The organism is Bacillus paramobilis (genome assembly GCF_038096195.1).
Classification (GTDB): Bacteria; Bacillota; Bacilli; order Bacillales; family Bacillaceae_G; genus Bacillus_A; species Bacillus_A mobilis.
Genome location: NZ_CP151108.1, coordinates 1,176,555 through 1,231,076 on the forward strand (window position 1 = coordinate 1,176,555; position 54,522 = coordinate 1,231,076).

The window sequence follows — 54,522 nt, forward strand, 5'->3', positions numbered from 1 at the left end:
GTGGATGCAGATGAAATTGATCTTCAAATCGTACCAGGCGTAGCTTATACAGGGCGAGGAGAACGGATTGGATATGGCGGTGGCTATTATGATCGTTATCTCGTGCATTATAAAGGGAAAACGCTATCATTAGCTTATAGTTTTCAAATGGTAGAACATATTCCGGTAGAGCCGTTTGATAAAAATGTAGAAAAAATTATTACAGAAAAAGGAACAATGGTTAAAAATGGGCTTGTATAGACAAATAAAAATTGACGAGACTTTTTCTTCTTGATTATAATAAAATATGTGAACGTTTTCTTATTATAATTTTTTATAGTAAGTGAGCATAGAGGGTGATGAAATGGTATCTATTTATGATATTCAGCAATTGCTAAAGAAATTTGGTACGATTATTTATACGGGTGATCGAATTGCAGATTTACAATTAATGCAAGATGAATTGCGTGAATTAAATCAATCACAGCTAATCGATCCACAAGACTATCAAACAGCTTTATTTTTATTGAAGCAAGAAATTCAAAAAGAGCTAAATAAGAATTAGATAAAGGTAGGTAAGCAACATGGAAGAGAAATGGTTAGTTGGTGTTGACCTTGGTGGTACAACGATTAAATTAGCATTTATTAATGTGTACGGTGAAATTTTACATAAGTGGGAAATCCCTACGAATACAAATGAGCAAGGAAAACATATTACGCTTGATGTAGCGAAAGCTATTGATAAAAAGTTAGAAGAGTTAGGCGAATTGAAAAGCAAGTTAATCGGTATTGGTATGGGAGCTCCTGGTCCTGTACACGTGGCATCTGGAATGATTTACGAAGCGGTTAACTTAGGATGGAAAAACTATCCGTTAAGAGATTTATTAGAAGTAGAAACAGGATTACCTGTTGTTATTGATAATGATGCAAACTTAGCAGCGCTTGGTGAAATGTGGAAAGGTGCTGGTGAAGGAGCAAAAGATTTAATCTGTATGACACTTGGCACTGGTGTTGGCGGCGGTGTAATTGCCAATGGTGAAATTGTACACGGCGTAAGTGGTGCTGCTGGTGAGATTGGACATATTACAGTCGTTACAGAGAATGCTTTCCCATGTAATTGTGGGAAGTCTGGTTGCCTAGAAACAGTAGCATCTGCAACAGGTATTGTGCGTGTTGCTATGCAAAAAATACAAGAGACTGATAAAGAGAGTATGCTACGTTCTATGTTAGCAGAAGAAGGGCGTATTACATCAAAAGATGTGTTTGAAGCACTTGGACAAGGTGACGAGCTTGCAGGCGAAGTAGTAGAAAAAGTAGCTTCTTATTTAGGATTAGCTGTAGCGAACCTTGCTAGTACGTTGAACCCAGAAAAAATTGTTATTGGCGGCGGTGTGTCTAAAGCTGGAGATGCACTATTAGAGCCAATTCAACGTTATTTCGAGCAATATGCTTTTTCACGTGCTGTAAAGAGCACGAAGTTAGCGATTGCAATACTTGGTAATGATGCAGGTGTTATCGGAGGAGCTTGGCTTGTAAAAAAGCACAAATACGAAGCGAAGATGGTATAAGTTGTGAAATATAAAAAGAGGAAGGGGAAACCCTTCCTCTTTTTGTGTGAAATCTTGATGAAAAATAACATGTTAATGAATTAAGCTGCTGGTGGGTACCCGTTATATAGAACAGTCATGATCGTAAACCATCCGAAAACGAGTACAGTTGCAATTGCAAAGCCGCCTGCGAAAAAGTTCTTTTCACGAAGTGTTCTAAGCGTAGCAAATACAGCTAACAGAGTGACTAGCGCAAAAATAATAACAAGGCCCATACAATATCCTCCTCTGTCTACCCATTCCTCAATATGAGTTTTTGGAATATTTACTCTTTTATATTGTACATGTTTTAAAAATGATTGTCGAGATAGCATCCTTTCTTTTCCTAAGAGAAAAAAATGTTGTATCATTGAAAGTAAGTTTAATAATTGGAGGAGATTTTCATATGAAATGGATACAAATGCCGTTAGGCCCATTACAAACGAATGCTTATATTTTAACGAATGATCAAAATGAGTGTATTATCTTTGATCCAGGTCACGAAGGAGAGAAGCTCGTTACATATTTACAAGAAGAACAATTAAAGCCACTGGCTGTTTTATTAACACATGCTCACTTCGATCATATTGGCGCTGTTGATGCGGTAAGAGACGCTTTTCATATTCCTGTGTACGTACATAAAGAAGAAGCAGATTGGTTAGGCGATGCAACTGTAAATGGCTCTCAAATTTTTATGATGAATCGCAGCATTACAGCAAAACCAGCAGATCATATTATTGATGCAGAAGGTGCATTAGCAATTGGTTCATTTAATTTTGAGATTTTTGAGACGCCAGGACATTCTCCGGGCAGTATTTCTTATTATTGTAAAGAGGCGAATGCTGTATTTTCTGGAGATGTATTGTTCCAAATGAGCATCGGAAGAACAGATTTACCTGGTGGAAGTTTTGCTGAATTGATTGGAAGTATTGAAGAAAAATTATTTGTATTACCAGATGAAACAGCGGTGCTATGTGGACATGGTCCAGAAACAAGCATTGGTTTTGAAAAAGAAAATAATCCATTTTTACAGTAAGGAGTCATTATGGGGATGGAGCTCATTTTAAAAGAATGGATGGGGAAAGAGAAGGATTATTCAATTTCGTATAGTACGTATATGAACCTTGTATTGTATACAGAGGGGCATGGCTATTATATGAAAGAACGTGAAAAAATTGGAAGACAAGGGGATTTTTTTACAAGTAGCAATGTATCCTCTGTTTTTGCAAAAACCTTTGCTAAGTTTTTTATTCGTCTTGTTGAAAGTGGTGAAGTTGCTCCGAATATTTGTGAGATTGGTGGGGGAACAGGAAGGTTTGCCTATGATGTTTTACAAGAATGGAAGCAAGTCTCTCCAGAAACCTTTATTGATTTAAACTATTCAATGATTGAAATGAGTCCATTTCATAGAAGCTTACAGCAGAAAAATCTTTGTTCGTTTTCAAATGTTTCGTATTATACGTCGTATAGTGAAATGGGGGAATCGTTCGATGGGATTCTTTTTTCGAATGAGCTATTTGATGCATTTCCTGTTGAAGTAATTGAGAAGAGAAACGGAATGTTGTATGAGGTACGTGTTACGTACACAGAGGAAGGGAAACTTGCAGAAGTATGGAGGCCGTTACATAAAAGCATCGGTCGATACTTATTGAAATATAATATTCATCTTGCAGAAGGTCAGCGTTTTGAAGTGCCAATTGTGATGGAAGAATATATAAAAGACATTGCGAAATGGTTTCAAAAAGGTATATGTATTACAGTTGATTATGGATATACAAAAGAAGAATGGATGCATCCTGCACATCAAGAAGGAAGCTTACGAGGGTATTACGAGCATAAGTTAATCCGTAATCCTTTAGCGCATCCAGGTGAAATGGATCTTACTGCTCATATTCATTGGGATGAACTGAAAGAGATGTTTAGCTTGCAAGGGATGGATACAGTATGGCATAAGAAGCAGTCTGAATTCTTGTTAGCAGCAGGAATACTAGATCAGCTTACGGGTCACCAAGATAGAAATCCTTTTTCTGAAACTCAAAAACAAAATCGTGCAGTTCGTTCTATGATTTTGAGCGGAGGATTAGGGAGTGCATTTGATGTTGTGATACATACGAAACATATGCAACGGTTACACTTGGAGCGGTATTTGAAAATATAAAAAAACAAGACACAGCATATTTCTGTGTCTTGTTTTTTAATACGACTTATGTAGCATCATATATTTCCTCTCATGATATATATTTATATTAAAGATATGAGATAAAAAATATAGAATACGTCCTTTTTCTCTGTTTATGAGTCCCTAACCCAATAATACGCGAACGAGTTGAATAATTGTCTCGTTTTCTACTTTGTAATAAATTTCCAATCCTTTTCTTTCACTTGAAACGATTTTAGCACTTTTTAACTTTGCTAAATGCTGTGAAATTGTAGATTGTGGCATGTTTAAGCCAGTGTACATTGTAGAAACGTTGCTTGGACCACGTTCAATTAATCCTTTTACAATACATAAGCGAACAGGATGAGCAAGTACTTTCAATAATTCTGCATTGCTTTCATATAGTTCTATTTCTTTTTGAAAGGTTTCTAACATGTTCTTTTCCACCTCCGTGTGAGCTGTTATACCATACTATACATACCAAAAAATTAAAGAAAAGAAAACAGTTGTTGCAGAAAAAAAGTCCTAAAGTAAAGAAATTGTAAGAAAAGAGACCCTGATGTAAATAAAGTAGATAAATTTGCACGGTTTTGTAAAATGACATTTTTGGGTGAAAATTTCGATGCGTTTTAAAAATTGAAAGATATAGATATATTTGTAACACAATTTTATCATGAATTTCTTATTCTTTCAAATGAATATACGAAATTTTTAAAATAATATGACAAAGGAATTATAATGTTATATATAGAATATAAAACAGGTTAAAAGAAGCTGAATGTAGTCAGCTTCTTGATGGTGAAAACGAAATGTTTGAATATAGCTGATAAATCTTAGAATTACCAAGACATTAGTTATATATTCTAGCGTTCACCTTGTATCAATTTTAAAAATCTGTGATTCCATATATTTTCATAAAAATCAATTGTCTCTTTTGCGGACATAAATGGATTATTTAATGTAGAGGTTGCTTTCTGTACCATGAAGTTTTCGTATCCTAGTCCATGAGCGAATTTAATCGTAGCATCCATACAGTACTCTGTTTGGGCACCACAAAATTCAATACGATGTACAGATAATTGATCTAAAATCTCTTTTAAGTTTGTTTTATAAAATGAATTGGCATGTGTCTTTCTTACAAAAAAATCTTGTTCTTGAACATCTAGATCAGCATGAATAGCCCAAAGTTCTTTTTCGGGTACTAAATTATCATCACAATGTTGAACGAAAAGAATTGGTTTATTTGATTTTCTGTATGAAGAAATTCTGTTATTTACTTTTGTAAGTAAGTTTTGTAAATCAAATAAATGTTCTTCGCTATAACATACTCCGTTTTGTAGATCGATAACGATTAAAACATCTGCGCAAGTATCCATTGTTTTTGCCCCTTTTTTTACTTCTTAATATATCAATTAATTCATTACTTGGAAATAGAGGGTGCTCTTTCGTTTTTTTATGAACTATATGAAAAGTAAAATATACGCAACAGCATAAAAAGAAGATATGATAACTTAATTTCATATCTTCTTTTCTCTCTATGCATTTACAGGTTCTTCTACATAAGAAAGGGCATTTTCAAAATCGGATATTAAATCGTCCACATTTTCAAGGCCGACGGATAACCGAAGTAATGAATTAGAAATCCCTCTTTCATCACGAGCTTCTTGCGATAGTGCTGCATGTGACATTTTAGCTGGGTAGGAAAGGATCGATTCGACAGCTCCTAAACTAACTGCAAAGACAGGTAATTTTACTTTTGATAGAAATTGGCGGAGTGCGTCTTCTGATTGTAAAGTGAAAGATAGGACAGCTCCGGCTGATGTAGCTTGAGATTGTTGAATATCAAATCCAAGATGTGCTTGTAAGCCAGGATAATAAACATTTTGGATTTTAGCGTGCTCTTGTAAATAGTGTGCAATTTTATTGGCGTTAGCAGCCGAGTGCTCAAGACGTACATGCAATGTTTTTAGGCCGCGAAGCACGAGAGAACAATCTTGAGGACCTAAAATAGCGCCGAATGCATTTTGTAAAAATCCAAGTTTTTGAGCGAGTTCGGCATCTTTGACAACAGCTAATCCGGCAGTAACATCACTATGACCGGCAATGAATTTTGTGGCACTATGAAGAACGACGTCGGCACCAAGATCAAGTGGCTTCTGGAATAATGGTGTCAAAAATGTATTATCAACAAAAGTAAGGGCATTAATAGATTTTGCAAGTTGAGAAACAGCACGAATATCTGTCACTTTTAAAAGTGGATTAGAAGGTGTTTCCACATAAAAGAGTTTTGTGTTTGGCTTAATGTTTTGCTTTATTTCTTCTAAATTGGTCATATCAACAAATGTATGTGAAACACCGTAACGGGAGAGAACTTCAGTTATAATTCGATAAGTGCCTCCGTATACGTCTTCTGAAATGAGTACGTGATCACCTTGTGAAAGAAGGAGGAATGCAGTAGAAATCGCTGCAATTCCCGATGCGAAGGCAAATCCTTTTGTTCCGCCTTCTAATAATGCAATGATATCTTCAAGAGCTTCACGTGTTGGATTACCAGAGCGGCTATAGTCATATTTCCCGAACGTATCTACATCAAACTGGTGGAATGTTGATGTGTTATAGATGGGAACGTTAACAGCTCCTGTTTGTGAGTCATGTTTATATTGGTTGTGCAGTAAGAGTGTATCTATAGAATAACTCATATTCTTACACCTTCTTTTACAAGTGTAATGGCTTGCTTTAAGTCTTGAATTAAATCGTTACTATTTTCAATGCCCACGGAAAATCGAAGAAGACGATTGCATACACCGTTTGCTGTTCTGATTTCTTCTGGAATATCAGCGTGTGTTTGCGTTGCTGGATAGGTCATTAAACTTTCAACACCACCAAGACTTTCAGCGAATGTAATTAAGGATAAAGATTGTAAGAATGGATTGATCCACGTTTCATCTTTCAGGCGAAATGAGATCATACCGCCTTTTCCAGGATAAAATACATCTGTCACCCCGTCTTCATCATTTAAATAAGCGACAACTGCTTTTGCATTTTCTTCATGTTGTCTCATACGAAGCGCTAACGTTTTCATACCACGAATTAATAGCCATGAGTCAAATGGGCTTAAGACTGCACCAGAGGCATTATGGTAATGAGCGATTTCCTCACAAAGTTCCTTTCCTTTTGCAACGACAAGTCCGCTTAGTACATCGTTATGCCCACCTAAATATTTCGTTGCGCTATGAAGTACAATGTCAGCACCTTCTGTTAATGGCTGCTGTATATAAGGCGTGTAGAATGTGTTGTCTACAATAAGGAGTAGTCCGTGTCTTTTCGCTACAGTTGCGACAGCGGCAATATCAGTAACTTGCATTAATGGATTAGTCGGAGTTTCTATGAAAATAGCTTTCGTTTCAGCTGTGATAGCTTTCTCAATTTGTTGAATAGATTGTGTATTTACGTATCTACATCGAACGTTCCACTTTTTTTCGTGCTCAGAAAATAATCGATAAGTGCCGCCGTATAAATCTTCAGACACAATAAGTTCGTCTCCAGAACGGAATAGCGAAAGGACGAGGAGAACAGCTGCCATTCCGGAGCTACAGGCATAACCTTGTTCGCCGTATTCTAAGTCTGCGATTGCCTGTTCTAAAAGACCGCGAGTTGGATTTCCAGTTCGTGAATAGTCAAAACCAGTAGATTTACCAATTCCCTCGTGACGATAAGCAGTTGAGAAATAAACAGGCGGATTAACAGTTCCTGTTGTAGTTTCGCTCCGGTTTCCGATTTGTGCTAGTTTTGTTTCAATAGTTGACATGTAAAAATTCCTCCTTTTAAAGTTAACAATTAAGTGAATGTAAAATAAAAAAAGCCTTCTAAGAAGAAGGCTTTCGGTTTGAATAGAGTCTTCTTCTCATCTGTCAAATCTTTCACAATTTGCTGGAATTAGCACCTTATTAACAAATGTTAATGGTTGCTGAGGCGTCATAGGGCCAGTCCCTCTACCTCTCTAGATAAGAATGTTCGTATGAAATTTTATTATGTTTTTAACTTTACAACAAAAGATAATTGAATTGCAACTTTATTTTAAATAATTTTTATTTTTCCGCAAGTGTCATTGACTTTTGTATTTGTGCATGCTAAATTTATTAAAAAAATTAACAAACATTGTTAAAAGGGGAACGCATTTCCTTTTAGCTACATAAATAAAATAATAAAGACAAACTCTTATTGAGAGCGGTGGAGGGAAAGGCCCTGTGAAACCCGGCAACCTTCAAACGAAATGTTTGAAACGGTGCTAATACCTGCAAAACGATTGTTTTGCATAATAAGAGGAGGAACGATTATGTCCCCCTCTTCAAAGTGAAGAGGGGGTTTTTATATTGATAGAAATGAGGGAGATTTGTGAAATTACTAGATTTATTATCAAAAGGAATTGTAATAGGTGATGGTGCGGTTGGAACGTTATTACATTCACATGGTTTGCAAAGTAGTTTTGAAGAATTGAACATATCTGATCCAGATTTAATTATATCGATTCATAAGCAATATGTAGCTGCTGGGGCAGATGTAATTCAAACAAATACGTACGGAGCAAATGAAGCAAAATTGCGTATGTATGGTTTAGAAAATCAAGTTACTGAAATTAATAGAGCGGCAGTAAAATTGGCGAAAGCATCTGTTACAGATAGAAATGCAATTTTAGGAACAATTGGCGGTATGAAACATATCGGAGCTGTTACGACAACTGATATGGAGCGAGAATTTATGTTACTGGAGCAGGCAAGTGCATTACTAGAAGAACAGGTTGATGGACTGCTATTAGAGACTTTCTATGATGAGTTTGAATTACTTCATGCTGTTCAGGTGCTACGAAAACAAACGAATATTCCAATTGTAGCTCAATTAGCATTGCATGAGGCAGGCACAACTCAAAATGGAAATGATGTAAATGAAATATTAAAACAACTTCTAGATTACGGTGCAAATGTTGTTGGATTGAACTGCCAACTAGGACCGCTTCATATGACGGAAGCTTTTAAAATGATATCGATTCCGCAAAATGGCTACTTGTCAGCATATCCGAATGCAGGTCTCCCCAATTATGTGGAGGGACGTTACGTATATGAGGGAAGTCCAGCTTATTTCGAAGCGATGACACCGAAATTTATTGAGCAAGGTATTCGGTTATTAGGTGGTTGTTGTGGCACGACTCCAGAACATATTGAAAGTATGAAACGTGCTACTCTAAATGTTACGCCTGTAATAGAAAAGGATACGATTCAAAGACCGAAAGTAGTTCATACACACGAGAAACGTTCGAAAGCCCATGTCACATTAGCAGAGAAAGCAAAAAAACAAACGACAGTAGTAGTGGAATTAGATCCACCGAAAACATTAGATACGCAGCGATTTTTTGAAGGCGCAAGAGCATTGAAAAGAGCTGGAGCAGATGCTATTACTCTAGCAGATAATTCATTAGCATCGCCTCGCGTCTCGAATATGGCAATGGGGGCATTATTAACGAAGCATGATATTCCAGTATTGACGCATTTAACGTGTAGAGACCATAACGTCATCGGACTACAATCTCATTTACTAGGCTTATCAGCGTTAGGCATGGAAGAAGTGCTAGCTTTAACTGGAGATCCAGCACGCGTTGGTGATTTTCCAGGTGCCACTTCTGTATATGATTTGTCCTCTATTGAGCTCATTAAAATGATCAAAGAAATGAACGATGGGCGCTCCATTTTAGGGAAATCAATAGGGCCAGCAACAAGGTTTTCGGTGGGAGGTGCGTTTAATCCGCATGTAAGACATTTAAAAGCAGCGGTTAAGCGAATGGAACGGAAAATAGATGCTGGAGCGGAATATTTCTTAACACAGCCAATTTACGATATCGCGCTAATTGAAGAAGTGTATGAAGCGACAAAGCATTTGGAACAACCTATTTTTATTGGGATTATGCCACTAATAAGTAAACGGAATGCAGATTTTCTTCATTTTGAGGTGCCAGGAATTACGCTACCTGAAGAAATAAGGGAGAGAATGGATGGACATGAAACGAAAGAGGCAGCAATTGAGGAAGGGATTCGCATTTCACAAGAATTGATCGATGCAGCGATGAAATATTTTAACGGCATTTATCTTATTACACCATTTCTAAAATATGAAATTACAGAACATCTTGTTAAATATGTGAGAGAAAAGCAAGAAGTGAAAGAAGGTATTAACTGATGAAATGTATAGAAGAAAAATTACAAAATAACATCTTAATATTAGATGGTGCAATGGGAACAATGATCCAGCAAGAGGACTTAACTGCGGAAGATTTTGGAGGAGAAGAGTACGAAGGTTGTAATGAATATTTAGTAGAAACAAGGCCTGATGTCATTTTAAAGATTCATAAAGCTTATATTGAAGCTGGAGCGGATATTATTGAAACAAATACATTTGGGGCGACAAATATTGTATTAAGTGATTATGAGTTGTCGCATTTAGATGAGGAATTAAATGAGAAGGCGGCACGTTTAGCGAAGCAAGCGGTCAACGAAAGTGGGAAGGAAGTATATGTTGCGGGAGCAATGGGACCGACAACGAAAGCGATTAGTGTTACTGGTGGTGTGACGTTTGAAGAATTAATTGAAGCCTATACACGGCAGGCAAGAGGATTATTAAATGGTGGCGTAGATGTATTACTCGTTGAGACGAGTCAAGATATGCGTAACGTGAAGGCTGCTTATATTGGAATTCAAGCAGCTTTCGACGAGCTAAATAAAATTGTACCCATCATGATTTCGGGAACGATTGAACCGATGGGAACGACTCTGGCTGGGCAAACAATTGAGGCTTTTTACTTATCGGTAGAACATATGAAGCCATTGTCTGTTGGATTAAACTGTGCGACTGGTCCGGAGTTTATGAGAGACCATATTCGTTCCCTGTCTGATTTGTCGGAGTGTTACATTTCTTGTTACCCAAATGCAGGTCTTCCTGATGAAGATGGACATTATCATGAATCTCCATCTTCTCTCGCTGAAAAAGTGAAGCGATTTGCTGAAGAAGGATGGGTTAATATTATCGGTGGTTGTTGTGGCACAACACCAGAACATGTAAAAGCAATGAAATCTGCGTTAGCGTCTCTTAAGCCGCGTGAACAGCAAGAGAGAGCTGGGCATGGGGTTAGTGGATTAGAGGCACTTCAATATGATGATTCTATGAGACCGTTATTTGTTGGTGAAAGAACAAATGTTATTGGATCACGTAAATTTAAACGATTAGTAGCAGAAGGGAAATTTGAAGAGGCTGCTGAAGTCGCAAGAGCGCAAGTGAAGAAAAATGCTCATATTATTGATATTTGTATGGCAGATCCTGATCGCGATGAAATAGAAGATATGGAAAACTTCTTGGCAGAAGTTACGAAAGTGTTAAAAGTACCGATTATGATCGACTCAACAGATGAAAATGTGATGGAGCGAGCTCTTACTTATATTCAAGGAAAAGCTGTTATTAATTCAATTAATTTAGAAGATGGAGAAGAACGATTTAAAAAAGTGACGCCGCTTCTTCGGAAATATGGTGCTGCTATTGTTGTAGGAACAATTGATGAAGATGGTATGGCGGTTAGTGCAGAACGAAAACTTGAAATTGCGAAAAGAAGTTATGAGTTATTGACGACGAAATATGGTATACGCCCGTCAGATATTATTTTTGATGCACTTGTATTTCCTGTAGGTACAGGTGATGAAGAATATATTGGCTCGGCGACAGCGACGATAGAAGGAATTCGCCTTATTAAAGAAGCGTTACCAGAGTGTTTAACGATTTTAGGTGTAAGTAATATATCATTTGGTTTACCACCAGCTGGACGCGAAGTATTAAATTCCGTCTTTTTATATCATGCAACGAAAGCAGGGTTAGATTATGCGATTGTGAATACGGAAAAATTAGAGCGGTATGCGTCAATTCCTGAGGAAGAAAAACGTCTTGCAGATGCATTGCTTTTTGAAACGACGCAAGAGACGTTAGAAAAATTTACAAACTTCTATCGCGTGGCAAAAAAGAAAGATGTCGTTATCCAAGAAACATTAACTCTTGATGAGCGACTAGCAAATTACATTGTAGAAGGTACGAAGCAAGGGTTACAAGAAGATTTAAGTCTTGCACTTACAGAAGGAAGAAAGCCTTTGGATATTATTAATGGCCCACTTATGACAGGAATGGATGAGGTGGGACGATTATTTAATAATAATGAGCTTATCGTTGCTGAAGTATTGCAAAGTGCTGAAAGTATGAAAGCTGCCGTAAGCTATTTAGAGCCACATATGGAATCTAGCGATAGTGCGAAAAAAGGGAAAGTATTATTAGCAACTGTTAAAGGTGACGTACATGATATTGGGAAAAATCTCGTTGAAATTATTTTATCGAATAACGGATATGAGATTATTAATTTAGGAATCAATGTTCGCTCGGATCGAATTGTACAAGAAGTACAAGAAAAGAAGCCTGATATTATTGGTCTTTCTGGTTTATTAGTAAAATCAGCGCAACAAATGGTAACGACTGCTGAAGATTTAAAAGCAGCAAATATTGATGTTCCAATCGTTGTAGGCGGGGCAGCGTTAACAAGAAAGTTTACAGATAATCGTATTTCACCATCATATAAAGGGCTCGTATGCTATGCGAGTGATGCGATGACTGGTCTTGATATTATTAATAAGCTTCAAAAGGAAGAAGAGCGTGAGAAGATGAAACAAGATAAAAAAGAGCGTCATCTTCATATCGTAGAAAAAGAGGAGAAGAAAGTAGAGATTCCAGCAGTAATTGAGCCATTACCGAAGGCAGAGGTTATAGTGCCTGATTCAACAAAGCGAATTGTATTACGTGATATTCCAGCCCTTCATCTCGCTCCATTTTTAAATAGACAGATGTTACTTGGACATCACCTTGGATTAAAAGGAAGTGTGAAGAAGCTTCTGCGAGAGGGAGATAAAAGAGCACACGAATTAAATGATTTAATAGACGAATTATTACAGGAAGGGCAATCTTGGTTAAAACCGAAAGCAGTGTATCAATTTTTCCCAGCGCAAAGCGACGGACAAAATATTGTAATATATGATCCAGAAGATCATACGCGTGTTATAGAGCGTTTCACATTCCCTAGACAAGGAAAAGCACCATATCGTACGTTAGGTGATTATTTACGCTCAGTTGGAGATGAGATGGACTATGTTGCTTTTCTATCTGTTACGGTTGGGGAAGGCGTTCGGGATATTGCTGAAGAGTGGAAGGCGAAGGGTGATTATTTACGCAGTCATGCCATTCAATCGTTAGCGCTTGAACTAGCAGAAGGACTTGCTGAAAAAACACATATGCTCATTCGTGATCGCTGGGGTATTCCAGATTCACCAGAACTGACGATGGAAGAACGTTTCCGTACGAAATATAGAGGGATACGCGTGTCCTTCGGTTATCCAGCATGTCCAGAACTTGCGGATCAAGAAAAGTTATTTCGCCTTATTCATCCAGAAGAAATAGGTATTTCATTAACGGAAGGATTTATGATGGAGCCAGAAGCATCTGTGACGGCTATGGTATTTTCTCACCCTGAGGCAAGATATTTTAGTGTATTATAGTGTAGAAGGGGGAGACGTATGAAGAAAATAGTCTTTACAGGTGGCGGTTCGGCAGGGCATGTAACACCTAATTTAGCCATCATTCCACATTTACAAGAACAGAATTGGGATATCTCTTATATCGGTTCACATCAAGGAATTGAGAAAACGATTATAGAAAAGGAAGGCATTCCGTACTATAGTATTGCAAGCGGCAAGCTACGTCGTTATTTTGATTTGAAAAATATAAAAGATCCTTTTCTTGTAATGAAGGGTGTTATGGATGCGTATGTAAGGATTCGAAAACTAAAACCGGATGTGATTTTTTCAAAAGGTGGTTTCGTATCTGTACCAGTCGTAATTGGAGGATGGCTAAATAGAGTACCTGTTTTATTACATGAATCTGATATGACGCCAGGACTAGCAAACAAAATTGCGCTCCGTTTTGCTGCGAAAATATTTGTTACATTTGAAGAAGCTGCGAAACATTTACCGAAAGAAAAAGTAATCTATACAGGAGCTCCTGTACGTGAAGAAGTGCTAAAGGGAAATCGTGAAAAAGGTTTAGCATTTTTAGGTTTTTCACGTAAAAAGCCAGTTATTACAATCATGGGAGGAAGTTTGGGCGCAAAGAAAATTAATGAAACGGTTCGAGAGGCGTTACCAGAACTTCTGAAAAAATATCAAATTGTTCATCTTTGCGGAAAAGGTAATCTTGATGGAAGTTTACAAAATAAAGAAGGATATAGACAATTTGAATATATACATGGAGAGCTGCCAGACATATTAGCGATAACAGACTTTGTTATTTCACGTGCGGGCTCTAATGCCATTTTTGAGTTTTTAACATTGCAAAAGCCGATGGTTTTAATTCCGCTATCGAAATTTGCAAGTCGTGGAGATCAAATACTAAATGCAGAGTCTTTTGAAAGACAAGGATATGCTTCCGTATTGTATGAAGAAGATGTGAATGTGAAATCTCTTATAAAGCATGTCGAAGAATTAAATCAAAATAATGAGATGTATAAAACAGCTCTAAAAAAATATAATGGAAAAGAAGCAATTCAAACAATCATTCAACATATTTCAGAGGCATGATGAAACAATCATGCCTCTTTTAATAGGATGAAAGATTCCAAGAAACCGTGTTTTTATGTTACAATAACAAATGGATTAGTAGGGAAATTCCAATTGATGAAGCGTGAAAATACGAATGGATTAGGAGTGACTGTGTTGGAGCTAAGTCTCTATGAAAATACTGCACTTATTATATGCTTTGTGTTGTACGTTGGTAGTGTTATTGTTTATATTTCAAGGAAATTTTCGCAAGAAAGAGAGCTTGAAAAATCAGAAATAACAGCTGAACTAGAAATGTTAGCTGATGAAAGTTATAAAAAGAAAAAAATAAAAGAAGAGCATGAAGAATCCCATCATTTAAACGCAAATAAGTTTTAAAGATGGGGATTTTTTTTTGAAGTCGTTCTTTTATTATGTGTATAGCAAGTAACGCTAAAAGGAGTTTCCCGTACATAATGAAGGAGTGTATATAAATGAATTTTTATGTCGCCTCAGGATTCCAAAATAAACATCTTGTACGTTCTATAGCAAATGAACTGAACTATGCAGGATGGCACCATACATATGATTGGACAAGAAACGAAAGAGCAGTGAATCAAGATCAATTAAGAGAAATTGGTCAGGCAGAAAAGAATGCTATAAAAAAATCGGATGTCTTTTTACTTATATTAGATGGCGGAAACGGGAGCCATACAGAGTTTGGAATGGCGATTGCGCTAGAGAAAAAGATATATGTATACCATGAAAGAAACCTGCTTCAAACAACGTTCTATCATTTGCCAGAAATAAATATTTTTGAAGGAGATGCAACTGAATTTGCATCTTATGTTATGGATCACGTGAAATAATAGTAACTGTCTAAAAGGTTATAAAAGTGATCTTTTGGGTACAGTGATGATAAGAAACCTATATAAAGGAGTATATAATATGAAATTAGAAAATGGATGGGAAACGAGCTTTTTAGAAGTCGTACAAAAAAGTGAATTTAAGAAAGATGTACTTCTTAGTCAATTGCTTTGTGAGGATAGTGAAGAAGTTGAGGAGCTTGTTGATGATTATGGTTATGAAGAAATTATTGACCGTGAACATGATGAGGAATTAGCTGATATTTTAGGAGAAGAACTTTTTAGTGAGATGGAACGATGCGTATTCTTATCTTCACAGCCAGAAGAAAAACTTATTTCATTCGTAAATGGATTAGGTTTTCACGTGTTAGATTGGATCGTTCTTCTTGAAACAGAATTTGGAATTGATAGTGCAAACTTTACGTCGGACGCCGTGAAAATGTTAGAAAAGCGTTTTAGACAGTTTCCATACATAGAAGATAAAACAATTTTTGATATGACATTTGGAGAAGCAATGGATGTATTACAATCCATTACAGGATTACAACTAAAGGAAAAGATGAACGTATAATGTAAAAAAAGAACGTGATATCTTCACGTTCTTTTTTTACATTATAATAATTTTGTCATCTAGTTTTGTCTGTCCGCTAAGAAGTGCGTTTAAATATTCCACTTTTCTTATACAGGCCTGTATATGTCTTTCAACCTCTTGCAACTCTGCTTGGTGATGTGTTTCAATCGGATGAATTTGTACGTTGAATTTTTCAAATTGACTACTATATGTTATTTCTGCATAGCCGCTCATAATATCCATTTCGTTATGAAATAAAAATTGCTTCGATTTGTCACAGAATGATACATTTTGAAAGCCATATACTTTTAATGCTTCAATTACTTTTTTTATCATTTTTGTATTCATTTTTTAACCCTCTTTACGAAGTTCTACTTATATAGTATAACATAAAAAATTACATAGAAAGCGCTTCCAAGTGTGTTTTATTATAAACTTTACGTTTCGATCACAAAAATGAAACAAAGAAAAAATAATTGTAAAGAAGGAAGGACTCTTTTATTGTTTCGTCATATATATAGAGAAATAGTGCAATGAAAGGAAATTTTCCGAGGTGGAGATCGTATTTCCAATTTGAGCGCAGTAAAAGAGGTGAAAATCTTGAACTTTGATATTGTAGGACAAAAAGCATATATAAAAGATGGACCGCATCGGAACCGAATTGGAATTGTAAAGAAAAACGAAACAAAATTAGAATCACAGTTTGCTATTGTAATTGGAGAACAAATCATTGATGTAGACCTAAAGGATATCGTGTTAGTTGGAGTAGACGTAGGACAATTTCATAAATGGTGCGAACAAAATGGTTATTTGTGAAAGGACGGGCTGTAAGATAATGAAATATATTTGAGAAAAGAGAATATGTAATTGTATTCTCTTTTTCTATGTGTAAGGAGACGGAAATGAAGTATAAAGAACGAGATTTTACATAGTATGTGAAACAATATGTGATGCCTTATGTATAAAAGACAAAGAGGAAGATGAAAAGAACTAAAAAAGGACGCTAACAGTTTTTGTTAGCGTCCTTTTCATTATGAAGCAATTTCACCAGTTTTTGTATCATCTTGATTGTACGTATCTTGATCTAATTCACCAAGCCATTTACTAGAAATAAGACCTGCTGTCATAGAACCACTTACGTTAAGAGCTGTACGACCCATATCGATTAATGGTTCAACTGAGATAACAAGAGCGACAATACCGATTGGTAAGTTCATTGTAGATAGTACGATTAACGCTGCAAATGTTGCACCGCCACCAACACCGGCAACACCGAATGAGCTAATAGCAACGACAGCGATTAAAGTTAAAATAAATTGTGGTTGTAATGGATCGATTCCTACAGTTGGAGCGACCATCATTGCAAGCATTGCTGGATAAATACCTGCGCAACCGTTTTGTCCGATAGATACTCCAAATGATGCTGCGAAGTTGGCAATTCCTTCAGAAATACCAAGCTTTTCTTTTTGCGCTTCAATATTTAATGGCATTGCACCAGCACTAGAGCGAGATGTGAATGCAAATGTTAATACAGGGAACACCTTTTTTAAATATTGAATTGGATTTAAACCAGATAGAGCAATTAATAATAAGTGGATAACGAACATTACGATAAGTGCTACGTAAGACGCTAACACGAAGTTACCAAGTTTTAAAATAGCATTTATGTCGCTACCAGCAACTGTTTTTGCCATAAGAGCTAATACGCCGTATGGAGTAAGACGTAAAATTAATGTTACCATACGCATTACGATTGCATATACAGCATCAAGCATTTTCTTAAATAGTTCTGCTTGTTCTGGATATTTTCGCTTTACACCTATAAAGGCGATACCGATAAAGGCTGCAAATATTACAACAGAAATTGTTGATGTTGGACGAGCGCCTGTTAAATCAAGAAACGGATTTGTAGGCAATAGTTCTAATAATTTATCTGGAATTGTTGTTTTTTCAATAGAAGTAAATCTTTCTTCAACTAGCTTCAGACGAGCAGATTCTGCATCACCTTGTTGTAAGCCTGTTGCTGATACATCAAATCCTGCACTTGCAGCGATACCGACAGCTGCAGCGATTCCTGTAGTAAGAATTAAAATTCCGATAATAAGACCACTAATTTTACCAAGGTTTTTCGTTAACTGTAATTTTGTAAATGCTGAAATAATAGATACTAAAATAAGTGGCATAACAATCATTTGAAGTAATTTCACATAACCGTTACCGATTAAGCCAAACCAAGTATTTGATTCAATAATTACTTTAGAAGTTGGTTCATAAATAAATTGTAATATAAGACCGAATATAATTCCGACTCCTAAAGCAGTAAATACACGTTTATTAAAAGATACATGCTTACGTTGCATATAATATAATACGCCAACTAAGATGAGCATGACCGCAACGTTAATTCCGACAAGCAGTGTATTCATGTTGATTCCCCCTAATTCCAATCTGTTATATAGAATATAAGGTAATAAAACCTATAAGTCAACTAGGAAATTGCGGAATTAAAAAAAGATGGCAAAATGCCATCTTTTAATGTCCAGCCCCAGGGACAAGTAAAAACGTCGTGTAGTATGTAAATCCTATGAAGAAAACAGTTAAATATGCCCCAAATACGTATATATACATACGCTCTGTTAAATTTAAATAGCTTAAAAGTACGAAGAATCCTGTTTGTCCTAAAAATAGTAGTGCGGTCGAATGCATATCCCCTACGTAAAACATAACCGAGAAAATTCCAGTCCAAAAGCCGAGAACGCGAAACATGCGCTCCATGCCATCTCCCTCCTTTTCTAAAAAAAGTAAACCTCACCTCATTATAGTTTATTTTTCTTACTATTGTAAATATTCGTTCATATAAAAAGAAGCCATTATAAATGGCTTCTTTTTATATGAGAAATTAAATTGTTAGTTTATAATTACAAGATTTACATCCATCTAGTAGACTATCATTTCGTGTTAATTCCGTGTTAGGGAATAGGATTTCAAAAATCCCTTTCATCATATCTCCGTGCATATTACAAATTTCAGTTGGGTGATGAACAGCAACTTCTTTAAATGGACAATTGTGTACATCATAGAAAATTTTCGTTCCATCTGCACTTAATTCAAATGCAGGTGATAAGCCAGCTGTTGAGAAAGCTTCTTTTGCAATTTGGACTTTTTGTTCCACTGTTAAAGCATCTTCACTCACATTTAAACGCAGCATATGTTGTTGCATTAATTCGGCTCCGAACTGTTTTCCAGTTTCGTATAGCGCTTTTTCACCAGCAGCGCCAAGGCTAAGTAAAGAATTAAATGCGATTCTTGCTAACAATTGATAATCACGGAATGGAAATTGTAATTGAATCACATCTTCAGATAATACATATAATCTGCTTGGTCGTCCGCCTTTTCCAGTTTTCTTCGTTTCCGATTTCAGCATATGAACATCTTCTAATTTAGATAAATGTAAACGCGCTACGTTTGGATGAATGTCAAACTCATCTGCAATTTCTTGTACAGTTACGTAACTATGTTTTTGAGAAATATATTTATAAATGTAATAACGAGTTGGGTCAGATAATACACCAGTAATTTTTAAAGCTTGTTCCATGAGGATCTCCACCTTTATCACTTTATCCAAGATAATAACATTATAATACAGATAAACTTTCATATAGGTAATTTCAGACAATAATTCGGAAATTGTTCATAATTTCACAAACATATTTTTCCTTTTTCTATAGTGAAAATACAAAAATACCGATTTTTCTTATGAATTTTTTCATGCTATATACATAGTAGGGAGGGGAAAATGATGAATGGAATTGAAAGTTTTGCGAATATGATTTTGAAAGAGGCGTGTAGGGTACAAGCGTCGGACTTACATGTTGTGCCCCGGAAGAAGGATGTAGTGGTTCAACTACGTATAGGAAAAGATTTAATGATGAAACATTGTATCGAAAAGGAATTTGGAGAAAAACTTGTTTCACACTTTAAATTTTTAGCATCCATGGATATAGGGGAGAGGCGGAAGCCACAAAATGGTTCACTGTATTTACAAATGGATGGGCAAGAAGTATATTTACGCCTTTCCACGCTACCAACTGTATATCAAGAAAGTCTCGTTATTCGTCTTCATTTACAAGCATCTATTCAGCCGTTATCTCATCTTTCGTTATTTCCAAGTACAGCGAAGAAACTACTCTCTTTTTTACACTATTCACATGGGTTACTCGTATTTACTGGACCAACTGGTTCTGGAAAGACAACAACAATGTATGCATTATTAGAGGTCATTAGAAAAAAGAAAACACGTCGTATCGTTACGCTGGAAGATCCAGTTGAAAAAAGAAATGACGATGTATTACAAATTCAAATAAATGAAAAAGCAGGTATCACATATGAGGCGGGATTGAAGGCTATTTTACGTCATGATCCGGATATTATTTTAGTCGGTGAAATTCGTGATGAAGAAACAGCGAAAATTGCTATAAGAGCAAGTTTGACTGGACATTTAGTAATGACGACACTGCATACGAATGATGCGAAAGGGGCGATACTCAGGTTCATGGATTTTGGTATAACGAGGCAAGAAATTGAACAATCTTTATTGGCTATAGCTGCACAGCGACTTGTCGAATTGAAGTGCCCGTTTTGCAAAAGAAAGTGCTCAACTTTATGTAAATCAATGAGGCAAGTCAGACAAGCGAGTATTTATGAGTTGTTATATGGATATGAGTTAAAACAAGCGATTAAAGAAGCAAACGGGGAATGTGTCACATACAAGCACGAAACATTAGAATCTTCGATACGAAAAGGATACGCTTTAGGATTTTTAGAAGAGGATGTGTATGTTTAAGCAAATATGGAGTTTAAGTGATCAAGTAGTATTGCTGAAACGATTAGGAGAACTATTAGAAAAAGGATACTCCCTTTTGCAGGCATTAGAATTTTTACGGTTTCAATTACCTTTAGAAAAGAAAGTACAATTGCAGCGCATGATTGATGGATTAAAAGATGGAAAAAGTCTACACGATTCTTTTCATCAATTAAAGTTTCATCAGGAGATGTTAAGTTATTTATTTTATGCTGAGCAACATGGTGATATTTCTTTTGCATTGCAACAAGGGAGCGCACTTCTTTATAAAAAGGATAAGTATAGGAAAGATATGATGAAAATAATGCAGTATCCTATGTTTTTGGCGTTCTTTTTAATAATCATGATTTTGATTTTTAACCGTATTTTATTACCGCAGGTTGATATGGTATATAGTTCGTTCGGTTCTACAGCATCGTTATTTACAGAAAAAATATTAAGTGCAATTAAGCTACTACCCTATTTTATTTTTAGCGCTATTTTTATCGCTATGATTGGTTGTAGCGTATATATATTTTACTTTCGGAAACTTCCGCATATGAAGCAGGTAAAAATTAAACTTCGTATCCCCCTCGTAAAAACATTTCTTATTTTAAAGCATTCACATTATTTCGCCACTCAATTAAGCGGTTTATTACACGGCGGACTATCAGTACTGGAGGCTCTAACAATAATGATGGAGCAAAAATATCATCCGTTCTTTCAGTATGAAGCGGGCCGAATTGAACGCCAATTAATTGCGGGAGAACCGTTGCAATCTATTATTGCTAAAAGCGGATATTATGAGGAAGAACTTTCTTATATTATTACGCATGGACAAGCAAACGGTAATTTGGCCATTGAATTAGGTGACTATAGCGATCTTATTATGGAAAAGATGGAGCAAAAAGTTAAACGTATGTTAGTGATCATTCAACCCATTTTATTTACGTGTATTGGAGGAATGATCGTTCTTATGTATTTAGCGATGATTATGCCAATGTTTCAAATGATGAATTCTATTTAGGAGGTGTTTACATGCAGAATGAGGAAGGATTTACCCTTTTAGAAATGTTATTAGTTATGGTCGTCATCACTGTATTATTACTATTAATTATTCCGAATGTAATCACACAGCGTTCATCCGTCGAAGGAACAGGATGTAAAGCCTATGTGAAATCTATAGAAGCTCAAATACAAGTATACCAACTACAACATAATAAAATCCCCTCGCTAAAAGAGCTAAGGGATGAAAAATATATTATAGCTGATAAGTGTCCGAATGGTGAATCCATTCATATTTCAAATGATGGCACAGTAACAACTGGGAAACTGTGAAACAAAAAGGATTTACTCTTTTAGAAATGCTACTCGTTCTATTTGCAATTTCTGTACTAAGTATGGTCACGTATTTTAACGTACATTCATTACATGAAAAACAAAAAGTCGAACAATTTTTAAGACAGTTTTCAAATGATATTTTGTATATGCAACAATTAGCGATAAATCGTCAAAAACACTATACATTACGATGGCATAAAGATAGACATGCGTATTATATAGGGGAGCTAAGTACGAATCTTACTATTATTAAAAGAGAATATGATAGCGATATACAAATTGATTTGAATACTTTTCCAAATCCGATGACATATAATCCGAGTGGAAATATTAATAGAGGTGGTACTATTTTACTTTCGTATCGAAGTTATAAATATGAAATTGTATTTCAGCTTGGAAGAGGGAGATTTACGTATCGTGAAATGTCAAAAAGGGTCAGTGATGGCTGAGATGCTTGTAGCGTTAAGTATAGTAATGATGGCAGTGTCTTTACTACTTCCGCAAACAATATTGATTATGCAAGAACGAAAAAACATACAAATTCGTTATAAAGCATTTGTATTATTAAAAAGAGAAGCAGCTTTATATATGTATGAGAATGGTGCGAAACAACAGCAAGAAAAAGTCGTAAATGGAAATGTATATTACACATATTGGGGAGGAAATGAAGTTTGTGCTATGTGGAAAGATGTGAAAGGAAGAATGATGGAGCAATGCTTTTATGCAGGAGAGAAAATAAATTAGAAGTTGGGTTTACATTAATAGAAATGATCGTATGTTTTTTTCTGTTATCACTGTTCTTTTTACTCTTGCCACGTTTAAATTTTATTGGAATAGAAAACAACCAATCAAAAGGATTAAATAATTGGGAATGGGATGTGTTTTTAGGACAAGTACAGTTAGAGTTTCGTGAAGTATCTTTTGTAGAAAAAATAGTCCCTGAAAATAAAGATAATCTTTTGCGCTTCCGTCTTCGCACTGGAGATGAAGTGACGTATGAAAAATTGAATAATCATCTGATAAGAAAAGTAAATATGCGAGGAAGAGAAGTTATATTACAAAATGTTGGAATGGTTTCGTATGAAGTAACACCTCATTTGCTTTTAATAAATGTGAAAGATATGAGCGGGAAAATATATGAAGGTGTAGCTGTAAGGTATAGCGAAATGGAAATAAATATATGAGAAAACAAGATGGATTTACGATGCCAGGAACAATCATTTTTCTTGTATTATTAACTTCGTTCTTTGTATACGAAACGAATATGTTACTTATAGATAAAAAATTTTATATTGAAATAGAGCAAAAGTTTGTAATGGAAGAACTACTAAATCGATCGATTACAAATATAAAACAGGATTTACAGCAAAAAGAAAAGGAAGATACATTTTTCTTTCAATATGAAAAGGGCGAAGCAAGTGGAAATTACGTCTTTGAAAAAGATGATATTCTCGTTTCGTTGCAGTGCAAAATAAAGCAGGAAGTTTTCTATAAGGTGAGCTTTCGGTATAGAAAAAAGGATGAAAAAATATTCGATTGGATAGAAGGATAGTATGTTGAATGTGTGAACAAAAACCATAATTTCTCATTTTAAAACAGGCTGTTTTTTATAGGGAATGGATAAATAAAACAATTGAAAGTTTAAATTTTCTCAAAAAAGAGAAAGGTAGAAAGAATATGATATATTCAAGCTATCCAAACATATTTTTTTAGGGAGAATAGGGAAATGACAAATAACAATCAAATAGGTGAAAATAAGGAACAAACTATTTTTGATCATAAAGGAAATGCAATTATGACAGAAGATAGGGAAATACACATTATTTCAAAATTCGAAGAACCTCTTATTGTCGTGTTAGGAAATGTATTAAGCGATGAAGAATGTGGTGAATTAATTGAATTGTCTAAAAGTAAGTTAGCACGTTCCAAAGTTGGTTCATCACGTGATGTAAATGATATTCGAACGAGTAAGGGTGCATTTTTAGACGATAATGAACTGACTACGAAGATTGAAAAACGAATTTCATCTATCATGAATGTTCCTGCATCGCATGGAGAAGGATTACACATTTTAAATTATGAAGTGGATCAACAATATAAAGCGCATTATGATTATTTTGCAGAACATAGTAGATCAGCTGCTAATAATCGTATTAGTACGCTTGTCATGTACTTAAATGATGTAGAAGAAGGTGGAGAAACGTTCTTTCCTAAATTAAATCTTTCTGTGCACCCTAGAAAGGGAATGGCAGTATACTTTGAGTATTTTTATCAAGACCAATCATTAAATGAGCTTACGTTACACGGAGGGGCACCTGTAACGAAAGGTGAGAAATGGATTGCAACGCAGTGGGTAAGAAGAGGTGCTTATAAGTAAAAGCGTGTATGAAACGTTTTGTTCTTCATTTTATAAGAAGAACAAAACGTTTTTTTATTAAATAATGTAATCATTCGTTATAATAACAAATAATAACGGATGATTGAGAGGAACGAACATGAAATCTATATACATAACCGGTTATATGGGAGCTGGGAAAACAACAATTGGAAAAGCGTTAAGTAAAGAACTTCATATGGATGTTGTCGATACAGACCAAAAAATTGAAGAGAAGCAAGAGAAGGCAGTTCGTGATATTTTTGCTGAAGAAGGCGAAATGGCTTTTCGGGAATATGAAAGTGAAATGTTACGTTCACTACCGAGTTGTAATGTAATTATTACAACTGGTGGCGGAATCATTGAACGAGAGGAAAACCGAAAGTGGATGAAGGAAAATGGAACCGTCGTGTATTTATATTGTGATCCACATGTAATTGCAGAAAGACTTCGTGAAGATACGACACGGCCACTATTTCAGAAGAAAGATATAGAGGCATTTGTGGCAAAATTTGAATCGCGCCGAGCTTATTATGAAGAGGCTCATATTCATATCGATACGACGAATAAGTCTGTAAAGCAAATTATGAAGGAATTTAAAGAAAAGATTAATCAATAAAAAAGTGGACATACTAATCAAGTAGAGGTGATGATAATATGTCTACTAATGATTATGTTCGCTTTGTGACACAACAGTTTGTGTCGTATATGGATGCTCCAAAAGAAGATCGTAAACAAAAGAAAGAACAACGCCGTGCTGAAAAAGAGCCATTTATGAATAAGTGGTTTGGTGTTATGCCGCTAAGTGCTGCTTTGTTTTATCGAAACGTAAAAGATAAAAGAAAAAAATCAAGTTAACGATTTCTTAATATGTGTAGCAAAATAAAAATCCCCCTAGTAGTATGATGCTACTAGGGGGATTTTTATTTACTGTACGGATTCTTTTTCTTCTGTAACGGCATGTATTTTGTTGTTTACCCAAACAAATCCAATTCCGATACAAATAGAAATGCCCCATCCAACAGCGGTCATAATCGCTCTCATTTCACCATAGCCATCTACACCGAAAACAGAGATGAAATAAATTTTTAAGAAGCTTTTTAATATAAATTGTAGCCCGAAAAATAGCGTTAAATATTGTAGTGCTGGATAGATACGACTATCACGATACAGTTCACGACTTTTATCACGGTCATGGCCTTGTAGTGCTGCAATATCTGCTGCGAAATATAACATAAGTGGTTTTTTTATAAAAATGGTACATATAACGATAATACCTAGTACGATGTGATAATACGCATCGTTCCATAACATGCGTTCAGCTGATCCGGATAATAGGTCTACCGTTGTATTAGAAATGAGTGTAATTAAAATAAAGAACCCTGTTACGTTAAACTGTTTTTCTTTTTTAAAGGTATACAGTGTATAAATAATCCCCGGAACAGAGGAAAGTAACATCGCGTAATAAGGATCGATATAAGGTTTTGCAAATTTCCAAATGAGGAATGGGATTACGAGATAAAAGACAAGATCTAATATAGCTTTTTTATTTTGATTCATATAGGGCCTCCTTAAGTCATACATATATTTTATAATATAATTTCTGAAAATTGTATAAGGTTTAATGGGAAAAGAAAAAATATATCGTTTTTTGAGGGATTAGTAGATTGAAAAAATTGCCCCTAGCGTAGTAAGTTTTTTTAGTATATAATAAAGGAAACGCTTTCATTTTTAGTTTGTTCACAAAATGGACGGAAAATAACATATTTACTATCGATATGTTGCTTTATAATGAAACTAATTAAATATACATGCATACAATATTGTGAAATAAATAACATAAATAATCTATATAAATGTAAACGTTATCAAAAGAGAGAGGTGGAGACAATGAGTAAATTTTTCTTCAATCATAATCCAGCAACAGTAGAGGATGGAAGGCTTGTTAAATATGCTGAAATTATTTATGGAGAAGGTGGCCGTTCTGTATTAGAAAATTTAATGGTGAAGGCATCTATCAGATTGCGTGATCGTTATCCGAATAAATCTGACGAGCAGATCTCGAACCTAGTAAATAAAGGCATCCATGATATGTTTCAAAAATACGTGAGCGAGTAAGAGTAGCCAATGGCTGCTCTTATTTTTTTGTATAAGGATTGTATTTCTAGCTGAAAATAAGGATGTATTTTGAAAGACATAAGAAGGAGTGGGACAAATGAGTAATGGAATTGGCCGTTCAAAAGAAAACCTTCCAACTGATGCAAATCATGTGAGTGCAAAGGATCGTGCGCATCAAAAACGTATGGCAAAGCAAAAACAACAAGGGCGTAATGGCGATAGAGGATAATTCAAAAAAGCTCCTTCTAAAACAGAAGGGGCTTTTTAAGATAGAAAATGATTTGCGGTAACATAAAAAAGTCCACCGTTAATAATTTGCACTGTAATACGTGGCTCGTATTGTTCTTGCAGTGCTTGTTTTTCAATTTCATAGCTTTCGGGAAGTTCATCACTTTCTTCATAAAAACGATTTAAAAGGTCTAAATCATGATTCCAGCGCACTCTTGCTTCTTTCGCCCACGTATGGTCATCTTCCGCAATAATATTCTTTAAAGCATCCTCTATACGTTGTAAACCGCTTTGCGGTTTAATGATAGGCGAGAGCGTAAAACAAAAGTCAGGTATTTTCGGTGTAAGTTTAATTTTAGCTAATGTTTCATGAAAGTTTGCGATCATTGTGCCAGAAATGAGATGAATCCCAATGGAGTGAAGGATGTCTTTTTTTCGATCACATTGATAGGAAACTTTAATATTTACACCGAGCCACGGATGGAGCGGTGTATGCGTTGCCCCGCTATGCCGTACATCCTCATATAAACGTATGTAAGAGCCTAATTCTTTTGTCGTTTGGAAAATTTGATGAAGACGTGGTGAACCGTAGTGAATAAGCTCGCCATCGTTTTCTTCATTTTCTGGATTTGTAATAAGAGTAAGGCGCATCGGATTCGGTACGCCTCCTGTTTTCTCAAGATAGTGCCAATAAAAAGGGCGATTCATTAATAATTTATCCATCTCAATTGTTAACTGCACATCTAATAGATGAGGGGAGCGCTGTAAAACTTCACAGTTATTCGCCTCGAAAAAATTGTATAAGTAATTATGAATTTCATGTTGCTGCATAGCCTTGCACCTCAGCTTCATTTCGTTTGGCGAAGTCGATAATAGATGTTAAGTTTTCCATCTTAATTCGGATTTCTCCTTCGCTTTTTGACTGCGCAAATATTTCTTGAATGTGCGCGTCGATGTTTTTCATATTAATTCTCGTTAAAATTTCATCAAGTTCCCCGATAACACGCTCAAATAAATTGATTTTTTCATATAACAGTTTCAAAATATGTTCTTCAACAGTGTGTTTTGTAGCTAAGTTATAAATATGAACATCATTCTTTTGACCAAGACGGTGAATACGTCCGATTCTTTGTTCAAGGCGCATTGGATTCCATGGCAAATCATAATTGATCATATGGCTACAAAATTGTAAGTTAATCCCTTCACCACCAGCTTCAGTTGCAATTAATACTTGTGCGTGGTTTTGGAAAAGCTCCTTCATCCAGTCTTTCTTCCCACGTTTAAATCCGCCGCGGAATGGAACGGAAGAAATGCCGTGTTGTTGTAAAAACCATTGTAAGTACATTTGTGATGCTCGATATTCTGTGAAGATGACGACTTTATCGTCAATTTCTTTTATAAGCTCAAGAGCTTTATTCGCCTTTGAATTGAAAGGAATATGATTAATTTTGTCCATTAGCACATCAATATGCGGGTCTTTTATGTAATGCTCATTTTCCTTCTGACGTTTTTCTACATGTTTTTTTAATGAATAGTACACAGCCTCACGACTACTACAAGCTTCTCGTTTTAAAGTTAACGATGAGAAAGCGGATGTGAAGGCGTCTTGTCCTCGCCAATTTTCAATCCCGTTATACAAAGCTTGCTCTTCTTCATTAAACTCAACGAAAATTGTACGTACATGTCTCTTTGGCCAATCAATTCCGGTATTATGCCGGCGATTTCGGACCATTACTTTATTAATAAGAGCTTTTAAATCTTCATCAGATTCGGCTGAACGATTTTTTGAAGCGTAATATTCTTCAAAGTTGGATTGATTGCCTAAATGTCCTGGTTTTAATAAAGAAACAAGGTTGAAAATTTCATCAATCTTATTTTGGACAGGAGTAGCAGTTAATAATAAGCAAAATTTCTTTTTTAATCGCTGTGCAAATTCATAGTTTTTTGTTTTATTATTTTTAAGTTTATGTGCTTCATCGATAATAATAAGGTCATATTCTAAGTTCAAAACGATATCACGATGCGGTGAACGTTTTGCAGTATCAATTGATGATACAATCACATCGGCTTGTTCCCATGAATAGCTTTTCTTTTGGGCTACAGCTGGAATGAAAAACTTTGTATTTAGTTCGTATGCCCATTGTGATACGAGAGAGGCAGGGACGAGTATAAGTACTTTTTTCACAAGGCCGCGGACCATATATTCTTTTAAAATAAGCCCAGCTTCAATTGTTTTCCCAAGTCCCACTTCATCTGCTAGTATCGCTTTGCCATTCATTTGTTCAATGACATTTTGAGCGACTTCTAATTGATGCGGAAGTGGTGTGAAATGAGATAAATGCTTCGGTGCTTGTAATCCATCGAAAGTAGGAACAAGTAACGATTTTTCTGTTTTATAAGCTAAATGATATAAATCCCAGTTTGTCCAAGGGCCATCTTCGTCAACTCTATTTAAAAAATTGTTTTGCCACGTTCGATCTACGGAAATATCGACATTCATTACGACTCTCCCACCTTTTATAAACTAAAGTAATTATTAAAAAAATCTTTATTATATAAGCCTTGTAATAAGGCGTTATTACACATACTAAAAGTTAAAGAATAGGCAAAGATAAAGGGCTAAATTTTGAAAGTTGTATTTAATGAGATTAAGAATAAAAAATTCTAAATTATTTTTTATGCTAGAATATTGATGAAATATAGCGAATAATGTTAGGATAATGGTGTGAAATGTGTGGAATCTTTCGTATTTTATCCAAGAAAGTGATTTTTTATTTACGCTTTCATAAAAAAATATAAGGAGATTCCGTATATCCTATCTTTTCAGAGTGAAAATGTTTAGATATGGCGAGCAACTTTTATTGATTTGTCAAAGCATAAGGGGGAGAGAGCATGATTACATTACAACGTACACCGTTATTTGATGTATACGCGAAGTATGGTGGGAAAACAATCGACTTCGGTGGTTGGGAATTACCAGTTCAATTTTCAAGCATTAAAGAAGAACATGAAGCTGTACGTACAGCGGCAGGTTTGTTCGATGTGTCTCATATGGGAGAAGTTGAGGTAAAAGGTGTAGATAGTTTAGCATTTTTACAACGTGTTGTTACAAATGACGTTTCTACCTTAAAGGTAGGAGGCGCACAATATACAGCTATGTGCTACGAAAATGGTGGTACAGTAGATGATTTATTAATCTACAAACGTGGTGAAGAAGACTATTTATTAGTAATCAATGCATCAAATATCGAGAAAGATTACGAATGGTTAGCTAGCCATGTAATTGGCGATGCGAAAGTAGTCAATGTTTCTAGTGAAGTTGCACAGCTTGCAATTCAAGGACCAAAAGCAGAAGGCATTTTACAAAAAGTTGTGTCAGAAGATTTGAAAGAAATTAAGTTCTTTAAATTTAAAAACGATATTCTTGTAGATGGAATTCCAGCACTTGTATCTCGTACGGGTTACACAGGTGAAGATGGATTTGAAATTTACTGTAAGAGTGAAGATGCTGCAAAACTTTGGGAGAAACTTCTTGAAGTTGGAGCAGAAGAAGGCTTAAAAGCATGTGGTTTAGGTGCTCGTGATACACTTCGCTTCGAAGCTACATTACCACTTTATGGCCAAGAATTATCAAAAGATATTACACCGATTGAAGCTGGAATTGGCTTTGCGGTAAAACCAAATAAAGAAGCAGACTTCTTTGGAAAAGAAACGTTAAAAGAGCAAAAAGAAAACGGTGCGCCTCGTAAGTTAGTCGGCATCGAAGTAATCGAACGTGGAATTCCTCGTACACATTACCCTGTATTTATTGGAGAAGAAAAAATCGGGGAAGTAACGAGTGGTACACAATCTCCAACGTTAAAGAAAAGCATTGGTTTAGCACTAATTGATGTAAAATACGCAGCAGTTGATACAGAAGTAGAAATTGAAATTCGTAATAAACGCGTCAAAGCAGTAGTTGTTCCAACACCATTTTATAAACGTTCAAAGTAACGGGGAGAGGGGTAGATTTCATGTTGCATCGTTATCTTCCAATGACAGAAGAAGACAAAAAAGAAATGTTACAAACGATCGGCGTTCAAACGATCGATGAGTTATTCTCTGATATTCCAGAGAGTGTTCGTTTTAAAGGGGATTTAAAAATTAAAGAAGCAAAATCAGAGCCAGAGCTGTTAAAAGAGTTATCTCAAATGGCTAGTAAAAATGCTAACTTAAAAGAATACGCTTCTTTCTTAGGAGCAGGCGTATACGATCATTACGCTCCAGTAATTGTAGATCACGTTATCTCTCGCTCAGAATTTTATACAGCTTACACGCCATACCAACCAGAAATTTCACAAGGGGAATTACAAGCAATCTTTGAATTCCAAACAATGATTTGTGAATTAACAGGAATGGATGTAGCAAACTCTTCTATGTACGATGGCGGTACAGCTTTAGCTGAAGCGGCAATGCTAGCAGCTGGCCATACTCGTAAAAAGAAAATTCTTGTGTCTAGTGCAGTTCATCCAGAATCAAGAGCAGTACTTGAAACATATGCAAAAGGTCAACATCTTGAAGTTGTTGAAATTAATCATAAAGATGGTGTAACAGATTTAGACGTATTACAAAGTGAAGTAGATGATACAGTTGCTTGTGTAATCGTTCAATATCCAAACTTCTTCGGACAAGTTGAAAAATTAGCTGATATTGAAAAAATCGTTCATCAACAAAAATCATTATTTATCGTTTCTTCAAATCCATTATCATTAGGCGCATTAACACCACCAGGAAAATTTGGTGCTGATGTTGTAATTGGTGATGCACAACCATTTGGTATTCCAACGCAGTTTGGTGGACCACACTGTGGTTACTTTGCAACAACGAAAGCATTTATGCGTAAAATTCCAGGGCGTCTTGTTGGACAAACTGTAGATTCAGATGGTAAACGTGGGTTTGTATTAACGTTACAAGCGCGTGAACAGCATATTCGCCGTGACAAAGCGACGTCTAACATTTGTTCAAACCAAGCGTTAAATGCATTAGCAGCATCAGTTGCAATGACGGCACTTGGTAAACAAGGTGTGAAAGAAATGGCACGTCAAAATATTTCTAAAGCACAATATGCAAAACGTCAATTTGAAGCGAAAGGCTTCACTGTAACATTTGCTGGACCATTCTTCAATGAGTTTGTTGTAGATTGCAAGCGTCCAGTGAAAGAAGTAAACGATGCATTATTACAAAAGAATATTATCGGTGGTTACGACCTAGGCCGTGATTATAAAGAGCATGAAAATCATATGCTTGTAGCAGTAACTGAGCTTCGTACAAAAGAGGAAATTGACACACTTGTAAACGAAATGGGGGCTATCCAATGAAGAACCAAGACCAAGCACTTATCTTTGAAGTGAGTAAAGAAGGACGCATAGGATATAGCCTACCAAAATTAGATGTAGAAGAAGTGAAACTAGAAGACGTGTTTGAGAGCGATTATATTCGAGTAGAAGATGCAGAGCTACCAGAAGTATCTGAACTTGATATTATGCGCCACTATACAGCACTTTCAAACCGTAACCACGGTGTTGATTCTGGATTCTATCCACTTGGATCTTGTACGATGAAATATAATCCGAAAATTAATGAGAATGTAGCTCGTTTCGCAGGATTTGCAAATATTCATCCGTTACAAGACGAAAAGACCGTACAAGGTGCAATGGAATTAATGTACGACTTACAAGAGCATTTAATTGAAATTACAGGTATGGATACTGTTACATTACAACCAGCAGCTGGTGCACACGGAGAATGGACAGGCTTAATGTTAATTCGTGCATACCATGAAGCAAATGGTGACTTTAACCGTACGAAAGTAATTGTTCCTGACTCTGCTCACGGAACGAATCCAGCATCTGCAACTGTAGCTGGTTTTGAAACAATTACAGTAAAATCAAATGAACATGGTCTTGTTGACTTAGAAGATTTAAAACGTGTTGTAAACGAAGAAACAGCAGCACTTATGTTAACAAATCCTAATACATTAGGTCTATTCGAAGAAAATATTTTAGAAATGGCAGAAATCGTCCATAACGCAGGCGGTAAATTATACTATGATGGTGCAAACTTAAATGCGGTATTAAGCCAAGCGCGCCCAGGAGATATGGGATTTGACGTTGTGCATTTAAACCTTCATAAAACATTTACAGGTCCTCACGGCGGCGGTGGCCCAGGTTCTGGTCCAGTAGGTGTGAAAGCAGATTTAATTCCGTACTTACCAAAACCGATTTTAGAGAAAACAGAAAATGGCTATCACTTTAACTATGATCGTCCAGAAGCAATTGGGCGCGTAAAACCATTCTATGGTAACTTCGGAATTAACGTTCGTGCATACACATACATTCGTTCTATGGGTCCAGATGGACTACGTGCAGTAACGGAGTATGCGGTATTAAATGCGAACTATATGATGAGAAGACTAGCACCATTCTATGATCTTCCATTCGATAGACATTGTAAGCATGAGTTTGTCTTATCAGGTCGTCGTCAAAAGAAACTTGGTGTACGTACATTAGATATTGCAAAACGCCTGCTTGATTTCGGTTACCATCCACCAACAATTTACTTCCCATTAAATGTGGAAGAATGCATTATGATTGAGCCGACAGAAACAGAATCAAAAGAAACATTAGACGGTTTCATTGATAAGATGATTCAAATTGCTAAAGAAGTAGAAGAAAATCCTGAAGTTGTACAAGAAGCGCCACATACAACGGTAATTAAACGTTTGGATGAAACATTGGCTGCTCGTAAACCAGTTTTACGTTATGAAAAGCTAGCTCCTGTACAAGTTTGATTAGAATAACAAAAGAAGAACTCGCTATATGCGGGTTCTTTTTTTGTATGGAGAATTTGTCCCGCGATTTGCGGGCTGATAATCAATCGGGATGAACAAAAATCCCCCACTGATTAAAGTTTCACTTTATGCAGAAGTGGTGAAGAAAATGTTACTATTTTATATTTTTTGTTTCATAATGGCGTAAAGAAGCAGTTTCATAGGTGATTTTGTTGAAAAAGTCGGTTTGATAAAAGTATTTATTTTTGTTAGAATTTTATTGAAATTAAGAAGATGTAATGAGATAGGAATGACTCATTTTTATGTATATGTGAAAAAACGAGCAAGCTGGGGGTGAAAATGTGGGATATCGGTGTTATAGAATGATATACCATTTAGAAAACGGAAAAACGATTAAAGATGTAAAAGAATTTTGTTATCGAGACCAAGGAAAAGTGCTAGAAAGAGTAGCGCATCGTGTAATGGATAATAGAGAAGTGACGGCAATTGATAAGCAAGGAACGATCATTTCAATAGCATGTGAGGACATTGTAAAGGTGGAACTTGATTACATAACAGAAAGTTAACCTTGAGTCATATCGAATTATTCGATAAAATATACTGTTGAATGGTGAAGTGAGAAGAGAGGAGTTTATCATGGGTAGCACAAGACACTTTTATATGTTTATCTTAGCGTTTGTTCTTGTTGTCGCATTAACGATTTATTTAATTGTTGATAGCACTTGGTACAACACAGTTCATCCTGCGTTCCTTCTGTTTATGTATGTAGGAATTGCGGTAGTGAGTTTCGGAATGAGAGATGAGATGTTAGATCGCTTTGAAAAGTGATACATATACGAAAGACCAACAGGAAAATGTTGGTCTTTTTTTCTTGCCAAAAATAGGATGGTGTGTATATACTGTATATATAAGGTATACACAGTATATACACACTGGAGGAAAACATGAATATTATTATTTCGAATTCTTCCCAAGACCCTATTTATGTACAAATAAGAAAACAATTAAGCCAGCTTATTTTAAATGGTGGTTTAAAAGGTGGAGACCAATTACCGTCTATTCGTAGCTTAGCGAAGGAATTACAAATTAGTGTAATTACGACGAAGCGTGCGTACGAGGAGCTTGAAAAAGAAGGATATATAGAAACTGTTGCTGGGAAGGGGACTTATGTTTCACGTAAAAATAATGAACTGCTAAAAGAACAGCGGCTACGTCTATTGGAAAGTAAAGCGGAAGAGATTGTGAATGAAAGTAAAGCGTTGCAGCTTTCACTTGAAGATTTACAGCAGATGATTGCGTGTTTATATGAGGGGGAATAAAAGATGTTAGAGCTAAAAAATGTTTGTAAAAGTTATCAAGATTTTGCAGTGAAAAATATAAGTTTTACATTACCACGCGGATATATTATGGGATTTGTCGGACCGAATGGAGCAGGGAAAAGTACGACGATCAAAATGATTATGAATTTAATTCGAAAAGATAGCGGCGATATAAAAATTTTTGGCAAGGACAATAAGAAAGCCGAAAAGGAAATAAAACAAAATATCGGTTTTGTATATGATGAAAATCATTATTACGAAGATTTAACGTGTGAACAAATGAAGCGTATTATTGCACCGTTATATAAAAAGTGGGACGAAGAGCAGTATCAATCGTATATGCATAGATTGCAAGTTCCGAAGTATAAAAAAATTAAAGAACTATCAAAAGGGATGAAAATGAAATTTGCGATTGCCATCGCACTTTCGCACCACGCGAAGTTTATTATTATGGATGAACCGACAGCAGGATTAGATCCAGTTGTCCGAAGTGAATTACTTGATATGTTGCAAGAAATTGTAATGGAAGATGAAGTATCTGTATTATTCTCAACGCACATTACAACAGACTTAGAGCGCATCGCAGATTATATTACGTTTATCAACGATGGAGAAATTATATTTACTGGTGAAAAAGACGATTTAATGGAGAACTACGTAATCGTAAAGGGAAATAATGATTTATTAGACCGAGAAGGAAAAGAGCTATTTGTTGGATTACGAAAAAACAAGTTTGGTTTCGAAGGTTTAGCGAAGGATAAACAAGCCATTATCGATTGGTTTGGAAATGAGGTTGTAATAGAACAGCCTACATTAGATGATATCATCGTTTACACCGCGAAAGGGAGAGGTGCCTATGCGTCAGCTCGTATATAAAGATTTGTTCTTTTTTCGAGGGATATGGCCAGTGTATCTTACTATACCCTTTATATTCTTTTTATTTGAAAACGGTGATGGAATGCTGTTTCCTATGAGTTGTTTATTTGTAACGCTTTCATCAATTACGATGTTGATTGTAATTGATGAACGGAATACCAGTGACATTGTTATGAATAGTTTACCGTTAAGTAGAAAAAACATCATAATTGCTAGATATATTTCCAGTGCAATATTTATTGTAGGTGGTATGTTCTCTACTATGTTGTTTATTTTCCTTATAAGAGGTATTGCTGTTCTGGTTGATATCGGTGCATATCATCCTAATCTATACATTGAAATTCCGTGGCATGAAGTAATAAATGGGGTTGTTTACGCCGTATTTTTGGTCGTCACCTTTTTCCCTAGTTATTATGGTACAAAGTCGAAGGTAGTAAGAAGTCTAGTATCAGCAGCATCAATAGGAGTGGGTGGGATACTTTGGATATTTATTAGTGATGGGCTGAATGAAACAACACCTCCATTCCTTGAGTGGATTATGAATCCTCTGCATATTGGTGTATTTATAGTTGGATTCATTGCATTAGTCAGTATTTATATCGCTTCTATGTTTCTTACAATTAAAATTTATGAAGCACGTGATTTATAGAGAGGAGAATTCATATGCAACAGTTGATTTTGAAGGAGTTTTTCTTACAGAAGAAGATATTTCCTTTCTATTTTTTAATACCTATGTTATCTATTTTTAGGGACTCCGTTCAACCAATGGGGATTGCAATAGGATTATTTATAACATGTAGTACAATTATTTATATTTCTTTTTATCATGAGGAGAAAAGTAAAACAGAAAAAGTATTAGTGAGTTTGCCTATAATGAGAAAAGAGATAGTTATAGCTAAATATATTTCAACCACATTATTTATTATAGTCGGTTTGAGTATAACCTCTATAGTCGTAATATTAGGAAATATTTTGTTGAACAGAGATATAGTTATTCCTGGATATGCAATATTTTCAGCAATAGTAGCAACCTTGATTTATTGTGTAGTAACGATACCTACTAATTACATTGGGGGATATAAAGCTATTACTGTTTTGAATGTGATTATGATTTTTCCTTTAATGAGTATGATTGGCCTTATGTGCAATATTTTTGGTGATGAAATAATCATGTTAAAAGTACTCCACTCTCAAGAGGCTACACTAGTAATGAGTATTCTTGGTATCGGAGTGTTAGTAAGTATAGTCATATCAATGTTGCTCTCAATGAAAATGTTTCAGGAGGCAGAGTTATAGAAGGGGCATTTTCATATTAGGAGGGTAAAATATGATCAAGCAATTAGTCTTAAAAGATATGATGTTGCAAAGAAAGTTAGGATTTGTTTATCTTATATGTTTGTTTTTCCTTGCTATTGTTGATTTTCATAGTGATAGTTTCCTTATGACGATTAGCGTATCTATACCTTTTCTTGGTATGGTACTGTCAATGAGTTATGAAGGGAAAAATACAAGTGAAATAATAGTAAATAGTTTACCGTTTGAGCGGAAAGATATTGTCATAGGGAAATACATATTTGTAAGTATTTTAGTTGCTCTAGGTGGAGGTTTCTCGCTAGTGATTGGCTTGATTCAGTTACAAAATGAATATATAACTGGACTTATGCTGTGGGGAGCTGTTCTTGGCGGAATAACGGGAGGATTGGTTTGTAGCATAATCGTACTTCCAATTGAATTTTCAGTGGGATATAGCAGTGCAAAACAAATTGCACCCTTCATCGGAATTGCATTTGGGTATTTAAGTGGACTGATTGTAAGTAAAGTGTGGTTAGATATAGAGAATCCCTGGAGCACGAGTCTTGTTGTAAATAGTTGTTTTATAGCAGGGCTGCTTCTTTTATATGTTATGTCCATGTTTTTCTCAATTCATTTGTACAATGAGCGTGATTTATAAGGAGGGAGCGATTGTGAAGCAACTTATAATAAAAGACTTTATCATGCAATGGAAGTATTTAATATGGCACTTAATCTATCCTCTTTTCTTGTATATGACATTAATGGATATTAAAAGTTTTTACATAATTATGTCAGCTATAATTCCAGTAATAGCAATTTTAAAAACATTCAATGACGATAAAAAATATGATAGTGAAGTAATAGTAAATAGTTTACCGCTAGCGAAAAAGCAAATTGTGTTAGCTAAATACATAATGGCACTTATTATTTTTATTATAAGTATGATAGTGTCTAGTCCTGTAGTGATCAATCGATTTGAAGATGGAACTTTTGAATTTATAACGACAACAGTAATTACGATTTCTGGCTTTGTTTTTATATATTTAAGCATTGTATTACCGATATTGTTTTGGTTTGGGTATAAAAAAGCTTCTTTTATTACGCTTTTCATACTAATAGCACCGACAGCAATTGGTACCATGTTCTTTGAAATCAGCATGGAACAAATTCAATTATATAACAGCATGTTATTCGTTAGTTCAATATGCATGTTCATAGTATCTATCTTCGTTTCAGTGAAATTGTATGAGAAGAGAGAATTTTAAAAGGTGCCTTATGTAAGGCACCTTCTTCAATAACGACAATATGAAAGTAAGAGTTTATAAACAGAGAGGCTGTTTGGTACAACATCTTTTGGAGTATGTAATATAAAGCTGAAAACGATAACGAGAATGAGAAAGAGGAAAAATAAAAATAGGATCTGCTTATGTATAGAATTTTGCATAGTATTCACTCCTTTTTTAGGTAGTATGTCCAAAAGAAAGGAGTGTATGAAAAATGTTAGGGGGAGAATGATGAACAAAAGAAAATGGTTATATAGAATAGGGATATTTTTATTTTCAATCGGTCTCATTTTAGCAAATTTTTATTCAGATATACCATCACCATTTCCTAATTTGCATAAAGGAATTGGTATAAGTGTTGTCATAGTTGGTCTTCTTTGTCTTATCGCATCAAACTTCTACAGAAAGTCTGAATGAATATTAAAAAGGACAGTTACTCTTTTTCAGAAGTACTGTCCTTTTTAAATAATGTATTCCACAGTTTGGCGATACTCCATATAATGACGATTGTAATGGAGGCAATAACTGACCAAACAATAGATGCAATTTCAAGTGCCATGTTAGGAAGAAATGTAAGAATGGATACGACTCTATGAAACAACCATTCTATTATATGAAAGCTGATTTGTAGTAGAATGACGATCCCGAGTGTAATCCATGCTAGCATTTGTTTTCCTTTTTCTTTCCACATGACATTCACCTCACGTTAGCTTAATAGTTTTAAGCCAACAGCGCCGCATAGAATGCAGCTTAAGAAGGCAAGACGACGCCAATCCGCTGATTCACGGAAAATGAGAATACCTAGAAGTGCACTTCCGGCAGTTCCGATTCCAGTCCAAATCGCGTAAGCAGTTCCCATCGGTAATGTATCCATCGCAAGAGATAAGAAGAAGAAGCTTACGCCGAAGTTAGCGATTAAAATAACTTTTGGTGCCCAGCCTTTCTTTTCAGTGGCTACTTTCATAAAGAGTACACCAATAATTTCACAAATACCAGCTAGAATTAAAAATAACCAAGCCATTTTATGCGGCCTCCTTCGCTTCTTTTTCTTCTGTTACTCGTTTTAAACCAATTACACCGAAGAAGATTAAGCCGATTAATAAAACCTTTACAATAGAGAAAGGTTCTCCGAAGATGAAAATCTCTGTCAGAACAATCCCACCAGCTCCGATTCCTGTAAAGACGGCGTATACAGTGCCGACAGGTAAATCTTTATAAGCTCTAAATAATAAAACGAAACTAATTGTAATTAATAACGCAACACCAGCCCATTCAAGTGGTGCCTCCGCTTTTTTAAGTCCAATGACCCAAAAGATTTCAATAATACCAGCTATGATTACATAAATCCATGCCATATGTCATTTCTCCTTCCTACCAGTCGTTAGGTAAAGGGCTTAAAAACGACGCATTGCAAAGGAGCAATCCGTCAGTTTGAAAGGCCTCGCCAAAATACTTGCCAAGAGGCGTTTAAACGAGTCTCAAAGCGATTTAAACCCGCAAATAGTAGCTCAACCATAAGTCCGTCTAGTAAGCATAGAAAAGCTTCTAGAGCGTCTTCTACTTCAATGTTATGCAGTTCACTTTGCTCGTTTGCCCGTTTAAATATAGGGAATAAAAGTTTTCCGACGTTCTCAATGTGTGTATTCGCTTTTTCGATAATCTGTTCGCGAAATGCATCGGGCGGAAAATAAGAAGTTCGTAACCAAAACATTGATTCTTCGCTTTCACCAAATCGTTTTGCGTAGCCCTTTAGTAACTGTAAGAGCGATTCTTCAGTAGACGAATTTGAAAAATTTTCGATATCGTCTGTGAAGCTCTGTAAATCTTTTTGAAGAGCGGATTCTAAGCATATAAAATATAGCTCTTCTTTTCCTTTAAAGTGTGCGTAAATCGATGGTTTTTTAATCCCAACTTCTTGAGCAATATTTGCTAATGAAGTTCCTTCGTAGCCGTAGCGTGCGAAATGAGAAAGTGCTACAGCTTTAATGCGGTTTGCTGTCATTTTCATCCCCTACCTACCGTTCGTTAGGTTCATTATATGAGATGGAAAATATAAAGTCAATAGGGGAAGAGCTGAAAAAAGAGCGCGATAGGTAACGCTCTTTTTAGACAGTCTCTCGCTCAATTAAATGGAATGAAAGCTCTTTTGCGCTCCCGACAATTTGCTCGCTCTGGATTTGTTTATGGAATAAAGAAAAAGCATGTGAGCCCATTGCGAGACCAGGATGCTCAATAGTTGAAATTTCTAACGCCTTTGAAATTTCATGATTATCAAATCCAAGGATTGCAAGGTCTTTAGGGACTCGAATGTCATGTTTTCGCGCCTCTGTTAATAAACCAGCTGCAACTTGATCGTTCGCTGTAAAAATAGCGGATGGACGATTTTTCATGTTTAAAATACGATGGAGTATTTGTGCACCGTCTTGCATGGTATAGCATTGATGAAAAATCCAATCAGGATGTGCCGTTTTACCTGCGTTACGAAGTGTATCTGCGAATGCTTTTTCACGCTCTATAGAATTTGCACTCGTTTTTCTTGCTAAACAGATTCCGATTTTCTCATGGCCTTTACTAAGTAAATAGGCAGTACCGAGACGGAAGCCTTCGTAATGATCTACATAGATAGATGAAATGAGGGAGTGGTTCATTTTTTCGCATGAAATAATAGGTGCAAATTTGGCGAAAGGTTCAATTTGTTCCCAAGAACTCGTTCGAGAGCAAATAATTATTCCATCGAATTGTTTCATTTTCATCATTTCAAGAACACGAATCTCTTCGAGGCTATCGTAATTCGTTTGACATAAATTAATATGATATCCAGCTGCTAACGCTTCGTTTCCAATTCCTTCAATAATGGTACTGAAGTATGGAAGGTTAATGAAAGGGAGCATTACACCGATCGTATATGTTTTTCCCTTTATTAAATGAATAGCATTTATATTTTTGGCATAGTTCAATTCTTCAACAGCATCTAGAACCCGCTTACGTTTTTCTTCTTTTACGTAAGGATGATTATTAAGGACGCGGGAAACAGTTGATATGGATACACCAGCGGTTTTTGCAATTTGTTTTATATTGGCCATATGTATCACCTCTTCCCCTTATTATAAAGGGAAAATAATAAGAATGAAAAAATCTTGACCTGAAAAGCTTTTCACAAACTATGTTATAAACATGACTTCTGTTATGCGCGTAACCTTTTTATTTGGGCGTGAGAATGATGGGGGTCTTTTTTTGCGTCTATAAAAGAGTTTTTGTCAAAATGTGTGAGAATAACGTGGAAAGTTTTCAAAGGGGAGTTTGTTAATGAAGCGAATATGAATAGCATACAAAGTGAAACTGTAATCAGTCGGGCATCTCCCGTGGATTATTAGTCCCACCAATCGGGCATTAACGCTTTATCCATAAAGAGAGCGGTATGAAGAAAGGGCGGAAACAAATTGAAAAAAAGAATCATTTGTTTCGTGTTTTCTAGTCTAGTGCTAAGTTCATGTTCGTTTCAGCAAACGATGCAAGAAGAAAAAAACTTTGTGGGAACAACAGGAGGAACTATGGATCGTGTTACGGATCCAATTCCGCTGAAGGAGCTTCCAAAATATTTTCCAGTGAAATTTAAAGTTCCGTCGTTTTTACCGTATGACATTACGAGTGATGTGAAGGGGGAAGTCAGAACGATTGGAAAGAAGAAGGCTGTTGTCATGATTAAATATAAACAGCGGGAGCCGGGGAGAAATGAGTATATTGAGTTAAATGTTGCAAACTTTCCTTATAGTTTTCCAGATGTCGTGGAAGAGAAGCGATTTCAAGAACAAATGAAATTGAATAATGGGGCACTCGCTTATTTTAAAAATAAGGATGATTCCGAGCGAGGGGATGAATTTGCTACGCTTATCTGGAAAGAGAAAGGACTTGAATATCAGCTGCTGTACCGGAATGCACAAGAGAATGACAAAGATGTGATTAAACAAAATTTATTATACATTGCGAATAATATGGAATGAAAAAACTAGCTGAATCATTCAGCTAGTTTTTGTATGTTATTATTTCTTTTTAATTTTTCCAGTCCACGTTTTGAATCCACCTTGTAATTGGTAGAAATCTTTGTAGCCTTGTTTCTTTAAGTATTGAGCCGCACGACCAGTACGGAATCCGCTTTGGCAGTATAAGTAAACTGGTTGATCTTTACGAAGTTCTTTATGACGAAGGCGAATTTGTGATAACGGAATGTTACGTGCGCCTAAAATATGCCCTGCAGTATATTCGTCTGCTTCGCGAATATCGATAAGCTGTGCTTTACGGTAGCCAGCGCGAAACTCTTCTTCTGAAAGTGTTTTAATTAATTTTCTCTGATAGAAATACATCCATACAGTGTAGCCGATGAACGCTACGATTACGGCTAATAAAATAATCCAAGTTGTTGACACGGTTCTATCGCTCCCTTTTTTCTTATCCTACTTTCAATATTATAATGCCCGTATGTATTTATGCAACAGATTCATTTGCATATAAGAAGAAATTTCGTATTCTTTCACAAATTTTGTCGAATTTGGTAGACTAGAGAATGTGAAAAATAATTGGTTATATGAGGTGCAGGATGGGAAAAGAAAAATGGTGTTATATTAACTCTGGTCAATGTTCACCGGCATTTAATATGGCGTTAGATGAATGTTTATTAAATTGGCAAAGTGAAAAGAAAATGCCACCAACCATTCGTTTTTATGAATGGGAAGTACCAACATTAACAGTTGGGTATTTCCAGCGTGTTGAAAAAGATATTAATATGGATGTAGTTAACGAAAAGAAATACGGATTCGTTCGTCGTCAAACAGGCGGCAGGGGTGTGCTACATGATAAAGAATTAACGTACAGTGTTATTGTGTCTGAAGATCATCCAAATATGCCAAAAACAGTTACAGAAGCGTATCGTATTATTTCGCAAGGTTTACTAGACGGTTTTAAAGCATTAGGATTAGAAGCTTATTATGCAGTTCCAAAAACAGAAGCAGACCGTGAAAATTTAAAAAATCCACGTTCAGGCGTATGTTTTGATGCGCCATCTTGGTATGAAATTGTAGTAGAAGGAAGAAAAATCGCAGGTAGTGCTCAAACACGTCAAAAAGGTGTAATTTTACAGCACGGATCGATTCCGTTAGAAATAGATTTAGATGAGTTATATGATCTGTTTTTATTCCCGAATGAACGTGTAAAAGAGCGTATGAAGAGTATGTTCTCTTCTAAAGCAGTAGCAATTAATGAATTAACAGACCGTACGTTTACAATCGATCAGTTAATTAAAGCGTTTGAGGTTGGGTTTGAAAAAGGATTAGATGTAGAACTTGTTCCATATGAATTAACAGAAGAACAATTACATGAAGTGCAAACATTAGCAAAAGAGAAGTATGAAAGTAAGGAATGGAACTATAAAAAATAAGAGGCGGCAATTGCCACCTCTTATTTTTTTATAGTAAATTAAGTACTTTTTCTACTTTGATTCCTTTATCTTGTAAAGAACGAAGGCGATTTACAACGTCCATAATTTCTTTGTCAAATGTAACGCTAATACCTTGGCTTTGTAGTTCTTTTTTTAATCCTTCAATAGAATCATCTATGTCGATGCCAAGCTCGTAATCTTGACAAACTTCAATTGTCTTTTTCACGAGTTTCACATAATTTTCTTGTAGTTTTGTATTTGTTTCAGTCAAAGCAGGTTGCTTCGGTTTTGCAGGCGCGACCGGTGCTGTCTCTTGCTTTGTAACTGGAGTAGGTACTGCTTTTTTCACAGGTGCTGGAGTAGATAATTCCACAGCAGCTTCTACACTTACTGGCTTCGGCGTTGGTACCGGAGTAGGTTTAGGTGCTGCAGGTGTTTCTACTCGCGTAACAGGTTTTGGAGCCGGTGTAACTGCTTTTGGAGCTTCTACAACTACTTCTTTTTTCGGAGTAGCTTCTACAACAGTTTCTTCTTGCTCAGCAGCTTCTTTATTCTCTTTGCTCCACATAACGCGTTCAACTTCTAGAGAAACATTGTTTTTGTTCATCGCTGTTAATGTAACTTTACCAACTTCAGCGTTCCCAGTGAAATCAACAATTTTATAAATAACACTCTTGTTCCAATCCACGTTTCCGCTCAAAAATAATTCTTCGTTACATTTCGGCGTTAAGCCCTCGATTTTAATTTCTGCGTTTACACCGTTTTCACTATATACCATAATTAGCGAAGCATTTACATCTTCGTCTGCTAACATTAGTTCACGTACCATTTTGCCGGTGCGTACTTGCGTTTTCTTCTTAACTGACATCTAATTTCTCCTCTCAAAAATTCAGTAATAATAAAAAAATCGTATAACGAAAAATAATTGCTCACGAAGATTTATGATACCGATAATAAAAGCATCACGTCAACAATTAACTTTAATTATTTTGCATTTTTCTTATTTTCTTTATGAAATTTTTCAATTTGTAAAATTAGACAGAAGAAAAACAGCCTTTTGAAGGACCGTTAAAAATTTGATTTTTTGTATAGTAATTTATATAAAACAAAAAATAAGATAGCGATTAAGGCGTTTTGCCAAAATGTTAAATGATAAATGAGATAAGGTTGCTTTTTAAAATAAACATGTAAAAATACAGATGCGCAAAATGGAGTAGCGAACGTAAATCCAAATAGAATTCTTCTTTTCCAAGTCGTTTTTTGATCAAAAGAGTAACGCTTTAAAAAATACAAAATAAGCAGTATTCCTAGAATAATGAGTGAAACAGACAAAATAGTTCCAGGGACACTAAAAGCTGGAGTGAAGTGTTCCGTATTCTTTCCAAAAGTTAAAATGAAAAATGAAACAATTGCATCGATTCCAAACTGTATAGCAAGAAGTAAACTGATAACAAAACCAATTAAAGAAGTTTTTTCTAATTTTGTTTGGGCGGGTAAAGCTGATATAAGTTCATCGCAATAAGATTGTAAATCATCTCCAAAGATGTCATAAGCATTTTTATTTTCGGCTTGTGCTTCGATGAGATGATCTAATATTTCTAGTAACAGTTCCTCCATTTGTTGCTCGGGTACGTTTGATATTCGAAGATATACTAACATATCACCATAAGCAGCTTCATTTTCAGGTGTTAATAACTTTCTTTTTTCATTGTTCAACTTAACCATTTCTTTTTCAGTCATCATATCGTCACTCCTTTTGAAAGGCTAAATATTCTTTTTTGAAGAAGATTTTGTATAGTGTATAGCAAGAGATAGCTAGTAAAGCGCCGATCCAAGGTGAGATTTGTAATGTAGTATAGGGCTGTTTAATAAATAAAAAGGAAATGCCAATTAATAGTATCCATAGGCTATGGCGTATTAAGAACCATCCAATATGCCTCCAAATAGTTGTTTTATTTTTAAATAAATCAGTGTTTATAAAATCGAAAACAAAACGTATCATAAGATGTACGGACAAGATAAATGCAAGCAGATAAATGAAATCAATGTGTACAAATTTAAAACGTGCTTCATTTGAAAACAAGGGAAATACCAATGCAATTACGGAAGAAACAGCAAAATATATTGCTAACAGATAACTAGTTATAAATAAAGGAATCGATAATTGTTCCCATAAACTTTGTTTCGGTAGGGCAGCAATTAGTTCGTCACAGTATGCCTGTAAGTCGTCGCCAAAAATATCATAAGCACTTTTTTCTTCTTGTTGTGCTTCAATAAGGTGATCGAGAATTTCGATTAGCAGTTCTTCCGCGTGGTATTCTGGTACTTTAGCTAAGCGAATGTATATTAACATGTCACTATAGGCGGTTTCATTCTCTGTAGTTAATAATTTACGCTTTTCGTTATTTAGTTCGATTAAATCTTTCGCCTGCATCCCTATCACTCCCCTTGTAATAAATTGTTCACCGTAGTTGAAACCATTCCCCAGCTTTGTTTAAATTCCTCAAGCTGTTCTAATCCTTTATCGGTTACGTGATAATATTTACGTTTTGGGCCGAGTGAGGATGCTTTTAATGTTCCTTCAATCAATTTTTCTTTTTGCATGCGTAACAATAACGGATAGATGCTTCCTTCGCTTACGAATGTAAATCCGTGTTTATTTAATTTTGTACTCAGTTCATATCCGTACACTTCTTCTTGTGAAATGATGTATAGGATGCATCCTTCGAGTACACCTTTTAACATTTGGCTGTGCATGATTTCACCACCTTTTACTCAGGTAACTTGCTGTGCAAGGTAGCTGTTATCCAAATTATAACATTCAGTAACTTGCGTTGCAAGTTACTGAAGTGGAAAACTTTAATGTGTGTTTATTTTTCGATGCGTCCCATACTAACGAGAGGAGGGAAGCGTATGAAACCATTTATGCCAAAAATTGTTTACTTTGAACCGAAGGCACTTGAATATCCACTTGGAAAAGAGTTGTATGAGAAATTTACGAAGATGGGATTAGAAATTCGTGAAACGACATCCCATAATCAAATTAGAAATTTACCAGGTGAAAATGATTTGCAAAAGTACCGTAATGCAAAGGCAACGCTTGTTGTTGGGGTAAGGAAGACATTAAAGTTTGATACGTCAAAACCGTCAGCTGAATATGCAATCCCGCTCGCAACAGGGTGTATGGGGCATTGTCATTATTGTTATTTGCAAACGACACTTGGGAGTAAGCCTTACGTTCGCGTGTACGTTAATCTGGATGAAATATTTGAGAAGGCACAGCAATATATGGATGAAAGAGCTCCTGAAATAACAAGATTTGAAGCGGCTTGTACATCAGATATCGTTGGAATTGATCATTTAACACATGCATTAAAGCGAGCAATTGAATTCATTGGAGAAAGTGATTATGGGCGTTTACGATTCGTTACGAAATATTCGCACGTTGATCATTTGTTAGATGCGAAACACAACGGGAAAACTCGTTTCCGGTTTAGTATTAATTCACGATATGTGATTAAAAATTTTGAGCCAGGGACATCACCGTTTGAAGAACGAATTGAAGCAGCTCGTAAAGTAGCGGGCGCGGGTTATCCACTTGGGTTTATTGTTGCGCCACTTTATATGCATGAAGGATGGGAAGAAGGATACCGTGAATTATTTGAGCGACTGTACAATGCGCTAAAAGATTTGTCGATACCGAATTTAACGTTTGAATTAATTCAACATCGCTTTACAAAACCGGCAAAAAAGGTCATTCAAGAGCGTTATCCGAATACGAAACTTGAAATGGATGAAGAGAAGCGTAAATATAAATGGGGACGATACGGAATCGGGAAATACGTATATAAAAAAGATGATGCGGAAGTATTAGAAGAAACAATAAGAGGTTATATACATGAGTTTTTTCCTGATGCAGAAATACAATACTTTACTTAAGAAGAGTCTGTATACAAATACAGATTCTTTTTTGTTTTATATATTTAGGCTTGTTTTCAACTTGTCACGTTATTCTTTCTGGTGTATCATTTTATTGATTGCTTCGTACGGAATGAGCAAAATGAAATTGGATGGAGGAAACCGATGCCTACCCCTAGTATGGAAGATTATATTGAACAAATTTATTTGTTGATTGATGAAAAGGGTTATGCCCGCGTATCTGATATTGCTGAAGCGCTGAGTGTACATCCATCCTCTGTAACAAAAATGGTGCAAAAATTAGACAAAGATGAATATCTAATTTATGAAAAATATAGAGGGCTTGTATTAACATCAAAAGGTAAAAAAATCGGTGAACGTCTCGTATACCGTCATGACTTGCTAGAGCAATTTATGCGTATTATCGGTTTGGATGAAAGTAAAATTTACAATGATGTAGAAGGAATTGAACATCATTTAAGCTGGGAAGCAATTGACCGCATTGGTGATTTAGTGCAATACTTTGAACAAGATGAGGTTCGAGTGGAAACACTTCGTGGCGTTCAAAAAGCAAATGAAGAGAAAAGTAATTAAGGGGAACGTATGTCGTTTCCTTTTTTATTTCAATCGAAAAGGATGGGAGAATTATGAAAGCAATTATTTTTGATTTTGATGGATTAATTGTAGACACCGAAACAATATGGTTTCACTCTTTCAGAGAAGCCGTTCGTGAGTATGGCGGGGAGTTACCTTTAGAGGAATTTGCAAAATGTATTGGAACGACAGATGATGTACTATATGCATATTTAAATGAGCAACTAAAAGAGAAGTTTAACAAGCATGTATTAAAAGAAAAAGTGAAAACTTTACATAAAGAGAAAATGAAAATAACAGAAGCTCGTGACGGTGTAAAAGAATATTTAGAGGAAGCGAAAGAAATGGGATTGAAAATCGCATTAGCCTCTAGTTCATCTAGAGAATGGATTATTCCTTTTTTGGAAGAGCTACAAATTCGAGATTATTTTGAAGTCATTAAAACGAGAGAAGATGTTGAAAAGGTAAAACCAGATCCAGCACTTTATCGAATTGCGATAGAAGATTTAGGGGTTGATCCGTCTGAAGCTGTTGTCTTTGAAGACTCGTTAAATGGATTGAAAGCAGCGATTGCAGCAGGATTAAAGTGTGTCGTTGTGCCTAATGATGTGACACGGAACTTACCCTTTGAAAATCATCACCTTCGAATTGAAAGTATGAAAGATAAAAGTTTGAAAGAAGTGCTTCAAAGTATAAAAAAAGACCGTATTTCCTAAAAGGAAGCACGGTCTTTCTTTTTTGTTTTTTTACCTTCAATGACAGTTAAATGAGATTGTTTTCTTTTACGCTTCAAAGTGGAAGGAGTGCCTTTTTTCCCTTTGTCATTAGAAGCGTTTGATTTAAAGAAAGAATTGCTTAGGGGTGCTACATTTTGTTTCCCATGTTTGCGGTTCGATTGTTTTGCAGCACGCTTATAAGAGCTTTGCGAATTTGCGGAACCACTAGAGTTTGTAAACATTTTGTAGAGTAAATAAAAGATACCAACGACAGCCAACATGATACCAATATTTCTTAACACTCCCATTGGGTCTGTAATGACAGATGAAACAAGGCCGAATATTGCTAATCCGATAATAAGCACAAATATAGCGAAAGTAAACGAACGACCGTTCATAAGGAACACCTCCTAAAAACATATATTAAAAATAGTATATTAACGATGAGGAAAGGAGTTGAACACCATTTTTAAATAATTATTGTTTGTTTTCTAAACGTAATAATTCTTCAAACGATGCAATGGCTACTTCGACTTGATCATCTGTTGGTTCTTTCGTTGTTAACAGTTGCAGCCATAATCCGGGATATCCAAGTATACGTAATACTGGAATATCGCGTAATCGATTTGTAAACTGTAACACTTCGAAAGAAATACCGAGAACGACTGGAATTAATAAAATTCGGTTTACGACCCTGGCCCAAAGTGGATCTGTAGGGACAAGGAAATAAACAAACATTCCAATAATGACTGTAAATATAATAAAGCTACTGCCACAGCGATAATGAAGACGAGTTTGTTTTTGTACATTTTCTACAGTCATTGGAAGGTTATTCTCATAGGCATTAATTACTTTATGCTCCGCACCATGGTACTGAAATACCCGCTTAATAAGTGGGGTTAAAGAAATAAAGTATATATAGCTCAATAATAACATGAGCTTAATGACACTTTCGACAATGATTTGCCCTGTATGAGAGGGGAAAATCGGTCTCGTTAATTCAGCTAGTAGTGCAGGAACTGCTGTGAAAATGACTTTACCAAATATGAAAGATAAAACACCAACTGCTGCAACTCCTAATACCATCGTTAATTTCGATTGTTCTTCTTTGTTATTTGCGATTTGTTCGTCTTCTTCTGGGTGGACATCAAATCGTTCTGAAGCAAAGTTTAAATGTTTTGCTCCGTTCGCACTTGCATCCACAATAGCGGCAATACCTCGTAAAAATGGGATTTTTTTCAGGATAGATAATGCTTTATTACGAACGCGTGGTAATCGATAAAATTCAATCGATTTATCTTTACGACGAACCGCTGTAACAGTATATTCTCTACCGCCAAACATAACTCCTTCTATGACTGCTTGCCCGCCATATATTTGTTTTGACTCTTCTGCCATGTTAACACCAACCTGTATTTGTTTCTCTCTTATGTAGAAAAAGAGGCAATTGTCATACTGGGTTCTGTCATTTTGAAATAAGACAATCACCGAGTTTCCTTTATTTTATCGACAAATACAAGTATATGACAAGGAAAAATGTTATGAGAGTCGGACATTTCTTATTCTTTTTATAGACAAATTTCGCAGTATTTAAACATGGTTCAAAATAGTTTCGGGCATACTATTGAGCGGAGGTGTCGATGTGAGTCAAGAACAATTAGGAACAAGGAATTTTGTACAAATTGGTTTATTTGGTGGAGTCTTTTGGGGAGGGATATGGTATTTCCTTCATATATTTTCATTTACGGAAGCGGGACCGAACTATTTACTTTTACCATTTGCCTTTGGAAGCTGGAAAGAAGGGGTATGGGGCAATGTGTCAGGAATTGTTTGTATGGGACTACTTTCGATTGTAATTGCCTTTTTGTATAAAGCGTTTTTAGCAAAGTTTGAAGGAATTCTTCCAGGGATGATTTATGGTCTATTTTGGTGGGCGTTACTATTTTTTGGAATGGGGTTAATAGCGCCTGCTATTAAAAGCGCACTTCATTTACCGAAAGAAACAATTGTGACGACGATATGCATTTTTATATTGTATGGTGTGTTTATAGCATATTCTGTTTCCTACGCAGTAAATACCAATAAAGCTGAGCGAGAAGGGGAAGAGAAGACGAACTATTCAAATAAGTAACTCCTATGTTAAAATGTTGTATAGATATTTAATATTAAGGAGTTTTAAGCATATGAAAAAGGTACTCCTCGTAAACGGTCCTAACCTAAATCGCCTCGGTGTCAGGGAGGTAAATGTATATGGAAAGGGCACGCTAGCGACACTTGAAGCAGATATGAAGCAAGAAGCAGAAACAATGGGAGTGGAGTTAGAATGTTTCCAATCGAATCATGAAGGTGCGATTATTGATCGTATTCATGAGGCGGAAGATATATATGAAGGGATCATTTTAAATCCTGGAGCATTTACGCATTATAGCTATGCGATTCGAGATGCGATTGCGAGCATTTCGATTCCTGTTATTGAAGTACATATTTCTAACATTCACCAGCGTGAGTCGTTCCGTCATGAATCTGTGACGGCAGCTGTTTGTGCAGGACAAATTGTTGGATTTGGTTTTTATGGCTATAAGTTAGCGTTATTTGCATTAATGGAGAAATTGAGGGAGGCATAAAGTAATGGAGAAAATCGAAAGGTTAAGAAGTGCATTTGATGAGGCTGGTATTGACGGTATTTTGTTAACAAATGAACATAGTCGTAGATATATGGCTAACTTCACAGGAACAGCCGGTGTTGTACTGATTTCGAAAAATCGTGCTCAATTTATTACAGATTTCCGTTATGTAGAGCAGGCTAGTAAACAAGCAGTTGGATACGAGATTGTACAGCATGCAGGATTAATTATTGATGAAGTTGCAAAGCAAGTGAAGGAACTTGGAATTCAAAAGCTTGGCTTTGAGCAAGATACTCTTACATATAGTTCTTATTCAGCGCATAAAGAAGCGATCGATGCTGAATTTATCCCAACTTCTGGGCTTGTAGAAAAGTTACGCTTGATAAAGACTGATTCAGAGATTAAGATATTAAAGGAAGCTGCACAGATTGCAGATGCTGCCTTTGAACATATTCTATCATTCATTCGTCCGGGAGTATCTGAAATTGAAGTGTCAAATGAACTTGAATTTTTCATGAGAAAACAAGGAGCAACATCTTCTTCGTTTGATATTATCGTTGCTTCAGGTCTTCGTTCGGCATTACCGCACGGCGTGGCATCTGAAAAAGTGATAGAAACAGGAGATTTCGTTACATTAGACTTCGGCGCTTATTACAAAGGATATTGCTCTGATATTACTCGTACAATTGCAGTTGGTGAACCATCTGATAAATTGAAAGAAATTTATAATATCGTTTTAGAAGCACAACTACGTGGTGTGAACGGTATTAAAGCTGGTTTAACAGGCCGTGAAGCGGATGCGTTAACGCGCGATTACATAACGGAAAAAGGATACGGTGAATACTTCGGACACTCTACTGGTCATGGAATTGGTCTTGAAATCCATGAAGCACCAGGTTTAGCGTTCCGTTCTGATACAGTACTTGAACCAGGAATGGCTGTAACAGTAGAACCAGGTATTTATATTCCAGGTATTGGCGGCGTACGTATTGAAGATGATATCATTGTAACAAGTGAAGGTAATGAAGTAATTACGAAATCACCAAAAGAACTTATTATTTTGTAATATACAGGAGGATTTTTTTACATGATTTCAGTAAACGATTTTCGTACAGGTTTAACAATTTCAGTGGACAATGCCCTTTGGCAAGTAATGGATTTCCAACACGTAAAGCCAGGTAAAGGTGCTGCATTCGTTCGTTCTAAACTACGTAACCTTCGCACAGGATCTGTTCAAGAGAAAACATTTCGTGCAGGTGAAAAAGTAGAAAAAGCACACATCGAAAACCGTCGTATGCAATACTTATACGCGAGCGGTGAGTCTCACGTATTTATGGATAACGGAACTTATGAGCAAATCGAACTTGGTGAAAAACAAATCGAGCGCGAACTTAAATTCCTAAAAGAAAACATGGAAGTATCTATTATGACATACCAAGATGAAGTACTTGGTGTTGAACTTCCAAACACAGTTGAATTACAAGTTACAGAAACAGAGCCAGGTATTAAAGGAGATACAGCTTCTAACGTAACAAAACCAGCTACATTAGAAACTGGTCTTGTTGTACAAGTACCAATCTTCATTAACGAAGGCGAAATGCTTATCATCAACACTGGTGAAGGTAAATACGTTTCTCGTGCATAGTAGAAAAGCACTCGTGATTATCACGAGTGCTTTTTTTATAGGAAATAGGGCAGATAATAAATCGCCGTTATAACAAAACTAACTAAGACAAGTGAAAGAGTACCCATAATGTAGGGGGGGCAAAACAATTTGAAATGGTCTTATCTCGCCAGTCTCAACGCCAGTCAGTGTTTTACTGATTGCATGATCTGTAATGTTGTTTCTATGATTACTCATAATAATTAGCCAAGTAATTGCAAATATCGCTAAACTACCAAGGAAAAAGGTCTCCATAAATGACCAACTGACCAATAATGAAAAAAGATAAATAAGAGCTAATTCTACTACGACTGTTAAACTAATTTTTACTACCTTCATATTTTTCCTTCTCCTTTTGTAGGTCTAGCCAATTTAGAAATTTTTCACGTGGCACGACATGTAGTACACAAGAAGATTGTACTTCATTCTCTAAGGTAGAATGTTCACCGGGGAATCTATCTTCCACATGCAATGAAATATAAGGCAGTTTTTCTTGTGCTTTTAACGAGCGGACATTATTCGTTTTAGCGCCAGCAAATACGTAGGAAAGTTGTAAGTTCAAAAAAGCAATTTTAAAGATTTCTTTTTTAGCAGCCTCATTATATCCTTTTCCCCAGTATGGATAGCCGAGCCAACTACCAATGTGAGATTGTTTCTTCTCATAATTAATATGTTTAAGTGTGGTGAGACCAATTATTTCGTTTTCTTCATTTACAATCATTCTCGATAAAGATCTCTTTTTGCGCTCTTCTTCTATTGCGAAAAGAAGAAATGCTTTCGTGTCTTCGATCTTTTCTACTTTTATTCCTAATGCATTTTTTACGTGTGGATCACTTGATAGCTAAAAAATCACATTTGCATAGCGTAAATTGAGTGGTACTAAAGTAACGTGTTGCATCGTCTATACCCCTTTTTAATTAAATGTACCATAATATACCGTTAAATAATAAGAATGTTCAGATTGTATAAAAGCGTTAGATAAAAATTATGTTTTTACTTCTGAAATAGACAACCTCTGCATATGGTTGTACAAATATATTCTTTTTTAGCATACGCACTAGTAACCGTTATGGGAGAAGGTGGGAGAATGAAACAGTGGCTAGCGGCAATGGAAACATCTGTGCTTGTAATGGGGCTACTTCGGTTGTTTTCAGGTAGCGCGGAAATATTCGCCGCTTTGCTTATGCTCTATGTGAATGATGCGAAGAAGGCATTGTTTATAAATGGTATGTTGGCGTTTGTTGGACCGACCGT

71 protein-coding genes, 2 pseudogenes and 2 riboswitches (2 of these 75 running past the window's edge) are annotated in these 54,522 nt (G+C 35.7%); of the genes and pseudogenes, 46 read left to right on the plus strand and 27 right to left on the minus strand.

What is annotated here, in order from left to right; all coding sequences use genetic code 11:
* From AABL52_RS06115 to glcK, 3 genes are all read left to right on the plus strand, one after another.
* Nucleotides 1–240 carry the 3' end of a 5-formyltetrahydrofolate cyclo-ligase gene (locus AABL52_RS06115; protein ID WP_097843958.1) on the plus strand. It extends 339 nt beyond the left edge of the window, so the window shows 240 of its 579 coding nt (coding positions 340–579); its start codon lies off the left edge, out of view; the stop codon is at nt 238–240.
* A gap of 103 nt (nt 241–343) precedes the next feature.
* A complete protein-coding gene (locus AABL52_RS06120) occupies nt 344–544 on the plus strand; it encodes a YqgQ family protein (RefSeq protein WP_000253699.1) in 201 nt (66 codons plus the stop codon).
* Nucleotides 545–563: 19 nt separating this feature from the next.
* A complete protein-coding gene (gene glcK, locus AABL52_RS06125) occupies nt 564–1,547 on the plus strand; it encodes a glucokinase (protein ID WP_073516517.1) in 984 nt (327 codons plus the stop codon).
* A gap of 80 nt (nt 1,548–1,627) precedes the next feature.
* Here the strand turns inward: glcK and AABL52_RS06130 are convergent, their stop codons facing one another.
* The gene (locus tag AABL52_RS06130) at nt 1,628–1,801 is read right to left on the minus strand and encodes a DUF2759 domain-containing protein (RefSeq protein ID WP_000524846.1); all 174 of its coding nucleotides are present in this window, start codon (nt 1,799–1,801) and stop codon (nt 1,628–1,630) included.
* A gap of 170 nt (nt 1,802–1,971) precedes the next feature.
* On the opposite strand from AABL52_RS06130, the gene AABL52_RS06135 reads away from it, so the two are divergent.
* Both AABL52_RS06135 and AABL52_RS06140 read left to right on the plus strand, forming a co-directional pair.
* Nucleotides 1,972–2,601 (plus strand): MBL fold metallo-hydrolase, encoded by a 630-nt coding sequence (locus AABL52_RS06135; RefSeq protein ID WP_000871244.1) that lies wholly within the window; start codon nt 1,972–1,974, stop codon nt 2,599–2,601.
* Nucleotides 2,602–2,610: 9 nt separating this feature from the next.
* Nucleotides 2,611–3,723 carry a class I SAM-dependent methyltransferase gene (locus tag AABL52_RS06140; RefSeq protein ID WP_341519059.1) on the plus strand — a complete coding sequence of 371 codons (1,113 nt, stop codon included), beginning with the start codon at nt 2,611–2,613 and terminating at the stop codon, nt 3,721–3,723.
* Nucleotides 3,724–3,867: 144 nt separating this feature from the next.
* On the opposite strand, the gene AABL52_RS06145 is transcribed toward AABL52_RS06140, so the two are convergent.
* The 4 genes from AABL52_RS06145 to metI all read right to left on the minus strand — a co-directional run bounded on the left by AABL52_RS06145 (nt 3,868) and on the right by metI (nt 7,531).
* A complete protein-coding gene (locus AABL52_RS06145; RefSeq protein ID WP_000894375.1) occupies nt 3,868–4,158 on the minus strand; it encodes an ArsR/SmtB family transcription factor in 291 nt (96 codons plus the stop codon).
* Between the two features lie 428 nt (nt 4,159–4,586).
* Entirely contained in the window at nt 4,587–5,099 is a 513-nt protein-coding gene (locus tag AABL52_RS06150) for a cysteine hydrolase family protein (protein ID WP_000379165.1), read from the minus strand.
* Between the two features lie 159 nt (nt 5,100–5,258).
* Nucleotides 5,259–6,422, minus strand: coding sequence for a cystathionine beta-lyase (gene metC / locus AABL52_RS06155; RefSeq protein ID WP_120450870.1), 1,164 nt, complete (start codon nt 6,420–6,422; stop codon nt 5,259–5,261).
* On the minus strand, nt 6,419–7,531 hold the full coding sequence (metI, locus tag AABL52_RS06160; protein ID WP_341519060.1) for a cystathionine gamma-synthase/O-acetylhomoserine thiolyase: 1,113 nt from the start codon (nt 7,529–7,531) through the stop codon (nt 6,419–6,421). The genes metC and metI overlap by 4 nt, the downstream gene beginning before the upstream one ends.
* Nucleotides 7,532–7,624: 93 nt before the next feature.
* Nucleotides 7,625–7,734: riboswitch (SAM riboswitch) on the minus strand.
* 204 nt (nt 7,735–7,938) lie between these two features.
* Nucleotides 7,939–8,048, plus strand: a riboswitch (SAM riboswitch).
* 70 nt (nt 8,049–8,118) lie between these two features.
* Between metI and AABL52_RS06165 the strand changes: the two genes are divergently transcribed.
* The 6 genes from AABL52_RS06165 to AABL52_RS06190 all read left to right on the plus strand — a co-directional run bounded on the left by AABL52_RS06165 (nt 8,119) and on the right by AABL52_RS06190 (nt 15,821).
* Nucleotides 8,119–9,951: a bifunctional homocysteine S-methyltransferase/methylenetetrahydrofolate reductase gene (locus AABL52_RS06165; RefSeq protein WP_097843953.1), complete on the plus strand. Its 1,833-nt coding sequence runs from the start codon at nt 8,119–8,121 to the stop codon at nt 9,949–9,951.
* Complete coding sequence (gene metH, locus AABL52_RS06170; protein WP_341519061.1) at nt 9,951–13,349, plus strand: methionine synthase; 3,399 nt, start codon at nt 9,951–9,953, stop codon at nt 13,347–13,349. Before AABL52_RS06165 ends, metH begins: the two co-directional genes overlap by 1 nt.
* A gap of 18 nt (nt 13,350–13,367) precedes the next feature.
* Nucleotides 13,368–14,426: an undecaprenyldiphospho-muramoylpentapeptide beta-N-acetylglucosaminyltransferase gene (gene murG, locus AABL52_RS06175; protein WP_341519062.1), complete on the plus strand. Its 1,059-nt coding sequence runs from the start codon at nt 13,368–13,370 to the stop codon at nt 14,424–14,426.
* Nucleotides 14,427–14,522: 96 nt separating this feature from the next.
* A complete protein-coding gene (locus AABL52_RS06180; protein ID WP_000817963.1) occupies nt 14,523–14,783 on the plus strand; it encodes a DUF3966 domain-containing protein in 261 nt (86 codons plus the stop codon).
* 95 nt (nt 14,784–14,878) lie between these two features.
* Nucleotides 14,879–15,253, plus strand: coding sequence for a nucleoside 2-deoxyribosyltransferase (locus AABL52_RS06185; protein WP_341519063.1), 375 nt, complete (start codon nt 14,879–14,881; stop codon nt 15,251–15,253).
* A 79-nt stretch (nt 15,254–15,332) separates the two neighbouring features.
* Nucleotides 15,333–15,821: a hypothetical protein gene (locus AABL52_RS06190; RefSeq protein ID WP_341519064.1), complete on the plus strand. Its 489-nt coding sequence runs from the start codon at nt 15,333–15,335 to the stop codon at nt 15,819–15,821.
* Nucleotides 15,822–15,857: 36 nt separating this feature from the next.
* Here the strand turns inward: AABL52_RS06190 and AABL52_RS06195 are convergent, their stop codons facing one another.
* Complete coding sequence (locus tag AABL52_RS06195; RefSeq protein ID WP_341519065.1) at nt 15,858–16,169, minus strand: hypothetical protein; 312 nt, start codon at nt 16,167–16,169, stop codon at nt 15,858–15,860.
* Nucleotides 16,170–16,421: 252 nt separating this feature from the next.
* On the opposite strand from AABL52_RS06195, the gene AABL52_RS06200 reads away from it, so the two are divergent.
* The gene (locus tag AABL52_RS06200) at nt 16,422–16,637 is read left to right on the plus strand and encodes a DUF3912 family protein (protein ID WP_001008329.1); all 216 of its coding nucleotides are present in this window, start codon (nt 16,422–16,424) and stop codon (nt 16,635–16,637) included.
* Between the two features lie 215 nt (nt 16,638–16,852).
* Here the strand turns inward: AABL52_RS06200 and AABL52_RS06205 are convergent, their stop codons facing one another.
* From AABL52_RS06205 to AABL52_RS06215, 3 genes are all read right to left on the minus strand, one after another.
* The gene (locus tag AABL52_RS06205) at nt 16,853–18,247 is read right to left on the minus strand and encodes an L-cystine transporter (protein WP_001094339.1); all 1,395 of its coding nucleotides are present in this window, start codon (nt 18,245–18,247) and stop codon (nt 16,853–16,855) included.
* A gap of 106 nt (nt 18,248–18,353) precedes the next feature.
* Nucleotides 18,354–18,596, minus strand: coding sequence for a DUF2626 domain-containing protein (locus AABL52_RS06210; protein ID WP_000440714.1), 243 nt, complete (start codon nt 18,594–18,596; stop codon nt 18,354–18,356).
* A gap of 124 nt (nt 18,597–18,720) precedes the next feature.
* Nucleotides 18,721–19,416, minus strand: coding sequence for a helix-turn-helix transcriptional regulator (locus AABL52_RS06215; RefSeq protein WP_097843949.1), 696 nt, complete (start codon nt 19,414–19,416; stop codon nt 18,721–18,723).
* Nucleotides 19,417–19,620: 204 nt separating this feature from the next.
* On the opposite strand from AABL52_RS06215, the gene comGA reads away from it, so the two are divergent.
* The 10 genes from comGA (at nt 19,621) to AABL52_RS06265 (ending at nt 25,234) form a co-directional block, all read left to right on the plus strand.
* Complete coding sequence (comGA, locus tag AABL52_RS06220) at nt 19,621–20,664, plus strand: competence protein ComGA (protein ID WP_341519697.1); 1,044 nt, start codon at nt 19,621–19,623, stop codon at nt 20,662–20,664.
* A complete protein-coding gene (comGB, locus tag AABL52_RS06225; protein ID WP_000476187.1) occupies nt 20,657–21,688 on the plus strand; it encodes a competence type IV pilus assembly protein ComGB in 1,032 nt (343 codons plus the stop codon). The genes comGA and comGB overlap by 8 nt, the downstream gene beginning before the upstream one ends.
* An 11-nt stretch (nt 21,689–21,699) precedes the next feature.
* Nucleotides 21,700–21,999: a competence type IV pilus major pilin ComGC gene (gene comGC, locus AABL52_RS06230; RefSeq protein ID WP_341519066.1), complete on the plus strand. Its 300-nt coding sequence runs from the start codon at nt 21,700–21,702 to the stop codon at nt 21,997–21,999.
* Nucleotides 21,996–22,451, plus strand: a complete 456-nt coding sequence (comGD, locus tag AABL52_RS06235; protein ID WP_000810390.1) for a comG operon protein ComGD — start codon at nt 21,996–21,998, stop codon at nt 22,449–22,451. The genes comGC and comGD overlap by 4 nt, the downstream gene beginning before the upstream one ends.
* Nucleotides 22,444–22,746 (plus strand): competence type IV pilus minor pilin ComGE, encoded by a 303-nt coding sequence (gene comGE, locus AABL52_RS06240; protein ID WP_000829515.1) that lies wholly within the window; start codon nt 22,444–22,446, stop codon nt 22,744–22,746. The genes comGD and comGE overlap by 8 nt, the downstream gene beginning before the upstream one ends.
* On the plus strand, nt 22,716–23,186 hold the full coding sequence (comGF, locus tag AABL52_RS06245; RefSeq protein WP_098237867.1) for a competence type IV pilus minor pilin ComGF: 471 nt from the start codon (nt 22,716–22,718) through the stop codon (nt 23,184–23,186). Before comGE ends, comGF begins: the two co-directional genes overlap by 31 nt.
* The gene (gene comGG / locus AABL52_RS06250; protein WP_097843946.1) at nt 23,183–23,554 is read left to right on the plus strand and encodes a competence type IV pilus minor pilin ComGG; all 372 of its coding nucleotides are present in this window, start codon (nt 23,183–23,185) and stop codon (nt 23,552–23,554) included. The genes comGF and comGG overlap by 4 nt, the downstream gene beginning before the upstream one ends.
* 174 nt (nt 23,555–23,728) lie before the next feature.
* A complete protein-coding gene (locus AABL52_RS06255; protein ID WP_000183843.1) occupies nt 23,729–24,379 on the plus strand; it encodes a 2OG-Fe(II) oxygenase in 651 nt (216 codons plus the stop codon).
* Between the two features lie 118 nt (nt 24,380–24,497).
* Nucleotides 24,498–24,995, plus strand: coding sequence for a shikimate kinase (locus AABL52_RS06260; protein ID WP_000836636.1), 498 nt, complete (start codon nt 24,498–24,500; stop codon nt 24,993–24,995).
* Nucleotides 24,996–25,033: 38 nt separating this feature from the next.
* Complete coding sequence (locus AABL52_RS06265) at nt 25,034–25,234, plus strand: YqzE family protein (protein WP_000106080.1); 201 nt, start codon at nt 25,034–25,036, stop codon at nt 25,232–25,234.
* A gap of 69 nt (nt 25,235–25,303) precedes the next feature.
* Here AABL52_RS06265 and AABL52_RS06270 read toward each other — a convergent pair whose 3' ends face one another.
* Entirely contained in the window at nt 25,304–25,936 is a 633-nt protein-coding gene (locus AABL52_RS06270; RefSeq protein ID WP_001073110.1) for a VC0807 family protein, read from the minus strand.
* Nucleotides 25,937–26,076: 140 nt separating this feature from the next.
* Nucleotides 26,077–26,193, minus strand: coding sequence for a hypothetical protein (locus AABL52_RS06275; RefSeq protein ID WP_003279814.1), 117 nt, complete (start codon nt 26,191–26,193; stop codon nt 26,077–26,079).
* A gap of 73 nt (nt 26,194–26,266) precedes the next feature.
* Between AABL52_RS06275 and AABL52_RS06280 the strand changes: the two genes are divergently transcribed.
* The gene (locus AABL52_RS06280) at nt 26,267–26,494 is read left to right on the plus strand and encodes a hypothetical protein (RefSeq protein ID WP_000032702.1); all 228 of its coding nucleotides are present in this window, start codon (nt 26,267–26,269) and stop codon (nt 26,492–26,494) included.
* 97 nt (nt 26,495–26,591) lie between these two features.
* Nucleotides 26,592–26,723 (plus strand): hypothetical protein, encoded by a 132-nt coding sequence (locus AABL52_RS06285; RefSeq protein WP_000064662.1) that lies wholly within the window; start codon nt 26,592–26,594, stop codon nt 26,721–26,723.
* Nucleotides 26,724–26,758: 35 nt separating this feature from the next.
* Here AABL52_RS06285 and AABL52_RS06290 read toward each other — a convergent pair whose 3' ends face one another.
* Nucleotides 26,759–27,553, minus strand: coding sequence for a YqhG family protein (locus tag AABL52_RS06290; protein WP_341519067.1), 795 nt, complete (start codon nt 27,551–27,553; stop codon nt 26,759–26,761).
* Nucleotides 27,540–29,222 carry a DEAD/DEAH box helicase gene (locus AABL52_RS06295; protein ID WP_001100050.1) on the minus strand — a complete coding sequence of 561 codons (1,683 nt, stop codon included), beginning with the start codon at nt 29,220–29,222 and terminating at the stop codon, nt 27,540–27,542. Before AABL52_RS06295 ends, AABL52_RS06290 begins: the two co-directional genes overlap by 14 nt.
* A 392-nt stretch (nt 29,223–29,614) precedes the next feature.
* Here AABL52_RS06295 and gcvT point away from each other — a divergent pair, with 392 nt between their 5' ends.
* From gcvT to AABL52_RS06355, 12 genes are all read left to right on the plus strand, one after another.
* Complete coding sequence (gene gcvT / locus AABL52_RS06300; protein ID WP_000631760.1) at nt 29,615–30,715, plus strand: glycine cleavage system aminomethyltransferase GcvT; 1,101 nt, start codon at nt 29,615–29,617, stop codon at nt 30,713–30,715.
* A 20-nt stretch (nt 30,716–30,735) separates the two neighbouring features.
* The gene (gcvPA, locus tag AABL52_RS06305; RefSeq protein WP_000903236.1) at nt 30,736–32,079 is read left to right on the plus strand and encodes an aminomethyl-transferring glycine dehydrogenase subunit 1; all 1,344 of its coding nucleotides are present in this window, start codon (nt 30,736–30,738) and stop codon (nt 32,077–32,079) included.
* A complete protein-coding gene (gene gcvPB / locus AABL52_RS06310) occupies nt 32,076–33,551 on the plus strand; it encodes an aminomethyl-transferring glycine dehydrogenase subunit 2 (protein ID WP_000795689.1) in 1,476 nt (491 codons plus the stop codon). Before gcvPA ends, gcvPB begins: the two co-directional genes overlap by 4 nt.
* Nucleotides 33,552–33,913: 362 nt before the next feature.
* A complete protein-coding gene (locus tag AABL52_RS06315) occupies nt 33,914–34,117 on the plus strand; it encodes a DUF3929 family protein (RefSeq protein ID WP_000639160.1) in 204 nt (67 codons plus the stop codon).
* Nucleotides 34,118–34,187: 70 nt separating this feature from the next.
* Nucleotides 34,188–34,379 (plus strand): hypothetical protein, encoded by a 192-nt coding sequence (locus AABL52_RS06320; RefSeq protein WP_000535935.1) that lies wholly within the window; start codon nt 34,188–34,190, stop codon nt 34,377–34,379.
* Nucleotides 34,380–34,495: 116 nt separating this feature from the next.
* Complete coding sequence (locus AABL52_RS06325; RefSeq protein WP_001021351.1) at nt 34,496–34,870, plus strand: GntR family transcriptional regulator; 375 nt, start codon at nt 34,496–34,498, stop codon at nt 34,868–34,870.
* A gap of 3 nt (nt 34,871–34,873) precedes the next feature.
* Complete coding sequence (locus tag AABL52_RS06330; RefSeq protein ID WP_000891317.1) at nt 34,874–35,746, plus strand: ABC transporter ATP-binding protein; 873 nt, start codon at nt 34,874–34,876, stop codon at nt 35,744–35,746.
* Nucleotides 35,727–36,395 carry an ABC-2 transporter permease gene (locus AABL52_RS06335; RefSeq protein ID WP_001249551.1) on the plus strand — a complete coding sequence of 223 codons (669 nt, stop codon included), beginning with the start codon at nt 35,727–35,729 and terminating at the stop codon, nt 36,393–36,395. Before AABL52_RS06330 ends, AABL52_RS06335 begins: the two co-directional genes overlap by 20 nt.
* Before the next feature lie 14 nt (nt 36,396–36,409).
* Nucleotides 36,410–37,042 carry an ABC-2 transporter permease gene (locus tag AABL52_RS06340; protein WP_341519068.1) on the plus strand — a complete coding sequence of 211 codons (633 nt, stop codon included), beginning with the start codon at nt 36,410–36,412 and terminating at the stop codon, nt 37,040–37,042.
* Between the two features lie 31 nt (nt 37,043–37,073).
* Nucleotides 37,074–37,697, plus strand: coding sequence for an ABC-2 transporter permease (locus tag AABL52_RS06345; RefSeq protein ID WP_340421238.1), 624 nt, complete (start codon nt 37,074–37,076; stop codon nt 37,695–37,697).
* A gap of 13 nt (nt 37,698–37,710) precedes the next feature.
* A complete protein-coding gene (locus AABL52_RS06350; protein WP_341519069.1) occupies nt 37,711–38,304 on the plus strand; it encodes an ABC-2 transporter permease in 594 nt (197 codons plus the stop codon).
* 249 nt (nt 38,305–38,553) lie between these two features.
* The gene (locus AABL52_RS06355; RefSeq protein ID WP_001042427.1) at nt 38,554–38,739 is read left to right on the plus strand and encodes a hypothetical protein; all 186 of its coding nucleotides are present in this window, start codon (nt 38,554–38,556) and stop codon (nt 38,737–38,739) included.
* Nucleotides 38,740–38,755: 16 nt separating this feature from the next.
* Here AABL52_RS06355 and AABL52_RS06360 read toward each other — a convergent pair whose 3' ends face one another.
* From AABL52_RS06360 to AABL52_RS06380, 5 genes are all read right to left on the minus strand, one after another.
* Nucleotides 38,756–39,013, minus strand: coding sequence for a DUF3975 family protein (locus AABL52_RS06360; RefSeq protein WP_000265394.1), 258 nt, complete (start codon nt 39,011–39,013; stop codon nt 38,756–38,758).
* Between the two features lie 15 nt (nt 39,014–39,028).
* The gene (locus AABL52_RS06365) at nt 39,029–39,343 is read right to left on the minus strand and encodes a DMT family transporter (RefSeq protein ID WP_000312377.1); all 315 of its coding nucleotides are present in this window, start codon (nt 39,341–39,343) and stop codon (nt 39,029–39,031) included.
* A gap of 1 nt (nt 39,344) precedes the next feature.
* On the minus strand, nt 39,345–39,677 hold the full coding sequence (locus AABL52_RS06370) for a DMT family transporter (RefSeq protein ID WP_000312339.1): 333 nt from the start codon (nt 39,675–39,677) through the stop codon (nt 39,345–39,347).
* A 71-nt stretch (nt 39,678–39,748) separates the two neighbouring features.
* Nucleotides 39,749–40,330 carry a TetR/AcrR family transcriptional regulator gene (locus tag AABL52_RS06375; RefSeq protein ID WP_002073006.1) on the minus strand — a complete coding sequence of 194 codons (582 nt, stop codon included), beginning with the start codon at nt 40,328–40,330 and terminating at the stop codon, nt 39,749–39,751.
* A gap of 97 nt (nt 40,331–40,427) precedes the next feature.
* Complete coding sequence (locus tag AABL52_RS06380) at nt 40,428–41,405, minus strand: LacI family DNA-binding transcriptional regulator (protein WP_341519070.1); 978 nt, start codon at nt 41,403–41,405, stop codon at nt 40,428–40,430.
* Nucleotides 41,406–41,786: 381 nt separating this feature from the next.
* Here AABL52_RS06380 and AABL52_RS06385 point away from each other — a divergent pair, with 381 nt between their 5' ends.
* Nucleotides 41,787–42,323, plus strand: a complete 537-nt coding sequence (locus AABL52_RS06385; RefSeq protein ID WP_341519698.1) for a DNA polymerase III subunit delta — start codon at nt 41,787–41,789, stop codon at nt 42,321–42,323.
* 39 nt (nt 42,324–42,362) lie between these two features.
* Here the strand turns inward: AABL52_RS06385 and AABL52_RS06390 are convergent, their stop codons facing one another.
* Nucleotides 42,363–42,746, minus strand: coding sequence for a rhodanese-like domain-containing protein (locus AABL52_RS06390; protein ID WP_000108656.1), 384 nt, complete (start codon nt 42,744–42,746; stop codon nt 42,363–42,365).
* Nucleotides 42,747–42,916: 170 nt separating this feature from the next.
* On the opposite strand from AABL52_RS06390, the gene AABL52_RS06395 reads away from it, so the two are divergent.
* Complete coding sequence (locus AABL52_RS06395; RefSeq protein ID WP_000514070.1) at nt 42,917–43,753, plus strand: lipoate--protein ligase family protein; 837 nt, start codon at nt 42,917–42,919, stop codon at nt 43,751–43,753.
* A 28-nt stretch (nt 43,754–43,781) separates the two neighbouring features.
* Here AABL52_RS06395 and AABL52_RS06400 read toward each other — a convergent pair whose 3' ends face one another.
* From AABL52_RS06400 to AABL52_RS06415, 4 genes are all read right to left on the minus strand, one after another.
* On the minus strand, nt 43,782–44,621 hold the full coding sequence (locus AABL52_RS06400) for a hypothetical protein (protein ID WP_000111930.1): 840 nt from the start codon (nt 44,619–44,621) through the stop codon (nt 43,782–43,784).
* 200 nt (nt 44,622–44,821) lie between these two features.
* Nucleotides 44,822–45,493 (minus strand): DUF1048 domain-containing protein, encoded by a 672-nt coding sequence (locus AABL52_RS06405; RefSeq protein WP_341519699.1) that lies wholly within the window; start codon nt 45,491–45,493, stop codon nt 44,822–44,824.
* 7 nt (nt 45,494–45,500) lie between these two features.
* Nucleotides 45,501–46,187, minus strand: a complete 687-nt coding sequence (locus AABL52_RS06410) for a DUF1129 family protein (protein ID WP_001148040.1) — start codon at nt 46,185–46,187, stop codon at nt 45,501–45,503.
* A 5-nt stretch (nt 46,188–46,192) separates the two neighbouring features.
* Entirely contained in the window at nt 46,193–46,510 is a 318-nt protein-coding gene (locus AABL52_RS06415) for a PadR family transcriptional regulator (RefSeq protein ID WP_000556083.1), read from the minus strand.
* A 156-nt stretch (nt 46,511–46,666) separates the two neighbouring features.
* Between AABL52_RS06415 and splB the strand changes: the two genes are divergently transcribed.
* From splB to AABL52_RS06430, 3 genes are all read left to right on the plus strand, one after another.
* Complete coding sequence (gene splB, locus AABL52_RS06420; RefSeq protein WP_000802093.1) at nt 46,667–47,692, plus strand: spore photoproduct lyase; 1,026 nt, start codon at nt 46,667–46,669, stop codon at nt 47,690–47,692.
* 144 nt (nt 47,693–47,836) lie between these two features.
* Nucleotides 47,837–48,265, plus strand: a complete 429-nt coding sequence (mntR, locus tag AABL52_RS06425) for a transcriptional regulator MntR (protein WP_001143071.1) — start codon at nt 47,837–47,839, stop codon at nt 48,263–48,265.
* A gap of 53 nt (nt 48,266–48,318) precedes the next feature.
* Nucleotides 48,319–48,981, plus strand: coding sequence for an HAD family hydrolase (locus AABL52_RS06430; protein WP_120450863.1), 663 nt, complete (start codon nt 48,319–48,321; stop codon nt 48,979–48,981).
* On the opposite strand, the gene AABL52_RS06435 is transcribed toward AABL52_RS06430, so the two are convergent.
* Both AABL52_RS06435 and AABL52_RS06440 read right to left on the minus strand, forming a co-directional pair.
* Nucleotides 48,978–49,379 (minus strand): SA1362 family protein, encoded by a 402-nt coding sequence (locus AABL52_RS06435; RefSeq protein ID WP_001014445.1) that lies wholly within the window; start codon nt 49,377–49,379, stop codon nt 48,978–48,980. The genes AABL52_RS06430 and AABL52_RS06435 overlap by 4 nt on opposite strands.
* A 79-nt stretch (nt 49,380–49,458) precedes the next feature.
* Nucleotides 49,459–50,379, minus strand: a complete 921-nt coding sequence (locus AABL52_RS06440) for a DUF1385 domain-containing protein (RefSeq protein ID WP_000807116.1) — start codon at nt 50,377–50,379, stop codon at nt 49,459–49,461.
* A 244-nt stretch (nt 50,380–50,623) separates the two neighbouring features.
* On the opposite strand from AABL52_RS06440, the gene AABL52_RS06445 reads away from it, so the two are divergent.
* From AABL52_RS06445 to efp, 4 genes are read left to right on the plus strand one after another with little or no spacing between them, the layout of a single operon-like run.
* The gene (locus AABL52_RS06445; RefSeq protein WP_000076901.1) at nt 50,624–51,112 is read left to right on the plus strand and encodes a YqhR family membrane protein; all 489 of its coding nucleotides are present in this window, start codon (nt 50,624–50,626) and stop codon (nt 51,110–51,112) included.
* Between the two features lie 52 nt (nt 51,113–51,164).
* Nucleotides 51,165–51,605: a type II 3-dehydroquinate dehydratase gene (aroQ, locus tag AABL52_RS06450; protein WP_000757087.1), complete on the plus strand. Its 441-nt coding sequence runs from the start codon at nt 51,165–51,167 to the stop codon at nt 51,603–51,605.
* Between the two features lie 4 nt (nt 51,606–51,609).
* Nucleotides 51,610–52,671: a Xaa-Pro dipeptidase gene (gene pepQ, locus AABL52_RS06455; RefSeq protein WP_000411049.1), complete on the plus strand. Its 1,062-nt coding sequence runs from the start codon at nt 51,610–51,612 to the stop codon at nt 52,669–52,671.
* 21 nt (nt 52,672–52,692) lie between these two features.
* A complete protein-coding gene (gene efp / locus AABL52_RS06460) occupies nt 52,693–53,250 on the plus strand; it encodes an elongation factor P (RefSeq protein ID WP_000626520.1) in 558 nt (185 codons plus the stop codon).
* A 35-nt stretch (nt 53,251–53,285) separates the two neighbouring features.
* On the opposite strand, the pseudogene AABL52_RS06465 reads toward efp, so the two are convergent.
* Together AABL52_RS06465 and AABL52_RS06470 are read right to left on the minus strand one after the other, a co-directional pair.
* A pseudogene (locus AABL52_RS06465) lies at nt 53,286–53,607 on the minus strand (hypothetical protein).
* Nucleotides 53,588–54,166, minus strand: a pseudogene (locus tag AABL52_RS06470) (GNAT family N-acetyltransferase). Before AABL52_RS06470 ends, AABL52_RS06465 begins: the two co-directional pseudogenes overlap by 20 nt.
* Nucleotides 54,167–54,355: 189 nt before the next feature.
* Here AABL52_RS06470 and AABL52_RS06475 point away from each other — a divergent pair.
* A protein-coding gene (locus AABL52_RS06475; protein WP_000816054.1) for a YqhV family protein crosses the window boundary here: on the plus strand, nt 54,356–54,522 show its 5' portion. The gene runs 115 nt beyond the window's last position; the window shows 167 of its 282 coding nt (coding positions 1–167); it begins with the start codon at nt 54,356–54,358; its stop codon lies beyond the right edge, outside the window.

Excerpts from the sequence above, each read along its gene's own strand:
- AABL52_RS06120 (WP_000253699.1), top strand. The coding sequence starts at position 344 with ATGGTATCTATTTATGATATTCAGCAATTGCTAAAGAAATTTGGTACG.
- glcK (WP_073516517.1), top strand. The coding sequence starts at position 564 with ATGGAAGAGAAATGGTTAGTTGGTGTTGACCTTGGTGGTACAACGATT.
- AABL52_RS06130 (WP_000524846.1), bottom strand. The coding sequence starts at position 1,801 with ATGGGCCTTGTTATTATTTTTGCGCTAGTCACTCTGTTAGCTGTATTT.
- AABL52_RS06135 (WP_000871244.1), top strand. The coding sequence starts at position 1,972 with ATGAAATGGATACAAATGCCGTTAGGCCCATTACAAACGAATGCTTAT.
- AABL52_RS06140 (WP_341519059.1), top strand. The coding sequence starts at position 2,611 with ATGGGGATGGAGCTCATTTTAAAAGAATGGATGGGGAAAGAGAAGGAT.
- AABL52_RS06145 (WP_000894375.1), bottom strand. The coding sequence starts at position 4,158 with ATGTTAGAAACCTTTCAAAAAGAAATAGAACTATATGAAAGCAATGCA.
- AABL52_RS06150 (WP_000379165.1), bottom strand. The coding sequence starts at position 5,099 with ATGGATACTTGCGCAGATGTTTTAATCGTTATCGATCTACAAAACGGA.
- metC (WP_120450870.1), bottom strand. The coding sequence starts at position 6,422 with ATGAGTTATTCTATAGATACACTCTTACTGCACAACCAATATAAACAT.
- metI (WP_341519060.1), bottom strand. The coding sequence starts at position 7,531 with ATGTCAACTATTGAAACAAAACTAGCACAAATCGGAAACCGGAGCGAA.
- metH (WP_341519061.1), top strand. The coding sequence starts at position 9,951 with ATGAAATGTATAGAAGAAAAATTACAAAATAACATCTTAATATTAGAT.
- murG (WP_341519062.1), top strand. The coding sequence starts at position 13,368 with ATGAAGAAAATAGTCTTTACAGGTGGCGGTTCGGCAGGGCATGTAACA.
- AABL52_RS06180 (WP_000817963.1), top strand. The coding sequence starts at position 14,523 with ATGAAGCGTGAAAATACGAATGGATTAGGAGTGACTGTGTTGGAGCTA.
- AABL52_RS06185 (WP_341519063.1), top strand. The coding sequence starts at position 14,879 with ATGAATTTTTATGTCGCCTCAGGATTCCAAAATAAACATCTTGTACGT.
- AABL52_RS06190 (WP_341519064.1), top strand. The coding sequence starts at position 15,333 with ATGAAATTAGAAAATGGATGGGAAACGAGCTTTTTAGAAGTCGTACAA.
- AABL52_RS06195 (WP_341519065.1), bottom strand. The coding sequence starts at position 16,169 with ATGAATACAAAAATGATAAAAAAAGTAATTGAAGCATTAAAAGTATAT.
- AABL52_RS06205 (WP_001094339.1), bottom strand. The coding sequence starts at position 18,247 with ATGAATACACTGCTTGTCGGAATTAACGTTGCGGTCATGCTCATCTTA.
- AABL52_RS06210 (WP_000440714.1), bottom strand. The coding sequence starts at position 18,596 with ATGGAGCGCATGTTTCGCGTTCTCGGCTTTTGGACTGGAATTTTCTCG.
- AABL52_RS06215 (WP_097843949.1), bottom strand. The coding sequence starts at position 19,416 with ATGGAACAAGCTTTAAAAATTACTGGTGTATTATCTGACCCAACTCGT.
- comGA (WP_341519697.1), top strand. The coding sequence starts at position 19,621 with ATGAATGGAATTGAAAGTTTTGCGAATATGATTTTGAAAGAGGCGTGT.
- comGB (WP_000476187.1), top strand. The coding sequence starts at position 20,657 with ATGTTTAAGCAAATATGGAGTTTAAGTGATCAAGTAGTATTGCTGAAA.
- comGC (WP_341519066.1), top strand. The coding sequence starts at position 21,700 with ATGCAGAATGAGGAAGGATTTACCCTTTTAGAAATGTTATTAGTTATG.
- comGE (WP_000829515.1), top strand. The coding sequence starts at position 22,444 with ATGGCTGAGATGCTTGTAGCGTTAAGTATAGTAATGATGGCAGTGTCT.
- comGF (WP_098237867.1), top strand. The coding sequence starts at position 22,716 with ATGCTTTTATGCAGGAGAGAAAATAAATTAGAAGTTGGGTTTACATTA.
- comGG (WP_097843946.1), top strand. The coding sequence starts at position 23,183 with ATGAGAAAACAAGATGGATTTACGATGCCAGGAACAATCATTTTTCTT.
- AABL52_RS06255 (WP_000183843.1), top strand. The coding sequence starts at position 23,729 with ATGACAAATAACAATCAAATAGGTGAAAATAAGGAACAAACTATTTTT.
- AABL52_RS06260 (WP_000836636.1), top strand. The coding sequence starts at position 24,498 with ATGAAATCTATATACATAACCGGTTATATGGGAGCTGGGAAAACAACA.
- AABL52_RS06265 (WP_000106080.1), top strand. The coding sequence starts at position 25,034 with ATGTCTACTAATGATTATGTTCGCTTTGTGACACAACAGTTTGTGTCG.
- AABL52_RS06270 (WP_001073110.1), bottom strand. The coding sequence starts at position 25,936 with ATGAATCAAAATAAAAAAGCTATATTAGATCTTGTCTTTTATCTCGTA.
- AABL52_RS06275 (WP_003279814.1), bottom strand. The coding sequence starts at position 26,193 with ATGCATGTATATTTAATTAGTTTCATTATAAAGCAACATATCGATAGT.
- AABL52_RS06280 (WP_000032702.1), top strand. The coding sequence starts at position 26,267 with ATGAGTAAATTTTTCTTCAATCATAATCCAGCAACAGTAGAGGATGGA.
- AABL52_RS06285 (WP_000064662.1), top strand. The coding sequence starts at position 26,592 with ATGAGTAATGGAATTGGCCGTTCAAAAGAAAACCTTCCAACTGATGCA.
- AABL52_RS06290 (WP_341519067.1), bottom strand. The coding sequence starts at position 27,553 with ATGCAGCAACATGAAATTCATAATTACTTATACAATTTTTTCGAGGCG.
- AABL52_RS06295 (WP_001100050.1), bottom strand. The coding sequence starts at position 29,222 with ATGAATGTCGATATTTCCGTAGATCGAACGTGGCAAAACAATTTTTTA.
- gcvT (WP_000631760.1), top strand. The coding sequence starts at position 29,615 with ATGATTACATTACAACGTACACCGTTATTTGATGTATACGCGAAGTAT.
- gcvPA (WP_000903236.1), top strand. The coding sequence starts at position 30,736 with ATGTTGCATCGTTATCTTCCAATGACAGAAGAAGACAAAAAAGAAATG.
- gcvPB (WP_000795689.1), top strand. The coding sequence starts at position 32,076 with ATGAAGAACCAAGACCAAGCACTTATCTTTGAAGTGAGTAAAGAAGGA.
- AABL52_RS06315 (WP_000639160.1), top strand. The coding sequence starts at position 33,914 with ATGATATACCATTTAGAAAACGGAAAAACGATTAAAGATGTAAAAGAA.
- AABL52_RS06320 (WP_000535935.1), top strand. The coding sequence starts at position 34,188 with ATGGGTAGCACAAGACACTTTTATATGTTTATCTTAGCGTTTGTTCTT.
- AABL52_RS06325 (WP_001021351.1), top strand. The coding sequence starts at position 34,496 with ATGAATATTATTATTTCGAATTCTTCCCAAGACCCTATTTATGTACAA.
- AABL52_RS06330 (WP_000891317.1), top strand. The coding sequence starts at position 34,874 with ATGTTAGAGCTAAAAAATGTTTGTAAAAGTTATCAAGATTTTGCAGTG.
- AABL52_RS06335 (WP_001249551.1), top strand. The coding sequence starts at position 35,727 with ATGCGTCAGCTCGTATATAAAGATTTGTTCTTTTTTCGAGGGATATGG.
- AABL52_RS06340 (WP_341519068.1), top strand. The coding sequence starts at position 36,410 with ATGCAACAGTTGATTTTGAAGGAGTTTTTCTTACAGAAGAAGATATTT.
- AABL52_RS06345 (WP_340421238.1), top strand. The coding sequence starts at position 37,074 with ATGATCAAGCAATTAGTCTTAAAAGATATGATGTTGCAAAGAAAGTTA.
- AABL52_RS06355 (WP_001042427.1), top strand. The coding sequence starts at position 38,554 with ATGAACAAAAGAAAATGGTTATATAGAATAGGGATATTTTTATTTTCA.
- AABL52_RS06360 (WP_000265394.1), bottom strand. The coding sequence starts at position 39,013 with ATGTGGAAAGAAAAAGGAAAACAAATGCTAGCATGGATTACACTCGGG.
- AABL52_RS06365 (WP_000312377.1), bottom strand. The coding sequence starts at position 39,343 with ATGGCTTGGTTATTTTTAATTCTAGCTGGTATTTGTGAAATTATTGGT.
- AABL52_RS06370 (WP_000312339.1), bottom strand. The coding sequence starts at position 39,677 with ATGGCATGGATTTATGTAATCATAGCTGGTATTATTGAAATCTTTTGG.
- AABL52_RS06375 (WP_002073006.1), bottom strand. The coding sequence starts at position 40,330 with ATGAAAATGACAGCAAACCGCATTAAAGCTGTAGCACTTTCTCATTTC.
- AABL52_RS06380 (WP_341519070.1), bottom strand. The coding sequence starts at position 41,405 with ATGGCCAATATAAAACAAATTGCAAAAACCGCTGGTGTATCCATATCA.
- AABL52_RS06395 (WP_000514070.1), top strand. The coding sequence starts at position 42,917 with ATGGGAAAAGAAAAATGGTGTTATATTAACTCTGGTCAATGTTCACCG.
- AABL52_RS06400 (WP_000111930.1), bottom strand. The coding sequence starts at position 44,621 with ATGTCAGTTAAGAAGAAAACGCAAGTACGCACCGGCAAAATGGTACGT.
- AABL52_RS06405 (WP_341519699.1), bottom strand. The coding sequence starts at position 45,493 with ATGACTGAAAAAGAAATGGTTAAGTTGAACAATGAAAAAAGAAAGTTA.
- AABL52_RS06410 (WP_001148040.1), bottom strand. The coding sequence starts at position 46,187 with ATGCAGGCGAAAGATTTAATCGAACTAAATAACGAAAAGCGTAAATTA.
- AABL52_RS06415 (WP_000556083.1), bottom strand. The coding sequence starts at position 46,510 with ATGCACAGCCAAATGTTAAAAGGTGTACTCGAAGGATGCATCCTATAC.
- splB (WP_000802093.1), top strand. The coding sequence starts at position 46,667 with ATGAAACCATTTATGCCAAAAATTGTTTACTTTGAACCGAAGGCACTT.
- mntR (WP_001143071.1), top strand. The coding sequence starts at position 47,837 with ATGCCTACCCCTAGTATGGAAGATTATATTGAACAAATTTATTTGTTG.
- AABL52_RS06430 (WP_120450863.1), top strand. The coding sequence starts at position 48,319 with ATGAAAGCAATTATTTTTGATTTTGATGGATTAATTGTAGACACCGAA.
- AABL52_RS06435 (WP_001014445.1), bottom strand. The coding sequence starts at position 49,379 with ATGAACGGTCGTTCGTTTACTTTCGCTATATTTGTGCTTATTATCGGA.
- AABL52_RS06440 (WP_000807116.1), bottom strand. The coding sequence starts at position 50,379 with ATGGCAGAAGAGTCAAAACAAATATATGGCGGGCAAGCAGTCATAGAA.
- aroQ (WP_000757087.1), top strand. The coding sequence starts at position 51,165 with ATGAAAAAGGTACTCCTCGTAAACGGTCCTAACCTAAATCGCCTCGGT.
- pepQ (WP_000411049.1), top strand. The coding sequence starts at position 51,610 with ATGGAGAAAATCGAAAGGTTAAGAAGTGCATTTGATGAGGCTGGTATT.
- efp (WP_000626520.1), top strand. The coding sequence starts at position 52,693 with ATGATTTCAGTAAACGATTTTCGTACAGGTTTAACAATTTCAGTGGAC.